This is a genomic window from Flavobacterium cyclinae (assembly GCF_021172145.1).
Lineage (GTDB): Bacteria > Bacteroidota > Bacteroidia > Flavobacteriales > Flavobacteriaceae > Flavobacterium > Flavobacterium cyclinae.
The window spans coordinates 2,881,323-2,938,993 of the sequence record NZ_CP089095.1 but is presented as its reverse complement, the minus strand read 5'-3'; the positions used below and the strand labels follow the sequence as shown (position 1 = coordinate 2,938,993).

The following is a 57,671-nucleotide window of genomic DNA, read 5'->3' as shown; positions in this document are numbered from 1 at the left end:
GAATAGTGGTTTTCATTATTACCAAATTTGTCGGGGTATTCACAACAGCGCGGTAAAACCAAATCGTAAGATAAAATCCGTTGGTGCGGAACGTACTTTTGGAGAAAATTTATCTTCCGAAATTTTCATGGAAGAACGTTTGCAAAGCATTGCTAAAGAATTAGAAAAACGCCTACAAAAAAGCAAAATTTCAGGAAAAACGATAACATTAAAAATAAAATACTCCGATTTTACGTTACAAACACGAAGTAAAACGTTACCTTATTTTGTAAGTGATAAAAACATTATTTTAGACGTTGCCAAAGATTTACTCTACCAAGAACGTTTGAAAAATTCGGTGCGATTGTTAGGAATTTCGGTACATAATTTAAATAACGAAGAAAAAACAAAGACAGCTTTACCTCAAAAAAGTGTTTCTGTGCAATTGAAGTTTGAGTTTTAGAAATAAAAAATCCGTTCTGAAATTCAAAACGGATTTTTGTATAATTTAAAGTAAAACTTATTCTATTTCAGAAACTCTCAGCGTGTTAACCATACCTTTTGCTACAATTGGCATTGCGGCTAAGTTTACAACCATATCACCTTTTTTCACGTATTTCTTTTCTTTACAAATCGTGTTGATATCGTCAATAGTATCGTCAGTACTTACTAATTTGTCGTAGAAGAAAGCTCTAACGCCCCATAATAAGTTTAATTGTGTTAATATTCTTTTGTTAGACGTAAATACTAAAATATGTGATTTTGGACGCCAAGCTGAAATTTGGAATGCTGTATAACCTGAATTTGTTAATGTAGTTACAGCTTTAGCCTTAATAGTGTCAGCCATTAATGACGCGTGGTAACAAATTGATTTCGTAACGTAACGTTGGTTTTTAACTTGTGGTTGCGATAATGGCACTTTAATTAAAGGCGAATCTTCCACACTTTCAATAATACGTGTCATCGTTTCAATTACTTCCACAGGATAATTTCCTACTGAAGTTTCTCCAGATAACATTACAGCATCAGCTCCGTCCATTACCGAGTTAGCTACGTCGTTTACTTCGGCACGTGTTGGTGTTAGTGAAGTAATCATTGTTTCCATCATTTGTGTTGCCACAATTACAGGAATACGAGCTGTTTTTGCTCTGTGAATTAATTTTTTCTGAATCAACGGAACTTCTTCAGCCGGAACTTCTACACCAAGATCCCCACGAGCTACCATTAAACCATCACAAAAAGCTACGATTTTGTCAATGTTTTCAACAGCTTCTGGTTTTTCAATTTTAGCGATAATCGGAATTTTGTGATCAGAATGTTCTGCAATCAAATCTTGTAAATCTTCTAAGTCATTTGGTGTTCTAACAAATGATAAAGCAATCCAATCTACATCATTTTCAATAGCAAATTTGGCATCTCTAATATCTTTTTCCGTTAAAGCAGGAAGCGAAACTTTAGTATTAGGTAAATTAACCCCTTTTTTAGATTTTAAAGGGCCACCTTGAACCACTACCGCTTCAACTTCAGTGTTTTTATCTGTTTTTGTTACTTCGAAAATTAATTTTCCGTCGTCTAATAAGATTCTTTCCCCTGGGTTTACGTCTTTTGGAAACTCTTTGTAGTTCATGTAAACACGCTCAGCAGTTCCTAAGATATCTTCTGCTGTTGTAAAGGTAATTTTATCACCTTTGCTTACCACAACATCTTCTTTCATTACGCCTACACGTAATTTTGGACCTTGTAAATCGGCTAATATTGACGTAGTGTAACCAAACTCATCGTTTAGTTCTCTAATCATGTCAATTCTTGATTTTACATCCGTATAATCGGCATGCGAAAAGTTAATTCGGAAAACATTAACTCCAGCATCTACCATATTTTTTAGCACTTCCTTTGTACTACAGGCAGGACCTAAGGTAGCTACAATTTTAGTTTTTTTGTTTGTCGGCATTTTAATTAAAAAATTAAATTATTTTTTGATTTTAAGTTTGTTGTATCAATGGAATAAGCAGTGGTTATGTTTTTGATTTTTACTATTTTATCGATGATTTCATCGGCATCAAAGCCATAATCGACATTTTCAATTTTAATCAAATAATCTGCTTTTTTATATTCTGGAAGTAAAAAAACGGTGATGTCAACTTGTTCAAAAAGCGAACTTGTTTGTTTGTTTGAATTGATAATCGTGGTTTTATTCTCGATTAAGGTCCAAATTACGTCGTTCTTTTCATCATCAAAAGCAAAATTTTCAAATGCGCTTTTTCCTTCCGAAATAGAGATTTCTATATAGTTATCATTTTTTTGTAACTGTAATCCTAATTCTTTGTTTAAGCGATACGCTAATTTGTAATCTTCTAAAGATGAATGAATGGCAATTAACTCATAATCATCTGAAACAAAATCGTTTATTTGAATTTTATGAATGGCCATTTTCCAAAATTATGTCGTAAATATAAGGTTTAAAATCATTAAAAACTAGCTGTTTAGCTGTTCTTAACGATAATTTATAAACTCAAACGTTTGAGTAGTGGAATTATTTTTTCGAAATTTTTTCTTGAAAGGCAAAATAGGCTCTTTGTGCCGCTTTTTCTTCTGCTTTTTTCTTAGAAGTTGCTCTGGCTTTGGCAACGATTTTGTTGTTAATCGACAATTTTACGCTGAAATATTTTTGTCCTTCTTGTCCGTTGTCTTCTATAAAATCAAAGGCAAATGGTACTTTCTCTTTTTGACACCATTCGATTATTAAACTCTTGTAACTGATTACCTTACCTTCTAATTTGGCAATGTCTACATATTGTTTAATGATTTTGTTTTGGATGAATTTTTCGCAATAGGTAAAGCCTTTATCCAAGTAAATAGCTCCAATAAATGCTTCAAATAAATTCCCGTGAATATTTTCGCCAAACTGACTCGAATTGACTTTACTTTCAACAAATTGCAATAAGTTGAAATCACGGCCTAATTCATTCAAATGCTCTCTACTTACAATTTTTGAACGCATTTTTGTCAAATAACCTTCATCTCCAGAAGGGACTTCGTTGTATAAATGAGCAGCAATTACACTTCCTAGCATAGCATCACCTAGAAATTCTAATCGCTCGTAGTTAAAAGGATTTCCTTTATCATCCACTTTATTTGCTGAACGATGAGTAAATGCTTTTTTGTAATATTTTAATTCTTTTGGTTGAAAACCAAGTATTTTGGTAATTTTTTCAAAAAAAATCCCGTCTTCTTGAGAACGGGAGTTTTTTCGTATTTTATTAAATAAACGACGCATGTTTAGTTCTCAAATTTTTTGAATAAAACACAAGCGTTATGTCCACCAAAACCAAAAGTATTACTCATAGCTACTTTAATTTCGCGTTTTTGCGCTTTATTTAAAGTTAAGTTTAACGATGGATCAATGTTTTCATCTACAGTGGTATGGTTAATCGTTGGAGGAACAATTCCGTTTTGCATTGCCAAGATAGAAGCAATAGCTTCAATAGCACCGGCAGCACCCAATAAGTGACCTGTCATCGATTTAGTTGAGTTAATGTTGATGTTTTTAGCATGCTCGCCAAAAACCGCTTTAATAGCTTTTAACTCAGCAACATCTCCAAGTGGAGTTGATGTTCCGTGAGTGTTGATGTGGTCTACATCTTCTGGTTTCATTCCAGCATCACGTAAACAGTTTTCCATAACAGCAATAACTCCAATTCCTTCTGGATGTGGAGCAGTTAAGTGGTAAGCATCAGAAGATAAACCACCACCACCTACTTCACAGTAGATTTTAGCACCACGCGCAATCGCATGTTCGTATTCTTCTAAAACTAATGCACCAGCACCTTCACCTAAAACAAATCCATCACGAGTAGCATCAAATGGTCTTGAAGCGGTTTCAGGACTATCGTTTCTTGTTGATAAAGCTTGCATTGAGTTAAATCCGCCCATACCTGCAATGGTAACAGCTGCTTCTGAACCTCCTGAAACAATTACATCACACATTCCTAAACGAATGTAGTTAAATGCATCTACTAAAGCATTAGCTGAAGAAGCACATGCAGAAACTGTTGTATAGTTTGGACCCATAAAACCATTTCGCATTGAAATATGTCCAGGTGCAATATCAGCAATCATTTTTGGAATAAAGAATGGATTAAAACGCGGTGTTCCATCACCAGCGGCATAATTCATTACTTCGTCTTGGAATGTTTGTAAACCTCCAATACCTGCTCCCCAAATAACTCCAACTCTATGTTTGTTTACATTTTCTAATGTAATACCAGCATCTTTGATGGCTTCATCACTTGCAACAATAGCATATTGAGCAAACTTATCCATTCTGCGAACCTCCTTTTTGTCGATAAAATCTTCTACATTGAAGTTTTTAATCTCACAAGCAAATTTGGTTTTATGCTTTTCAGTATCGTAATATGTAATTGGGGCTGCGCCACTTTTTCCGTTCACAAGACCGTCCCAATATTCTTGAAGTGTATTTCCAATAGGAGTTAGTGCTCCAAGACCTGTTACAACAACACGCTTTAATTGCATATTCTAATTTTTTAAAATATCGTTTAAACAAATAATACCCGTGTTTTCTTTAGTTATTAGAAGTAAAGAGACAAGGGTATTTCAATATATTGTGATTGAAATTCAATCAAAAATTGTCTAATTTTTTTATAATAATAAAAACCCGTATGCTGCAAAGAGCACACGGGAAATTTATGTATTATTTTTTAGCTTCTTCGATGTAAGAAATAGCTTGACCTACAGTAGCAATGTTTTCAGCTTGGTCGTCTGGAATTTGAATATCAAATTCTTTTTCGAACTCCATAATTAGCTCAACAGTGTCTAATGAATCAGCTCCTAAATCGTTTGTGAAGCTAGCTTCTGCTACAACTTCGTTTTCGTCAACGCCTAATTTGTCTACGATAATCGCTTTTACTCTTGATGCAATGTCTGACATAATCTTTAATTTTTAATTTAATTTGTTGGCAAAAATAAAAAACTTTATTTTAAAACCACCTTTTTGTTACTAAATGTGACCACGAAAATAAAAAAAAATATTCACAAAGACTTCTTTTTTTTATTTTTTACCAATTATTATTCTTTTTTTTGTGGATAGAAATTTACACTAAAATGAAGAATATTGTGCTTTTTGCTTCAGGAAATGGATCCAATGCAGAAGAAATAATTAAGTTTTTTAAAAATAGCGAAATTGGAAAAGTAGTTGCCATTTTTTCTAACAAGGCTGAAGCCAAAGTGTTAGATCGCGCAAAAAATCATAACATTCCTTCAGTTGTTTTTAATAAAACGCAGTTAAATGAAGGTTTTGTGTTGGAACAATTGCATTCATTTCAGCCTGATTTAATTGTTTTAGCTGGATTTCTACTAAAATTTCCTGAATCTATACTAAAAGAATATCCAAAAGTGATCAATATTCATCCTGCTTTATTGCCAAAATACGGCGGAAAAGGAATGTACGGCATGAATGTGCATCAAGCTGTTCTCGAAAATAAAGAAAAAGAAACAGGAATCACCATTCATTATGTAAACGAACATTACGATGAAGGCGAGTTCATTTTTCAAAAGTCAGTAAACATCGAAGATTGTAAAACTGCGGAAGAAATTGCAAATAAAGTCCACGAATTAGAACATCAATATTTTCCTGAAGTAATAGGAAAGCTAATCACCAATCACTAATTACTATTCACTTGAGTCACGAAGTCCACATATACACAGACGGTGCTGCGAAGGGAAATCCTGGACCGGCTGGCTATGGCGTGGTGATGGAAATGGTAGGAACACCTTACAAAAAAGAATTTTACGAAGGTTTTAGATTGTCAACCAATAATAGAATGGAATTGTTAGCGGTAATCGTAGGGTTAGAAAAATTAAAAAACCCAAAAACCAAAGTTTTAGTGGTTTCCGATTCTAAATATGTGGTGGATGCTGTGGAAAAACGATGGGTATTTCAGTGGGAAAAAATCAACTTCAAAGCCAAAAAAAATCCCGATTTATGGATGCGTTTCTTAAAAGTGTATCGCAAACACCAAGTCGATTTTCAATGGATTAAAGGTCATAACAATCATCCACAAAACGAACGTTGTGATGAATTGGCGGTTATGGCTTCGCAACAAGAAAAGTTGTCTGTTGATGAGTTTTACGAAAGGGAAGAAGGGAAGTTATTGTAGGATTTTGTATTTTCAAAATACAAATACCTGCATTTTCAAAATAAAAACACCTACATTTTCAAAATACAAGTATCTGCATTTTCAAAATTAAAATATATTCTTTTTCAAAATAAGTTCTATATTTGTACTTTAAAATGTTAATTATGAGTGCAAATAGAGCAATTAAATCGCAAATGGATGTTTATAAAAATAAATATCCTATTTTAGCTTTAACAGGTCCGCGGCAATCTGGCAAAACCACCTTTTTAAAAACTCATTTTTCGGATTATGAGTATGTGAATTTAGAAAATTTAGATGTCAGAAAATTTGCTGAAGATGATCCAAACGGATTTTTAAAACAATACGGTAAGTATGTGATTTTTGATGAAGCACAACGTGTTCCTCAGTTGTTTTCTTATTTGCAAACAAAAGTAGATGAAGATAAAATTATGGGACAATACATTTTGTCTGGTTCTCAGAATTTTCATTTAATGCAAAATATTACTCAAAGTTTAGCGGGGAGAGTTGCTTTATTTAAATTGTTGCCATTTGATGTTTCAGAAATGGACGCTGCTAATTGGTTAAATGAGGATTATGCCGTTAATCTTCAAAAAGGATTTTATCCTGCAATCTATGATAGAGATATTCCATCAAAAGTTTTTTATTCTAATTATATACAAACGTATGTTGAACGTGATTTGTCGGAACTCATTCATGTAAAAGATTTAAAGCAATTTAGAAATTTTATTTCACTATGTGCGGCAAGAGCAGGTCAATTGCTCAATCTAAATTCATTGGCAAATGAATGTGGAATTTCACAACCTACTGCTAAATCATGGGTTTCGGTTTTAGAAAGTAGTTATATAGTATATCAATTACAACCTTATTTTTCAAATTTCAACAAACGTGTTACCAAAAGCTCAAAATTATATTTTTACGATACAGGTTTATTGTGTTATTTGCTAAAATTAAATGAAGCAGAAAGTGTAAAATTAAGTTCTTTAAAAGGGAGTTTGTTTGAAAATTATGTTATAAATGAATATCTAAAAATAAACTATCACAACAATTTACTTTTAGATTTATGGTTTTGGCGCGATGCAGAAGGACATGAAGTAGATTTAATATGGCAAAACTCCGAGCTTTTAAATTTAGTAGAAATTAAAGCATCAGAAACCATAATGCCCGAAATGTTCAAAGGATTAAGTTATTTTGAAAAACTAAAACCTGAACTGATCAAAACTAAATCAGTGGTTCATACAGGATTATTTAATCAAGAGAGAACTTTGGGAAAGATTATGAGTTGGAAAGAAATAAATTTATAATTCATTAGAAATAAGAGTTTGTTATGGCATCGCAACAAACCAACTTATCTATTGACGAGTTTTACGAAAGAGAAGAAGGGAAGTTGTTGTAGAATTTTCTATGTTTTATTTTTATTATTTAAAGTTTTTTATTAAATATTTTAAGTTTATTTAAAAAGATTTTTTATTTTTATAAACCAAACAAATATAAATGATAATTACTATAGATTTTAAAAATTATAAGAATTCTCCATCTCTCAAAGAGATAGAATTATCAACATCAGATTATGTTGAACAATTTTATTTAAAGGATAAAAATCGATTAGACAAGAACATTGAAGTATGGTTAAAAAAAAATGATTCTACAGAAAATGATGAAATTACAATTTCAATTGTCGAATATGGAGATAAATTAATAAAAGCTTTAGTTTTTTTAGTGATTAAAATAGAATCTGAAAGATGTATTTTAGAACTAAAATCTGTTATGACTACTAATTAAATTTTATTGTTAATAAATGAAAGTATGTTAGGAAAGATGAATAACTTTGTAATTAACGAACAAAAATTTAAAGAAGCTCATTATGAATATTTAACTACTTTTGCTTATGTAGAAACGTTGATGTCATATATAATATCATCATATTTTTGTGAAAACAATGACGAGAAAATGGAGTTTACTACAACTTTATTAATGGGTTTGAGCAGACCGAGGTTATTTCAAGAGTTTTTATTGGTTTTAGAAAAAATGCAAATTCAAAAAGATGAAATATTTAGTGAATTTGTAAACTTAAATAATTTGAGAAATGATTTTGCACACTCGTATTTTGTTCCCAAAAAGCATAATCTTATAAAGGGTTTTGAAATAACAAAAATACATAGTTCAAAAAGTTACAATAATCAAGGATTTGTAAAAATAATTCAAGATAATGAATATAATTATAAAATAAATCAATTGAATAATATGAAAGAAAAATTATACAATATTTACATAAATATTCAATATGAAATAAAAAAATAATTACATATAACTAATAGCGTAGCTGTTAATTAGTGTCTCGAAATCGCCATTCAAATACACTACAAGATTAATATGCGAACGCTCACGTCACTGGCGTGGGCTTCTCTTTTCTTGTAGTGTGGGTGTTTGGCGATACCTGAGGCGCAGATTGGAGTTTGTCTCACGCTTTTAGTTTTTTACAAAATTTAATCCTCTTGAGACAGAGAAATATATTTTTACGCACATGAAAAATAAAACTACTACATTAATTAACCTATTATTACTTTTATTAAGCATTAATTTGTTTTCTCAAAATATCTTTAAAGGAAATCATAGTACTATTAAATTTGAAACCACTTCAGAAGCTACAAAATTATCACCAGCGACAAATATGTTGTATTTAAACGCTAAGCAAAATAAAGAGAATAATTTGACACAAATTAACTTAAATAGTTTATCTAGAATAACTTTATTGTTAGAAGATGATTGTACAAATTTTAATAGCTCAAATATTTTCTCAGATATTTCTAAAATATCAGATAATATTTCAACAGCTTTTGTTAAAGTACAAGATTTACCTCTTCTAGAAAGCATACAATGTATAAAATATGCTGATATTGGAGAAAAATTAGAATTAGAAGTAAATAACGCTAGAAATACAACTAATACTAACTCCGTTCATATGGGTACTGGAATTAGTCAAGCCTACACTGGGACTGGAGTTATTGTTGGTATTATAGACGCAGGTTTCGATTATACACACCCAAATTTTAAAGATATAAATGGAAATTTAAGAATTTCAAGAGTATGGGAAAGAAGTAATACTTCAGGAACACCTCCAAGTAACCTGGGTTTCACATATGGTTCAGAATATGTTGGTGCTACTGCAATATTAAATAAGCAGTATGATACTATTAATCAATCACATGGTACACATGTAGCAGGTACAGCGGCAGGTACAGGAACAGGTAATTTAAGTTTGCTAAAAGGAATGGCTCCAAACACTGAAATAGTTTTGGTTAGTGGTTTTCGTCCTACTCAAGGTTATTCGTCAACATCTATTAATTTTACATATATTGATGCAATTAATTATATAAAAAATTATGCAAATTCTGTTAATAAGCCAGTAGTTATAAATATGAGTTTTGGAACGGGTCTTGGTCCTCATGACGGCACAACTCTCGAGGAGGAAGCAATAAATAATTTATCAAACACGCCTAGTCTTGTATTAGTTGCTGCCGCAGGAAACGATGGAGGTCAGAAAAAACACGCAGTTATGGATTTTGGTTTAAATGATACTAATTTTATCATAATTGATGATATGCAACCTGTTGTCAATAATCAACCAACTCCAGATAACTTTTCAGAGGTGGATATTTGGTCACAAAATTTAGGTACAAATGGGACTTTTGAAATTGAAATAGCGGTTTACAATTTAGTTTCAAATACTGTTGTTAGTTCAACTACTATTTCGGGGACAGTTAATGGTAGTGCACAATTTACAGATGATTTAATTGATTCGAATGGAGATATCTTTAGTATTAATCTAGTTAGTTCATTAAATTCACTAAACAATAAGTTAAACTTAAGAATTACAGCAGCTACAAACAATACTGACCAATGGGATAAATTAGTTATTGGTTTTGAAAGTAACAATAACCTATTACATTCTTGGTGTTCTAACTGTAATTTTGAAAACTATGGGCAGAATCAATTCATAAATGGAGATGATTTTTTTACTATTGGTTCACCCGCGAGTGCAAATGGTGCAGTAGCAGTTGGGTCATATAATCCTATTGAAGTATTGAATTCAGAACCATATCCAGGAAATGAAGGAACATTGTCAACATTTTCTAGCAAAGGACCTCGTACAGATTTTTTAATTAAGCCTAATGTTACCGCGCCTGGTAATAGAATTGTATCGTCATTAAGTTCTTTTGATACTACTTATCAATCTGGCGGTATTGGTTTTAGCGATGTAACTAATACTTTTGGCACTCATTTTTATGGTAAAATGGATGGCACATCAATGGCATCACCAGTTGTAAGCGGTATTGTAGCTTTATGGCTACAGGCTTATCCTCAACTAACAACAAATAATGTTCTGGGAATAATTGGCAATACATCAATAGCAGATTCAGATGTTACAAATCCATTTAATTTTTACGGCACAACTTATTCAACACCACCTAATGTAAAGTGGGGTTATGGTAAAATAGATGCTTTAGCTGGTATGCAATTAATTGAACAAGCTTTAAACGTAGATACTTTCGATACCACAAATAATTTCATTGTTTACCCAAACCCAACCTCTTCAAAAATTTTCATCACTTCAAAAGAGTATGTAAGTTCTTATGAAATTTACAATGCTTTAGGGCAAAAAGTAAAAGAAGGTAGTTTTAATACTGTGTTAGATCAACAGGAATTAGATTTAACAGCTTTACAAAATGGGTTGTATATTGTAAATTTTAAAGGTATAGATTTAAACAAAACGATTAGGATTATAAAACAGTAAAATGCAAATAAATAAACGCCTCAATTGTGAGGCGTTTTTTATTCGACTAACTTTTAAACTCATAAACTTTTAAACTTCTAAACAAAAACTTATCTTTGCACCTTATTTCAAATTCATATTGATGAACAAATTATTAATAGTAGGAACAGTAGCTTTTGATGCTATTGAAACACCTTTCGGAAAAACAGATAAAATTTTAGGTGGAGCCGCAACTTACATTGGTTTGGCGTCTAATTTTTTTAATGTAGATGCAGCAGTAGTTTCTGTGGTAGGAGAAGATTTTCCAAAGGAATATTTAGATTTATTAGAAAGTAAAGGAGTAAATATCGAAGGAATTGAAATCGTAAAAGGTGGAAAAACTTTCTTTTGGAGTGGAAAATACCACAACGATTTAAATTCTCGCGACACTTTAGTTACCGAATTAAACGTTTTGGCTGATTTTAATCCAGTGGTGCCACAAGCCTACAAAAATTCTGATGTCGTTTTATTAGGTAACTTACATCCAATTGTACAATCAGGTGTTTTAAACCAAATGTCTGAAAGACCAAAATTAGTCGTTTTAGATACGATGAACTTTTGGATGGATTGTGCGTTACCAGAGTTATTAGACGTAATCAAACGTGTAGATGTAATCACTATCAACGATGAAGAAGCGCGTCAGTTATCAGGAGAATATTCTTTAGTAAAAGCGGCAGCTAAAATTCATACAATGGGACCAAAATATGTGGTTATCAAAAAAGGAGAGCACGGAGCCTTATTATTCCATAATAAAGACGTATTCTTTGCTCCAGCTTTACCATTAGAAGAAGTGTTTGATCCAACAGGTGCTGGTGATACTTTTGCTGGTGGTTTTGCAGGTTACATTGCACAATCAGAAAATATTTCATTTGGAAACATGAAAAATGCCATTATTTATGGTTCTAACTTAGCATCATTCTGTGTGGAGAAATTTGGAACTGAAAGAATGGAAAATTTAGATAGAAAAGAGGTAAACACACGTTTACAGCAATTCAAATCTTTAACACAATTCGAAATTGAATTAGACGAATAAAAACGTGCCTCGAATTTTCGGGGCATTTTTTGTTTGAAAAATAATAAATAAAACACTTAAAGATATAGTTAATTTTCTATGAATCTATGTGTAAAAAAAGATAATACAACAACCTACAACAACACAACTACTTATGAGTGATGCAATCAAACACGAGTGTGGAATTGCCCTTCTTCGATTAAAAAAACCGTTAGAATTCTACAAAGAAAAATACGGATCAGCTTTCTATGGGGTACAAAAAATGTACTTATTAATGGAAAAGCAACACAATCGCGGTCAAGATGGTGCCGGATTGGCTAGCATAAAATTAGATGTAAATCCAGGAGAACGATACATTAGTCGTGTTCGTTCAAATGATGCCCAGCCAATTAAAGATATTTTTGCCCAAATTAATGAACGTATTAGTGGTGAGTTAGAGGTAAATCCTGAATATCAAAACAATGTGGCGCTTCAAAAACAAAACATTCCATATGTGGGCGAAGTGTTTTTAGGTCACGTTCGTTATGGAACTTTTGGTAAAAACAGCATTGAAAGTGTTCACCCTTTTTTACGTCAAAACAATTGGATGCATCGAAATTTAATCGTTGCCGGAAATTTTAATATGACGAATGTTAAGGAGTTGTTTCAAAATCTTATTGATTTGGGCCAGCATCCAAAACAAATGGCGGATACCGTAACTGTAATGGAGAAAATAGGTCATTTCTTAGATGATGAAGTAACCCACTTATATAAAGAATGTAAGAATGAAGGGTATTCAAAAAAAGATGCTTCTCCAATTATCGGGGAACGATTGAATATCCAACGTATTTTAGAACGCGCTTCTCGTAATTGGGATGGGGGTTATGCTATGGCAGGTTTATTAGGGCACGGTGATTCTTTTGTCATGCGTGATCCTGCCGGAATTCGTCCAGCTTTCTTTTATGAAGATGATGAAATTGTAGTTGTAGCTTCTGAACGCCCAGTAATTCAAACGGTTTTTAATGTACCTTTTGAAAAAATTCAAGAATTAGATCCTGGAAGTGCTATTATCATCAAAAAGAATGGAAATGTTACTATAGAAGAAGTTAGAACTCCTTTGGTTAAGAAAGCATGTTCATTTGAACGCATATATTTCTCACGAGGTAGTGATGCCGAAATTTATCAAGAACGAAAGGATTTAGGTAAATTGATTTTTCCTAGTGTTCTAAAATCTATCGATAATGATACCGATAACACGGTTTTTTCTTATATACCTAATACTGCAGAAACGTCATTTTACGGTATGTGTGAAGCGGCTCAAGATTTTTTAAATCAAAGAAAAGCAAAAGCAATTATTGAGCAAAAAGATACTTTAACAGAGGATTCGTTAAAAGAATTGCTTTCCGTTAAAATTAGAACCGAGAAAATTGCAATTAAAGACGCAAAATTACGAACATTCATTACTGAAGATAGTAGTCGTGACGACCTAGTTGCACACGTATATGATGTAACGTATGGAGTGGTAAAGCCAACTGATAATTTAGTCATTATTGATGATAGTATTGTGAGAGGTACAACTTTAAAACAAAGTATCATTAAAATGATGGACCGATTACGTCCTAAGAAAATTGTGGTTGTTTCTTCTGCTCCTCAAATTCGTTATCCTGATTGTTACGGAATTGATATGGCAAAATTAGAAGGTTTGGTTGCGTTTAGAGCAGCTTTAGAGTTGTTGAAAGAGCGTAATTTATATCATATAGTTGAAGAGGTTTACCAAAAATCGAAAGCACAAGAAGATTTCAGCGATGCTGATGTAGTAAATTATGTAAAAGAAATCTACGCGCCTTTTTCAGATCAAGAAATCTCAGATAAAATTGCCGAAATGTTAACTCCAGAAGGTACAAAAGCTGAAGTAAAAATTATCTATCAAACGGTAGCTGATTTGCACAAAGCATGCCCGAAAAACTTAGGAGATTGGTATTTCACTGGAGATTATCCAACAAATGGAGGAAACCGAGTGGTAAACCGAGCATTTATGAATTTTTATGAAGGAAAAGACGCACGTGCTTATTAAAATGTTGTATTTCATCGGATTTTTTTTCCATATAACAATTTTATTAAGGAAAAAATTAAAGATATCATAAATTAGCCAAACGAAATAAAATTAGTAGGTTAAGTTTTATCGTAAATTTGGGGCAAAAAGGGTGAAAGAAATTTCACTCTTTTTTTTATTTCTACAAAAAAGAGCAGTTTATCGGATTTTTATGTAATTCATCAATTTTTTTACAATCGTTTCAAAAAGTTGCAATACTTTAGCTCTACCAGAAAATTAGTAGGTTAAGTTTTATGGTAGATTTGGGGCAAAAAGGGTGGAAGAAATTTCACCTTTTTTATTTTAATAAACTTGGTAACAAAAAAGGCGAAGATTTTTCAATCCTCGCCTTTTTTAATTTTATTTATTTTTGATTATTTCGCTGAAGCAAAACGTTTTGCAACTTCAGCCCAGTTAATTACATTAAAGAAAGCTTCAATATAATCAGGACGACGGTTTTGATAATTTAAATAGTAAGCATGTTCCCAAACATCCATTCCTAAGATTGGTTGTCCACCACAAGCCACACCTGGCATTAATGGATTGTCTTGGTTAGGAGTAGAACAAACTTCTAATTTTCCATCTTTAACACATAACCAAGCCCATCCTGAACCAAAACGAGTAGCTCCTGCTTTAGCGAATTCAGCTTTAAAAGCATCAAAAGAACCAAAGGTAGCATCAATTGCAGCAGCTAAATCACCTGTTGGTAATCCACCACCATTTGGCGACATAATTTCCCAAAACATTGTGTGATTGTAGTGTCCACCTCCATTATTACGAACAGCCATGTTGTTCATGTCTAAGTTTTTCATTAAATCTTCAATAGATTTTCCATCTAAATCTGTTCCTGCAATAGCTGCGTTTAAGTTAGTAACATATGCATTGTGGTGCTTAGAATGGTGAATTTCCATAGTTCTAGCATCAATATGTGGTTCTAATGCATCGTAAGCATAAGGTAATTGTGGTAATTCAAAAGCCATAATATTTTATTTTTAGATTATTAAAATTTTTACCAAATTTACAAATTAAACTTCGTATTGAAAAATAGATAGTTCTTATACCACTATTATTAAGATAAATATAACATTTGAATACAACCGCATTTGCCATATACGACGCTTCGGCTGGCTCCGGAAAAACTTACACGCTAACTAAAGAATATTTAAAAATTCTTTTTTTAGCAAAAAATGACGATGCCTATCGAAAAATTTTAGCCATTACGTTTACCAATAAGGCGGTTGAGGAAATGAAAACCCGAATAGTCTCGAGTTTGTACCAATTTTCACTGGATACTACTTCAGACAAAGCAATGGAGTTGCTAAAAGATGTTGCTTTTGAAACCAAATTGAGTATCGCTACTTTAAAAGATAAATCGAAAGCCATCATTAAAAATATCATTCATAATTATGCGGCGTTTGATATTTCAACGATTGATAAATTCACACACAAAGTCATCCGAACGTTTGCACAAGATTTGAATTTGCCACCCAATTTTGAAGTTTCATTAGAAACGGATTCGCTTTTACAAGAAGCAATTGATCTAGTGATTTCTAAAGCGGGTGATGATCCAAACTTAACCAAATTACTAATCGAATTTTCAAAAGAAAAAACAGATGACGATAAAAATTGGGACATTTCTGCCGAATTATTAAAGGTGGCCCAACTGATTACCAACGAAAACAATTCGGAAGAAATTAAAGAATTATCGGAAAAAAGTATTGATGATTTCGGAATAGTAAAAAAGAAATTACATGAAGAAATCAAACAATTAAAAAGCGATTGTAAAGCAATTGCTCAAAGTGTCTTGGAATTGATTGATGGAAATGGTGTTGCTCGAAAATCGTTTTATTCCAGTTATGTAACCAATCATTTAGAAAAAATCGTATCAGAAAAAATCGCTATAAACGAAACCATAATTAATTATTTAGACGGAACAAAACCAGCATATTCAAAGACAATTCCACAATCCGATAAAGATTTTATTGATGAAAACGCTTCCGAAATTTTAGCTTCTGTTATTGCAATTAATGAAAAAGTCGGAAAAATTTCCATGTACGAAGCTTTTCTGCAAAACTTAAATCCGTTGTCGTTATTAAACACGATTTATCAAGAATTCAAGCAAATTCAGGAAGAACAAAATTTAGTTTCAATTTCCGATTTTAATAAAATCATTCACAACGAAATTCAAAACCAGCCAGCGCCTTTTATTTATGAGCGTTTGGGTGAAAAATACCGTCATTATTTTATTGATGAATTTCAGGATACTTCAGTGATGCAATGGCAAAATTTAATTCCGTTAATCGATAATGCCTTGTCAGGTCAGGATGATTTTGGGCAACAAGGAACCTTAATGTTGGTGGGCGATCCAAAACAAGCGATTTACCGTTGGCGAGGAGGGAAAGCTGAACAATTTATTGATTTAGCGAAAGAAGATGCAAAACACAATCCATTTTCTAATAAAGATAAAGAAACGCTTCGTTTAGGAACGAATTACCGCAGTTTTTCCGAAGTCATTCAGTTTAACAACGCGTTTTTTAAGCAATTAGCTGATAAATTTGAAAATCCAGATTATAAAAATCTCTACGAAAACTTATCACATCAAGAAATCAATTCTAAAATTGGCGGTTATGTGAATTTATCTTTCATCGAAGTGCCAGAAGACGAAACCGAAGTAGAAGGTTTTGATTCGGATAACGATACCATTTCGGTAAAAGATAAATTTTATTTGAATCAAACGTTGAAAACCATTGAAAAATGTATTTCAAACGGATTTGAATACAAAGACATAGTTTTACTTACGCGAACGAAAGCACCCGGAATCAAATTAGCGAATTTCTTAACTGAAAATAGTGTTCCGATTTTATCTTCGGAAACCTTATTAATTCAAAATGCAACCGAAGTGAAGTTGTTGATTGCGTTGCTTCGCTATTTGAAAAATCCAAAAGACGATGAATCAAAAGCTTATTTCTTGTATTTCATTGCAAAATATTTGCAATCGGAATTGGAAATTCATGATTTCATTTTGGCTGCCAAAGATAAAAATCCGGAGGAATTAGAAACGTTTTTAAAAACCATCGGAATTGAAATTTCGTTCAAAAATTGCAAGAAAAAATCGTTGTATGAAGCAGTTGAAATTTTGATTGCAACTTTTTTGAATGATAAAGTCAATACTTCCTATTTGCAATATTTCTTGGATTTAGTGTTGGAAAAAGATGTAAAGTCGCAATCTAGTATTTCCGATTTTTTAGAGTATTGGGATAAAATTGGCTACCAAAAAAGTATTCCATCTCCAGAAGGAACGAATGCGGTTCGCATCATGACGATTCACAAATCGAAAGGTTTGGAGTTTCCAGTGGTGATTTTTCCGTTCGCAGAAGAAAATTTTTCGAGTAAACCAAAAGACAAATTATGGATTCCGTTAGAAGATGCGAATGTGGATTTTCCGAAAGCGCTTATCAACAATAAAAAAGAAGTTGAAAAATACGGAAGCGAAGCAAAAGTGATTTTTCAAACCAAAAATCAAGAAGAAGTCTTAGATACGATTAACGTTTTATATGTAGCTTTAACAAGAGCGGAAGAACAATTGTATGTGATTTCAAACAAACTGAAAACTAAAAAAGGCGATTTAGTTACCAATAATTTGTCATATTATTTTCTGGAGTTTTTACAGAATATCGGAAAATACGAAGAGACCAAATCAGAATATGAGTTTGGAAATTCAACCCGAATTTCAAAAAACAAATTTCACGAAGGCAATCACAATCAAATCGTAATTGTTGCAAATAAACTAAATCCAAAAAACATCAAAATTGCACAGCGCGAAGCTTTAATGTGGGGAACGATGCAACAAGACGCGATTACTTTTGGTAATATTCTCCACGAAATTATGGCATTTATTCATACCAAAGACGATGTGGATTTGGCCATTCAAAAAACGACAGAATTGGGATTGATTACGTTTTCTCAAAATGCAATATTTAAAGAAACAATTGAAAAAATTGTAAATCATCCTGAATTAAAAGATTATTTTGTATCGGATGTAAAAGTATTTAACGAGCAAAATATCATAAAAAAAGCTGCCAAAACCATCAAACCCGACAGGGTAGTGTTGAAAGGGAATCAAGCTTATTTATTAGATTACAAAACAGGAGAAAAGCACAACAAACACAAAGTGCAATTGGAAGAATACGAAATGGCATTACAAGAAATGAACTATATCGTTGCAAAAAAAGCACTTGTATATGTAGGAGAAAGTATAGAAATAGTAACTTTGTAATTCTAAACAACAAACTAGTAACAATAAACATATTATGTACGGAAAAATCCAACAACACCTACAAAACGAATTGGCCACTATAAAAGAAAGTGGATTATACAAAAAAGAACGCATTATTACTTCACCTCAAGGAGCAGAAATCACCATTTCGACTGGAGAAAAGGTTTTAAACTTTTGCGCAAATAATTATTTAGGACTTTCTTCACATCCAGAAGTAGTGCAAGCTGCGAAAGATGCTTTAGATTCTCATGGTTTCGGAATGTCATCAGTACGTTTTATTTGTGGAACTCAAGATATTCACAAAGAATTAGAACAAAAAATCGCTAATTTCTACGGAACAGAAGATACTATTTTATACGCAGCTGCTTTTGATGCTAATGGTGGTGTTTTCGAGCCTTTATTAGGAGAAGAAGATTGTATTATTTCCGATTCATTGAATCATGCTTCTATTATTGATGGTGTTCGTTTGTGTAAAGCAGCTCGTTACCGTTACGAAAATAATAATATGGAAGACTTAGAGCAACAGTTAATCAAAGCAACTGAAGCCGGTCATCGTTTTAAATTAATTGTAACCGACGGAGTTTTCTCAATGGACGGATTAGTAGCGCCATTAGATAAAATTTGTGACTTAGCTGATAAATATGATGCTTTGGTAATGGTAGATGAGTGTCATGCTGCTGGTTTCATAGGAGCTACAGGAAAAGGTACATTAGAAGCTAAAGGTGTTATGGGACGTGTAGACATCATTACCGGAACGCTTGGAAAAGCACTTGGTGGTGCCATGGGAGGTTATACCACAGCTAAAAAAGAAGTGATTGAAATTTTACGTCAACGTTCACGTCCTTATTTGTTTTCAAATTCATTGGCACCATCAATTATTGGAGCATCATTAAAAGTTTTTGAACTATTAGAAAAAGACACAACACTTAGAGATAAGTTAGAATGGAATACCAATTATTTCAAAGCCGGATTAAGAAAAGCGGGTATTGATTTCATTGATGGAGACTCTGCAATTGTGCCTGTAATGTTGTACGATGCCAAATTATCTCAAATAATGGCAGAAGAATTATTGAAAAAAGGAATCTATGTAATAGGATTTTTCTTTCCAGTTGTTCCAAAGGATAAAGCACGTATTCGCGTACAATTATCAGCGGCACACACACAAGAACATTTAGATAAGGCAATTATGGCTTTTACAGAAGTTGCAAAGAATTTAGGAATAATCAAGTAAAATCTTATGAAAAAGTAATTTTTTTTAACAAAACTTTTTGTAGTTTAAAAAAACATATTACTTTTGCTGTAATTATAACGCATTGTAATTAAATAAATCAAGTATGAAACATTTAAAATTATTTGCTGCCGCTTTATTGTTTGCAGGTATGTCAACTCAAGCACAAGACAGCAACAATCCGTGGGCAATCTCTTTTGGTGCTAACGGAGTAGACACTAAAGTAAGTGCTGTTGGAAACGATAGTCCAAAGTGGATACAATTAGGTAATGTAAGTGAAAACTGGAACATTTTACCTTCTGTATCTTATTTAAACGTATCTAGATATGTTGGAGATGGTTTCTCTTTCGGTGTAACAGGGTCAGTTAATAAAATTGACAAAATGGTTTACAGAGTTCCAGGTACTGGTTCAACTGATATGGTAGTAAATCCTGGAGATTTATCTTACTATGCTTTTGATGCAACAATCAAATACAGCTTTATGGATATGATTGGAACTAAATGGTTTGACCCATCACTTAACATTGGTGGAGGTTACAACTTCTTTGGTGATGCATCTGCAGGAACTGTAAACGGAGGTGTAGGAATTACTTTTTGGTTCTCTGAACAAGTTGGTATCCAATTACAATCTGTTTATAAACATTCATTTGATGATAACAGAGTTCCAGATATGGATGTTCCAACACACATTCAACACTTTGCTGGTTTAACTTTCAAATTTGGAGGTAAAGATACAGACGGTGACGGAATCTATGACAAAAATGACGCATGTCCAGAAGAAGCTGGTTTACCAGAATTCAATGGATGTCCAGATAATGATAAAGACGGAATCCAAAATTCAGAAGATGCTTGTCCAGATGAGGCAGGAACTAAAGAATTAAACGGATGTCCAGATAACGATGGTGACGGAATCATCAATTCTGAAGATGCTTGTCCAGAAGATAAAGGTACAAAAATGATGAATGGTTGTCCTGATGCTGATGGTGACGGTGTTGCTGATAAAGATGATAATTGTCCTACTGTAGCAGGTGCTAAAGAAAATGCTGGTTGTCCTTGGCCTGATACTGACGGTGACGGTGTTGCTGATAAAGATGACAAATGTCCTACTGTAGCTGGAACAGTTGCTAACAATGGTTGTCCAGAAGTATCTGATGATACAATGAAAAAATTAAACGACTATGGTAAAACTATTTTGTTTAACTCTGGTAAAGCTTCTTTCCAAAAACAAACAATTCCAGTTTTACAAGCAATGACTGCTATCTTAAAAGAGTATCCAACTGCTAAATTCTCTTTAGAAGGTCATACAGATAGTACAGGTTCTGAAGCTTCTAATCAAAAATTATCAGAAGAAAGAGCTGCTGCTGTTAAAAACTTCTTAATTGAAAACGGTATCGATGCTTCTAGATTAACTTCTAAAGGTTTTGGTGAAACTATGCCAGTAGATTCTAACAAAACTTCTAAAGGTAAAGCTAACAACAGAAGAGTTGAAGTGAAATTAGTAAAATAATTTCTTTCTAAAATATAATAAGAAACGTCCCGATTTATCGGGACGTTTTTTTTATTTTTATAAAATGAAAACAATTACTTTTTTAGATAAGTTAAGCCAAGCTATTTTATCACAATCTGATATTGAATTATCAAATTGTCTAATTGTTTTACCTAATAAAAGAGCCAAAGTATTTCTTTTAGAAAGTCTTAAAAATCAATTAGAAAAAACTTCGTTTGCTCCTACAATCATCAGTATTGAAGATTTTATTCAAGATATTTCAGGTTTGCGTACGATCGATTCAATTGAATTGTTATTCGAATTCTATGAAGTCTATCTTTCCGTTACCGAAAAAACCAAACAAAAATCGTTTGAAGAATTCGCCACTTGGGCAAAAACAGCTATTCAAGATTTTAATGAAATCGATCGCTATTTGTTAGATCCAAATCATGTTTTTTCCTATTTAGAAGATATTGAAGCATTAAAAAGATGGAATTTACAACCCCAAGATAAAACACAATTAATTTCATCTCATTTAGAGTTTTGGGCTAAATTACCCTTGTATTACGAATCGTTTTACAATCATTTATTAAAAAAGGGAATCGGTTATCAAGGTTTATTGTATAGACAAGCAGTTAAAAACTTAATTCCTTTTACAACAACAATATCTAATCAAATCTATTTTGCTGGATTTAATGCCTTAAATCAAGCAGAGGAACGAATATTTAAACATTTAGCAACTGAAAATAAAGCCAAAATTTATTGGGATATCGATGCCGTTTTTTTAAACGATTCGTATCATGATGCTGGTTTGTTTATCCGTAAATTCAAAAAAGAATGGAAGCCTTTCGTAAATCAAGATTTCGAATGGGTTGTAAATCATTTCAGCGAACAGAAAAATATTGAAATTATTGGAACTCCTAAAAGCATTGGTCAAGCCAAAATTGTAGGAACTATTATTGAAAAAATTCAAACCGAAAATTCAAATTTAGAAAATACTGCGGTTGTTTTAGGTGATGAAAACCTATTGCTTCCTGTTTTATACGGTTTACCAGAATCGGTTGATGCATTGAATATTACGATGGGTTATCCGAGTAAAAATAATCCTGCGCAACTCTTGATTAGCAAGTTGTTTAAGTTGCATTCGAATGCCAAACAACGAAATGAGAAAATCTATACATTCTACTACAAAGAAGTTTTAGATATTCTAAATCATCCTTTGGTAGAACCCTATTGCAAAGTGGAAGAAGTGGTAAAAGTGATTAATAACAACAATTTCACCTTCTTTTCCAATCAAAAATTATTCAGTTTATTCGAAGAGAAATATCCAAACATAGAAAATAAATTCTTTGAGCTATTATTTACTAGATGGGACGATTCAATTTCTTGTATTTTAGCGAATTTAAATGCTATTTTACTAACAGTAAAATCTCATTTAAGTAATGATGATGCCGAAGAAAAAGTAACCAAAGCTTTTGTGTATTCAGTATTTAAAACGATAAATAAATTAACTAATTATCACGAAACCTATAATCAAATTGAAAGCTTACAGTCATTACAATCGATTTATAAGCAAATTATCGATTTAGCGGAAGTTACTTTTGAAGGCGAACCTTTGAGTGGTCTTCAGGTAATGGGTGTTTTAGAAAGCCGCGTATTGGATTTTGAAAATGTAATTATTACTTCGGTAAATGAAGGTAAATTTCCTGCTGGAAAATCGCAAAACTCATTCATTCCCTATGATGTGAAAAAGGAATTAGGTTTGCCAACTTACAAAGAAAAAGATGCCATTTATTGCTATCACTTTTACCATTTATTATTGCGTGCAAAAAACATTTGGTTGCTTTATAATACCGATAATGAAGGAATTGATGCTGGTGAAAAAAGTCGTTTCGTTACCCAATTAGAAATCGAGAAACAACCAAAGCATAATATCACAAGTACCATTTACAACGCCGTTTTACCTGAAAAAGCATACGAGCCCGTAACGATTCCAAAAACAGATAAAATTCTAACACGTTTGCACGAAATCGCAACCGATAAAGGGTTTTCGCCATCATCGTTGACAAATTATATTCGAAATCCGCTACAATTTTATATGCAACGTATTTTACGAATAAACGAAGCCGAAGAAGTAGAAGAAAATATCGCGGTAAATACGTTGGGAACTATTATTCACAATGCGTTGGAAGAATTGTATAAGCCGTATTTGAATCAGTATTTAGCATTGCATCATATTGAAGCGATGGAAGCCAAAATTGATGATGTGATTCTAAAACATTTCAAAGAAATTTATAAAGAAGGCGAAATCACCAAAGGGAAAAACCTGTTGGCATTTGAAGTAGCGAAACGAAATGTTTACAATTTTCTGCAAATGGAAAAGAAAGATATCGAAGAAGGTCAAGCTATAAAAGTTTTGCTGTTGGAAGCGAGTTTATCTTGTGAAATTGAAGTAAAATCGTTACCATTTCCAATAAAAATCGCAGGTAAAGTCGACCGAATTGAAGAGCGAGAAGGCGCCATCAGAATTATCGATTATAAAACCGGAAAAGTAGATGGAAACAGCTTAAAAATTCAAGATTTTGGTGATTTGACTTCCGATATAAAAAATGAGAAAATCATTCAGTTGTTGTGCTATGCCTTGATGTTTGAAAATCACGAGTTAAAACAAAATCGAGAAGTTTCAGCTGGAATTGTTTCATTCAAAAATATGAAAAACGGTTTTTTACCTTTCGGATTAGGAAAAGGAAAAGATGCTGATATTGTTATTTCAAACGAAATTTTAGACGATTTTAAAGCAGAACTAGAAAAATTGATTGTAGAAATTTTCAATACAGAAATTCCGTTTAAGGAAAAAGTATAATTTGCCCCAGATTAAAAGATTTACACAGATTCCAAAATCCTTCTAATCTGTGAAATCTGTGGCTAATTTATTATGTGTTTATTTTACTTTCTTAGTGGATAAATGTTTTTTTAAACATAAGGTTGTATTGAACCACAAAGGACAAAAAGTAATTACACGAAGTTCACAAAGCTTTGTGTAAATTGTGCCTTCATCGTGCTCTTAGTGGTTAAACCCTTTTCAAAAACCCACTCAAAACCGCCAATAATTCCGTCTGATTTTCAAAGTGACTCATGTGACCGTCTTCAAACGTAGTAAGTTGTACTTGCGTGCCTTCGATTTGTTCTAAATTGTCATCATAATTCAAAACTGGATCTTTTTTACCTAAAATAAGTTGGATTGGATAAGGCGCAAAATGCAAAATAACTTCGCGGTCTTTTCTGATTTTCATGCCTTCTAAAGCGGCAACGATTCCTTGATGTGGTGTTTTTAAAGCTTCTAATTTTACTTCTTCAATAATGTCAGCTAAACGTTCGCGATTGTCTTCACTGAACAAATTAGCAATACTCATGCGAATAAAAGCTGAATAGTTTTGCTTCACGGCAATAATAGCACGTTCACGATTTGCTTTTCGTTCGTCGCTATCTGCTCTTGAAGTGGAGTTTTGTAATACAATTCCTTTGACATTATCAGGATACAATTCGGCGAAAGCCAATGCGATATAACCACCCATTGAATGTCCAATTAAAACCGCTTTTCTGATTTTTAATTCGTGCAACACATGATGCACCATGTCGGCTTGGTCTTCCATAGTGTGGACATAACCCAAACATTCTGTTTCGCCATGACCTAATAAATCAATCGTAATGATGCGGTATTTCTTCACCAATTCAGGAATAAACGCCTTCCACATCGATTGATTTTCCAAAAAGCCATGCAATAAAACCACAGCCGTTCCTTTTCCTTGGTCGGTGTAACTGATTTTGGTGTTTTTGAAGTTGGTGGTTTTCATGAGGGCAAAGTTAGGGTTTAAACGCAAATTCCGAAACTTCGGAACCAAAGTTTTTTCGCGAAGTAAGCTAAGTTTGAAAATAAAAAAACGGCTCACATTTCTGCAAGCCGTATATACTGTAAACTGAGACTGAGACTGAAAACTAACTATTCATTATCGCTTCAATCTCTTCAATTTCAATCGGAATATTACGCATTAAGTTGAATGCAGCGCCTTTTTCTTGAATTACCATATCGTCTTCTAGACGAATACCAAAACCTTCTTTCGGAATGTAAATTCCAGGTTCAACTGTGAATACCATGTTAGCTTGCATAGGTTCGTGTAATAATCCGTAATCGTGTGTGTCTAATCCCATGTGGTGAGACGTTCCGTGCATGAAATATTTTTTATACGCTGGCCAATCTGGATTTTCGTTTTGAACGTCTGCTTTGTCTAATAATCCTAAACCAAGTAATTCCGAAGTCATGATTTTACCCACTTCTACATGATACTGTTTCCATAACGTTCCTGGAACCAACATTTTCGTAGCTTCATTTTTTACATTTAAAACCGCTTGATAAACCGCTTTTTGTCTATCCGTAAAACGACCTGAAACTGGAACCATACGTGTCATATCGCTTGAATAATTAGCATATTCTGCACCAACGTCTAATAAAATTAAATCGCCTGCTTTACATTGTTGGTTGTTTTCGATGTAGTGCAACACATTTGCGTTATTTCCAGAAGCAATAATTGGTGTGTACGCAAAACCTTTCGAACGATTTCTTAAAAATTCATGAGCAAATTCGGCTTCGATTTCGTACTCCATAACACCTGGCTTTACGAAATTCAAAACGCGTCTAAAACCTTTTTCAGTGATATCACATGCTTTTTGGATTAAATCCAATTCTTCGCTTTCTTTTACTGAACGCAATCTTTGTAAAATAGGATTCGATTTTTCTACTTTATGAGCAGGATAATTTTCTTTCCACCATTTAATAAAACGCGCTTCACGAGTTTCCGTTTCGATAACGGCTCTGTAATGTTCGTTAGTGTTGATATAAATCGTATCGGCATACGCCATGATTTCTTTCAATGTTTTGTGGAAATCTTGTAACCAAATCACCGATTTAATTCCAGAAACTTCAAAAGCTCGTTCTTTCGTAAGTTTTTCACCTTCCCAAATAGCGATATGCTCATTCGTTTCTTTTAAGAATAAAATTTCTTTCAAATGTTCGTAAGGAGCATCTGGGAAAAGCAATAAAATACTTTCTTCTTGGTCTACGCCAGATAAATATAAAATATCTCGATGTTGTGCAAAAGGTAGAGTAGAATCGGCAGAAACCGGATAAATGTCGTTTGAATTGAATACCGCAACGCTATTAGGTTTCATTTGAGCCGTAAATTTAGCTCTGTTTTTGATGTACAAATTGCGGTCTATTTGATGGTATTTCATGTTGTAAATATTTTTTAATGTTTAAATTTTAACCACATAGATACATAGGTTTCTCTAAAAAGTTTTAGAAAAACATAGCATTTCATTTTAAGATAGTTTGAACTATGTTAACTAAAATTAATAAAATGCCTTCTCTAAAGAATCAAAATTCTATGTTTCTATGTGTTTAAAAAATGTTTTCCAAAAATAAAAAGATAAAAATGAAAAGTTGTTAAATACTTTAGAAATTTTGTAGAAGTGTAATGTTTTGGCTAATTTTCAACAAAATTTTTCAAGATGAAGCAAATTACTATCCTGTTTTTATTGATTGTGCAATCGGCAATCGCTCAAAATTCGTTGTTTAATCAAGTGGAAGCTAAGAATATCGGGCCAACGATTATGAGTGGTCGTGTGGTAGATTTAGCAGTAAATCCGAAAAATCCAACTGAATTTTATGTCGCGTATGCTACAGGCGGACTTTGGTACACCAATAACAACGGAACTTCTTTTTCGCCAGTGATGGATTCGGCGGAAACTGTTAATTGTGGTTCGTTTACAGTGGATTGGAACTCAGGAACAATTTGGGTTGGAACAGGTGAAGTGAATGCTTCGCGTTCTTCTTATGCTGGAGTGGGTGTTTTAAAATCTTCGGATAAAGGAAAAACTTGGGATAATTTAGGATTAAAAGATTCGCATCATATCAGCCGAATTTGGGTCAACCCAAGTAATTTGAATGAAATTGTAGTCGCTGCTGTTGGACACTTATATACAACTAACAAAGAACGTGGGATTTATAAGTCAACTGATGGCGGAAAATCGTGGAAACAAACTTTGTTTGTAGCTGAAGATGCTGGAATTATTGATTTAGCGGTTTCGAAAACTAATCCAAAAATCATGTTTGCGGCGTCATGGCAAAAAGATAGAAAAGCTTGGCATTTTGATGGTGATGGAGAAAAATCGGGTATTTATAAGAGTGAAGACGGCGGAAATTCTTGGAAATTAGTAACCACAAAAGAAAGTGGATTTCCTGCGAATGAAGGTGTGGGAAGAATTGGTTTAGCGATGTTCAGTGAAAATGTAATTTATGCGGTTTTAGATAATCAGAACAAACGACCAAAAACGGTTTCAAAAAATAAATTGACTACGATGTTGTCAACTCCAGGTGCAGATTTCATGGAAATTTCGAATAAAGAATTGAACATTGCATTGAAAGAAAGTGGTTTTAGAGATAAATATCGTGCTGAGAATATTAAAAATTGGGTTGCCGATAATAATATGGAACCAAAAGAAGTTTTAGCGGTTTTATCGGATGCTAATAAAGCTTTATTTGAAACCGAAGTTATTGGTTGTGAAGTATATAAATCGGAAGATGGTGGAAAATCTTGGAAGAAGACAAATCAGAATTATATTGACGATATGTATTATACCTATGGTTATTACTTCGCGAATATTTCGGTAGATGAAACCAATCAAAATCGGGTTTATATTGGTGGTGTTCCATTATTGTTTTCGGAAGATGGTGGAAAAACTTTTACTGCCATTTCTAAAGAAAACGTGCATGCCGATCATCATGTAACTTGGATTAATCCCGAAAATCTAAATCATATTATCAACGGAAATGATGGTGGTGTAAATATTTCTTACGACAACGGAGCAAATTGGATTAAATGCAATAACGAAGCATTAGGTCAATTGTATGCAGTAAATGTCGATTATCAAGAAAATTATCATGTGTATGGTGGTTTACAAGATAATGGCGTTTGGTTCGGACCAAATAACTATTCGCACAATGTGGCTTGGCATCAAGATGGGAAATATCCGTATCAAGAATTAATTGGTGGCGATGGCATGCAAATTCAGATTGATAGTAGAAACCCTAATGTGGTTTTTACTGGATATCAATTTGGAAACTACTACAAAATCAATCAAAAAGAAGGCAAGTTTGATTATATCACGCCAAAAGCGCCAAATCCCGAAACTTCGGGAGAAAAACCGTATCGTTTTAATTGGCAAACCCCAATTTTATTGTCTTCACATAACCAAGATATTTTATACATGGGTTCTAACTTCTTACACCGTTCTATGAATCAAGGGGAAACTTGGGAACGAATTTCAGGCGATTTAACCAATGGTGCAAAAGAAGGAAATATAGCTTTTGGAACAATTACTACTATTTCAGAGAGTAAATTTCAATTTGGATTGCTTTATGTTGGTTCTGATGATGGAAAAATCCATGTTTCGAAAGATGGCGGTGTTTCTTGGCAATTGATTTCGGGTAATTTGCCTCAGAATTTATGGGTTTCAAGAGTTGTGGCTTCGTCTCATAAAAAAGAAAGAGTTTATGTTACTTTGAATGGGTACAGAAACGATAATTTTGATAGTTATGCTTTTGTTTCGGAAGATTTTGGTGCGACTTGGACTTCAATTTCAAACGGATTAACGCAAGCGGTTAATGTTATTGTTGAAGATTCGGCAAATGAAAATATTTTATATGTTGGTACTGATAATGGTTTGTTTATTTCGTTAGATAAAGGCGCAACTTGGCAAGATTTCTCAAATGGATTACCAAAAGTGGCAGTTCATGATGCGGTGATTCAAACGAAAGCAAAAGAATTAATCGTGGGAACTCATGGGCGTTCGATTTATAAAATGGATATTTCTAAAGTGCAAGAATTGACTAAGGAAGTTTTAGTTAAAAATCTGCATTTATTCAAAGTAAACGATAGAACAAAATCGGAAAGATGGGGGACTCAAAATTACGCTTGGGGAAAACCAAGTGAACCATCGCAAACAATTTCGTTTTATTCAAATGTTGATGGAATCGTGAACGTTTCGATTGCGAATGAATTTGGAATGATAGTTTATGATCAAAAAGTAGAAGCTAAAAAAGGATTGAATTCGTTTAATTTTGATTATTCGATGCCAAAAAGTGTAGCGGATAATTGGAATAAAAAAGACAAAAAAATTAAAATCAAAGCAGCGGAAAACAAGAAGTTTTATTTAGCTGTTGGTAAGTACAAATTAACCATTAGTAGAGATAAGTTCTCCGAAAGTAAATTATTTGAGATTTTAAGTCCAAAAAAGTAACCTTTTCTCACGGATTTATTAAATTTGAGCCTCTTTTTTTCATGCAGCTTACGGTTTGCTATTTATTTTTTGCTAAAATAGTATATATTACATGTTGAATGTAGTCTAAAACACTGATATTCAACGATAGTTAAATTCATTTTAAAATCATTATAAATTAGCGCTAAAAGGTTGTAGTTAATTTCAAATAGCCGTATTTTTGTTTGATTTTTTATAAAACTAGTACAATCAAATAATAATTATGGCAAAATCAGCACTATTGAAGTCGTCTATTGTAAAAAAATACTGGATGGCTCTTACAGGTTTATTTTTATGCTTGTTTTTGGCGGGTCATTTAGCTGGAAATCTTCAATTGATTTTTGGAACTAACCTGCAGTTTAATCAATACGCATTATTCATGACCACCAATCCGGCAGTTAAGTTACTTTCTTATCTTACCTACATTTCAATTATATTCCATGCTATTGATGGAATTATGTTGACAGTTCAAAACAAAAAAGCTAGACCTATTGGTTACGCAAAGACAGATGGTTCTTCTAGTAGTTTTGCATCAAGAAATATGGCGGTTTTAGGAACAGTTATTTTGGTTTTCATTGCTACTCACATGGTGAATTTTTGGGCAAAAATGCATTTTGATAAAAATATGCCTTTAATGGTTAAAGAAATTGAAGTGCAAGGAAACAAACAGAAGTTTTATGTGGGTACAGAAACTGGCCAATATTATCCAGTTGACCAAGTGGCAAAAGAAGGAGAAAAAGCAGATCCTACGACTATGATGCCAAAACAATTTGTTATCAAAAACAAAACAGAATTATATTACAGTCAGGCAGATGTTAAAACAGCAGATTTATATAAAGATTTACACAAATTAACTGTAGATTTCTTCAAAGATGCTAAATACGGATTGTATTTTACAATTGGTTATGTTTTAGCTATGTTGGCTTTAGCCTTCCATTTATGGCACGGGTTTCAAAGTGCATTTCAATCCATTGGGGTTAATAGCTCTAAATTTACACCTGTTATCAAGTTTGTTGGAAAAGCATTTGCAATACTAGTTCCATTATTGTTTGCAATCATTCCTATTTTCTTACACTTTAAAAAATAATCAACATCAGTATATATTATGAAGTTAGATTCTAAAATACCAGCGGGTCCATTAAAAGACAAATGGACTGATCATAAAAATCACTTGAAATTAGTTGCCCCAAATAATAGACCAAAAATTGATATTATTGTGGTAGGAACTGGTTTAGCAGGTGCTTCTGCAGCCGCTTCTCTTGGAGAAATGGGGTATAATGTAAAAGCATTCTGTTTTCAAGATTCTCCTCGTCGTGCGCACTCAATTGCGGCTCAAGGAGGTATCAATGCAGCAAAAAATTATCAAAATGATGGTGACAGTGTGTACCGTCTTTTCTATGATACAATTAAAGGTGGTGACTACCGTGCGCGTGAAGCAAACGTTCATCGTTTAGCAGAAGTTTCAGGTAATATTATTGACCAATGTGTAGCGCAAGGTGTTCCTTTTGCTCGTGAATATGGTGGAATGTTAGATAACCGTTCGTTTGGTGGAACGCAAGTACAACGTACTTTCTACGCTGCTGGACAAACAGGACAACAATTGTTATTAGGAGCATATTCAGCTTTATCAAGACAAATCGGGTTAGGACGTGTAAAAATGTACAACCGTCATGAGATGTTAGATTTAGTTAAAGTGGATGGAAAAGCTCGTGGAATTATTGCTCGTAACTTAATTACAGGAGAAATCGAAAGACATTCAGCTCATGCTGTTGTTATCGCTTCTGGAGGTTACGGAAACGTATATTTCCTTTCTACAAATGCAATGGGAAGTAACGTAACAGCTTCTTGGAAAATTCACAAGCAAGGAGCGTTATTTGCAAATCCATGTTATGTACAAATTCACCCAACATGTATTCCAGTTCACGGAACTAATCAGTCAAAATTAACGTTGATGTCTGAATCGTTACGTAACTCAGGTCGTATTTGGGTACCAAAGAAAAAAGAAGATGCTGAAGCAATCAGAGCTGGTAAATTAAAACCAACTCAAATTGCAGAAGAAGATAGAGATTACTACTTAGAAAGAAGATATCCTGCGTTTGGAAACTTAGTTCCTCGTGACGTGGCTTCAAGAGCTGCAAAAGAGCGTTGTGATGCTGGTTACGGTATCGAAGCTAACGATACTAATGAAGGTGTTTACTTAGATTTCTCAACGGAAATTCAAACTAAAGGTCGTCAAGCGGCTTATGCAAAAGGAAATCATAATCCAACTCCAGAAGAAATTACAGCTTTAGGTAAACAGTGGTTAGAAGAGAAATATGGTAACTTGTTTACGATGTATCAAAAAATCACAGATGAGAATCCTTATGAAACACCAATGAAAATTTATCCAGCAGTTCACTATACTATGGGTGGTGTTTGGGTTGATTATAACTTACAATCAACAATTCCAGGTTGTTTCGTAGCAGGAGAAGCTAACTTCTCTGACCACGGAGCTAACCGTTTAGGAGCTTCGGCTTTAATGCAAGGTTTGGCAGATGGATATTTCGTGTTACCATACACTATTTCTAACTATTTAGCAGACGAAATTAGAACAGGTAAAATTTCTACAGAATCTCCAGAATTCGCTGAAGCAGAAGCTAGAGTGAAAGATTCAATTAGTAAATTCTTAAACAACAATGGTACGAAGTCAGTTGATTATTTCCATAAAAAATTAGGTTTGATTATGTGGAATAAAGTAGGTATGGCTCGTAACGAAAAAGGATTAACAGAGGCTATTGCTGAAATCGCTCAATTAAAAGAAGATTTCTACAAAGATGTTTATGTTCCTGGAAGCGCAGACGAATTAAATCCTGAGTTAGAAAAAGCGTTAAGAGTTGCCGATTTCATCGAATTAGGACAGTTAATGGCAATGGATGCGTTACAACGTAAAGAATCTTGTGGTGGTCACTTCCGTGAAGAATATCAAGATGCTGAAGGTGAAACATTACGTGATGACGAAAACTTCAAATTTGTTGGAGCTTGGGAATATAAAGGTGATGACATCAGCAAAGAAGAGCTTCACAAAGAAGAATTGAAATACGAAGAAATTAAAATTGCAGCTAGAAATTATAAATAATAGATTATGAGTGCAGCTAAAAATATAAACATAAACCTTAAAATTTGGCGTCAAAAGAACGCTAGTTCAAAAGGAAGCATGGAAACTTATAAATTAGATAATGTTTCTACTGCAAGTTCGTTTTTGGAAATGTTAGACCAATTAAACGAGCAATTAATCAACGAAAAGAAAGAACCAGTAGCGTTTGATCACGATTGTCGTGAGGGAATTTGTGGTATGTGTTCTTTATACATCAATGGGCGTGCTCACGGACCTGATACAGGAATTACTACTTGTCAGTTACACATGAGAATGTTCAACGATGGCGATACAATCTACATCGAACCTTGGAGAAGTAAAGCGTTTCCAGTAATTAAAGACTTAGTGGTTGACAGAAGCGCTTTTGATAGAATTCAGCAAGCTGGTGGTTTCGTGTCGGTAAATACTTCTGGTAATACTATTGATGCTAATTCTATTCCAGTTCCTAAAGACGATGCCGACAAAGCGTTTGAAGCAGCAGCTTGTATTGGATGTGGAGCATGTGTGGCGACTTGTAAAAACGGTTCAGCGATGTTATTCGTTGGAGCTAAAGTATCGCAATATGCTTTATTACCACAAGGTAAAGTTGAAGCTACACAACGTGTTTTAAACATGGTTCGTCAAATGGACGAAGAAGGATTCGGAAATTGTACCAATACTGGAGCATGTGAAATCGAATGTCCAAAAGGGATTTCGTTAGAGAACATTGCACGTATGAACAGAGAATACTTAAAAGCTTCTTTGAAATAATACCATTTTGTCATTCTGACGAAGTAAAGAATCTAAACGCATTCATTTATTTGGATGCGTTTAATTTTTGATTAAATTCTAAATATAATTGATTCCTTCATTACTTTTTGAAATCCTTTGAAATCTAAAGAATGTTCATCAATTTAGAATAATTTTATAATATTCAGCAATATTTATTTAGACTTTATTGTTAATTTTATAAGAAAATTAAATTTTAAAATAACTTAAATATGATAAGATACTTGTTTTTTATACTTATTTTCAGCCTTACTTTACAAGCTCAGAATTTTGAAAAAGATATATTATTTAATCCTTATGTATTGCCTGAGAATAAATTTTATGTTGAAAACAAGCTTTCATTTTCAATTTTACAACCAGACCAAAAGTTAATAATAGTTGAAAATTATTTTTTGAATATAAACTATTCAAAAATAACAAGAATTAACCTCGACAACACTCTAGATACGACATTTAATTTGAATACTGAATTGAATGGTTTGGTTAAAGATATAGCACTTCAATCAGACGGTAAAATTATTATTGTAGGAAGTTTTACTACGTTTAATAATACACCTTCGAAATATATTGTAAGATTAAATCCTGATGGAACAAAAGATACTAGTTTTAACATCGGTACTAGCTTTAATACCTATGTAAATTCTAATTATCCATTTGTAAGTTCCGTTCAAATCAGACCAGATGGAAAAATTTTGGTAGGTGGTGATTTAATCAGTTATAACGGTGTTTATAAAAATTCTTTATTTTTACTTAATAACGATGGAACACTCGACAATGAATTTACACTAGATTCTACTCTAGGTGAAATATCTATTTCGAAAATAAAGTTGTTACCAAATGGAAAAATAATGCTTGCAAGCCAATTTTTTTCAAGTATTAAAAGATTAAATAATGATGGAACTTTGGATAATTCGTTTTTAAACACGGTTTATCTTAATCCAGCTTCCAACGGTGGAGGAACAGTTGTGAATGATTTTATTTTTCAACCTGATGGTAAAATAATAATTATTGGAAAATATGATAAAATCATGAATTTCAGTTATAGAGACATCTCACGAATTAATATAGACGGTACAATTGATACTACTTTTGATTCTAGAGGGTTTAATATTACAGTTCCATTAAGTAGCACCTCAGAAAATAATAGAAAAGGAATCACAGCAGCACTTTTACAACCAGACGGTAAAGTGATTATTAGTGGTAGTTTTAAAAAATATTACAATAATGCTATAAATAATATCTTAAGACTTGATGCTTTCGGAAATCTGGATACTTCTTTTTCTGGTGGTTTAGACAATGCTACTACTGAGTCAGAAGGGCTTTTCCAAACTTTTATAAATCAAATGTTTTATACTGCGGATAACGATATAATTGCAGTAGGACAGTTTAAAACATATAACGATGTTGCTACCGACAATATGGTTCGGATTAATAATGACGGTTCCAAAAATATTGATTTTAACAATATTTGTAGAGGCTTCAATGGATCTGTTGAATGTATAACCCAAACCAGTACTGGAAAAATAATTATTGGAGGCAATTTTAGAGCTTACAATGGCGTTGCAAGAGATCGCATAGTCCAATTAAATGCAGATGGAAGTTTAGATGCGACCTTTAATGCTCCGATGCACACTTTTATTGAAAATGATATACAGGCCAATGAAATTATAGCCCAGCCTGATGGTAAAATAATTGTTGCTTCTGGAGGACGATTTGTAAATGGTATAAAAGTAGGAGCGGTAGTTAGGCTTAATACAGATGGTAGTATAGACACTGACTTTAATAGTATGTCGGTTGAAAATGCTTATGGTACTCGCGGTTCTTGTACCTCAATAGCATTACAGTCAGATAGTAAAATTTTAGCAGCAGGAACGATTTATTTTGACACTAATATTAATCGAAAATTATTGAGATTAAATGCAGATGGGACACTTGATAATACTTTTGTTTTTGGTCCTTTAAGTACTTTTCAAAGCATTACAAAAATTATTTTACAACCGGATGGCAAGATTTTAGTTTTAGGAATTGTAGACACTTATAAAAGTAAAGTTATAAGGGTATTAGAGAATGGTGTTTTAGATGACACCTTTACTATGGCTTCATCTTTATACTTTCATCAAAATAAAAATTTATATATGTCATTGGATAACAATGGAAAAATTATACTAATTTCTGATTCACTTGGGAACAATAATTATAGAATATTCAGAATGAATAGCGATGGTAGTGTTGATACTTCATTTAACTTTACTGCGCTTACACCACATACTTATGGTAGATTTGCAGCAAATGCAACTTTACCTAATGGAAAAATAATCATTGGTGTACCTGGAAATATCGATATAAATAGAATAAAACAATTTAATTCAAATGGTTCTGCGGATTCTACTTTTGATATAGGCACAGGATTTAATGGCAATATTAATGTATTTTATTTACAACCTGATGGAGGTTTTCTTGTTGGAGGATATTTCAATAGTTTTCAAGGAGTAACAGAACGCTGTTTAGTTCGTTTAACCAACGAATCTTTTTTAAATATCAATTCAAATGAATCCATCAAAAAAACATTTTTATTTCCTAACCCTGTAAATAACATTTTGTATTTTTCTGATATAGAAGAGAATTCAAGCTATCAAATCACTACTTTATCAGGTCAAATTGTTCAAAAAGGAGTTTTTTTTAATAATCAAATTTCTGTAGAATCCCTTCAAAATCAAATGTATGTTATTAATATTCAAAACAGCAACAATATATATAGGTATAAATTTTTAAAAAAATAAATTGATACATTTAACCTTATTATTAAGTTAGTATGAAGCGTGTATATCTTTTGTTTTTCTTACTTTGTTCGATTGCTGTTTTATCACAAAATAATGTTTTAGTACTACAAAAATCAAATTCTAATTTCATTAAAGAAATTAAAGAGCATAAACGTATTAAAGTGTGGACAAAAGAAGGACAAAAATTGTATGGACGATTTACAATAAAAGATTCAACAAGTATAATGATTGAAGACCAAGTTGTGCTGCTAGAAGATATAATAAAATTGAAGAAAAAATCACTTTTTGGAACCATAGCAAATCCTATTTTTATTGTGTATGGTTCTGTTATGATAATCGCAGGTGTTGCAACAGTAGGAACAGGAATTTTGGGAGCTTTTATCGGAGGAAGTTTTATTATAGGTGGAATACCATTGGTTTTAATACCGTCAATTTCAAATAATCATCCAATGAAATATTGGGAATATTCAATAAAATTAGATAAATGAAAATCGCACTTTTTCAAACCAAATTATCTTGGGAAAATCCATCAATAAATCGAACATTCATTGAAGAATATTTTCTTAATGAAGACGAATCGTTTGATTTATTTGTATTGCCCGAAATGTTTACTTCAGGTTTTACGATGAATCCTTGTGCTGTAGCTGAAACTATGGAAGGTGAAACAATGTCTTGGTTAAAAGATTTAGCTAAAAAGAAAACCTGTGCCATAACGGGAAGTTTGGTTATTAAGGAGAATGACAATTTCTATAACCGTATGGTTTTTGTTTATCCTTCAGGGGAAGTTGAATATTATAATAAACGTCATTTGTTTACTCTAGCTGGAGAAGAAAAAGTATATACAAAAGGGACAGAAAAAGTAATTATTAATTATAACAATTGGAACATTTGCCTACAAATTTGCTATGATTTACGTTTCCCAGTTTTTGTTAGAAATGTTGAGAATTACGATTTATTATTATATGTGGCCAATTGGCCTAAACCACGAATAAACGCTTGGGATACACTTTTAAAAGCGCGTGCAATAGAAAACATGTGTTATACTATTGGAGTCAACAGAATAGGAGAAGATGCCAATCATTTGGAATATCCTGGACATTCTCAAGCTTATGACTATTTAGGAAATACTATTGTAGACTGTGAAAATGAATTGGGTGTATTTCAAATTGAAATCGATAAAACGTCTCAAAATGAAGCACGTCAAAAATTTAATTTTTTAAATGATAAAGATGATTTTAAATTATTTGTTTAATATAAAATCTTGCTCTACATCCCAATTAGCCCTGACATCAATGAGTTTTGGAAAATAGATAATTTCTTCAGCTTGTTTTTTTGCTAAATAATTTCCTGTATCCCATTCGCCATTTGCATTATCATCATAAATTATTCTTATGGTATAAAGTTTTGGCTCAATAATATCAAAACTTACACTTGTTTCTTTTGTGGTTATAGCGCTATATAAAACCTCTTTTTTGTCTAATAACTGTATAATAACTGGAAAGCGATTTACATTTTCGAGATTTATTTTCAGGTTGCCATAATCGGCTAGTTGTTTTGTAGAAACATTATACTTTAAAGTATCGTTAGTTTTTTCATAGAAATCAACTAAAGCACCTGGAAGAAAAGCTATTTTATATTTTTCTTCTTCCTCTTTGTTAAAATCTAAAATTATTTCTTGATCAAATTCATTATAACGAGATGTAAATGCTACAGCTGCTGAATCCTTATTAATTAAATTGATTTTAGAATTATCTATTTTAACAATTGGAGTAGACGATTTTAAAACAAATGAATCCCTAAATGATAAAAGACTAGACGATTTTTTTTCGAGATTCAATGAATCGGCTTCTTTAAGGTCTTTTAATTTAGAAGTAAAAGATTTTATGTAATCACCATTAGAAACCGTAATTTCTAAGGAATCCATTTTTACATTTGGATAAAATATTTGTACCGAATCTTTATTTTTTTCTGGGAATTTTGTCACTACAATAGGAACTTCCTTATTTTGATAAGTTGCTTTTATTTTAGTCTTTTTAAAATCTCCTTCATAACCCAAGTAAAGTTTGTTATTGCTTTCTTGTGTGGGTTTTTCAGCTTTAAACGGTTTCTTTTCTTGAAACAATTCTAGTTCAAACATATCAGAAGTAGGAATTGTAATAGGATAATCTAAAAAACCAATTTTATCAATCGCAGGATTGTAAATATTATTGCTTGATTTATCCTTCATTGCAACAATTCTATAAGAACCTTCTTTAAGATTTTCTAATGAGAATACTTTTAAACTATCTAAAGTATTGGTAACATATAAAGGAGTTTCTTTATAAACAGTTGAATCTGTAAACGTTTGAGCATCGTATAACATCACACTTACAAAATTATCAGGTTGTTGTTCGTATGCATCTTTAATTTTACCAACCACTGTTAAAGAATCTACATAGCTACCAGTAGAAAAAACATATTTAAATTGCGAATACGGATTTCCTTCGTTGTTGTCTGTTATACTTTGACCAAAGTTAAAACTATAGGTAGTATTCGGCTGTAAAGTGTCTAAAATTTTAATAGAAATAAATTTGCTAGCATTACCCTGAGGAACAATGATGGGTTGTTTTTTCATGGGTGGCGAAATGATCAACTGCTTATTGATGTTTTTAACTTTAATTAGTTCATCAAAGTTGATTTTAATTTCATTCCCTTTAAAATTTGTTTTAAAATTTTCTGGATCACTACTGGTAATTCTTGGTGCTAAAGTGTCTTTATCACCACCAGTAATAAATCCTCTTTTAGCACAACTAGTTAATATTAAAAGAGTTGTTACAAAAAAGGCTATGTTTTTTAATTTTATCATCTTATTAAATAATAGTATTGCAAAATAACAACTATAATTAGTGCAAACATACAATTTTTAAGAAACTTTAAGAAAGGGTATAGGCAATTGTAACAATACTAACTTTGCTATTCGGGATTTTTAGTAATGCTTTTGCGCAAGCCTCTAATGTGGCTCCAGAAGTAATTACATCATCAATTAGTAAAAAATGTTGGTTGTGATCTTTTTCAGAGAAGGTAACATCAAATAATGAGTTTGAAACTTCTTTCCTTTTTTCTCTATCTTTTTTGGTTTGCGTTTTAGAGTATCTGTTTCTAAAAAGAAGAGTTGGATTGTATGGAATGTTAAGTTCAGTAGACAAAGCCATTCCATAGGTTGTAATTTGATTATATCCTCTTTCTTTTAATCTTTTTGGATGAAGTGGAACCGGAATAATTTCAGTAAATTTTTTACTTTCGGTAAGTACTTTTAATTCATTTGCATGAAGTTTTCCCAAATAAGTTCCTATTTCTTGTTTGTTCCTATACTTTAAATTGTGTACAAGATTTTGGACAATTCCTTTTTGATGAAAATAAAATAAGGAACCTCCAAATTCAATCGGAATTATGCCATAAAATTTTTTTGTTGTATCATTGTCTTCTAATTTATGATGATTGGTATACGGAAGGTCGTGAATACAAGCGCTACAGATAGTATATTCATTCTTTAATAGTAATGAATTACATCCGTTACAAAGTTTGGGATAAAGTAAGTTAATCAGGTTTTTAAGCATTTTATCGAAAAATTATACCAACATTTAGTTTTTTGAATAAATTTAGAAAAAAATTATAAAAATGGCATTAAGCAAAAATAAAATAGCAAAAATTAGCATCATTGTATTGATGCTTTTGGCTTTATTTTTTAGTGTCAAATACTATAAAGTAACTGATGAATTTGAAACTTATGTTGAAATTGCCGATTTAGAAAATAAAGTTCTAGATAGTCAATTAGCTGAAATTCTTCATAAGTATGACTCTATTAGTTTAAAAAACAGAGAAGATAGTGTTAGATATAATGAGCAAATTCGTTTACTACAAGGTGGAAGTTCTATAGCGGGTGATTCAAAACTAGTATCAGCTGAAGATTCTATAGTATATTACGCTAAAGTTCAGCAAGCAAAATCAAATAACAGTTTCAAAGCTAAATCAGGATTGGCTTCAAAATCAGACAAATTAGCGGCATTAAATATTAATGTTAAAGGTGTTAAGATTTATTCAGATAACTATGATTTGAAAGACACGAAAATTCAACAATTGCGAGTTTGTTTTACTTTAGAAGAAAATCATTTAGTAAAATCGGGTCAAAAAACAATTTATGTTCAAGTTGTTAATCCAAAGAATCAAATCATATCTTCTGGAAATACCTCAGTTGAGTCAGATTTAAAAGTTAAATTACAATATAGTGCCTCTGTTGATGCTGATTACAAGAAGAAAGACACAGATGTTTGCACCTATGTTAACTTAGAACAAAAGAAGACCATAAAAGGAAAGTATAAAATTAATATTTATCACGATTTTGTTAAAATAGGCACTACTGTTTTCGAATATTAATATTTCTAATTTTTATTCTTCAATTTCTTTTCTTTATTTCATTCCTATTTTTACTTTTGCACTATGGCAAAACAAGATGATATTTTTAAGAATGTAGTTTCGCATGCAAAAGAATACGGATTTATATTTCCGTCAAGCGAAATTTACGATGGTTTAAGTGCGGTTTATGACTATGCACAAAATGGTGTTGAGTTAAAGAAAAACATCCGCGAATATTGGTGGCAATCGATGGTGCAAATGCATGAAAATATTGTAGGATTAGACGCTGCAATTTTAATGCATCCTACCACTTGGAAAGCTTCTGGACACGTTGATGCATTTAACGATCCATTAATCGATAATAAAGATTCTAAAAAAAGATATCGTGCCGATGTTTTAATTGAGGATTATGCCGAAAAATTAAATCAAAAAGCACAAAAAGAAATCGACAAAGCACGTGAGCGTTTTGGTGCTGCTTTTGATGAAGAGCAATACAAAACAACCAATCCACGTGTGATGGAATATTTGTCTAAAAAGAAGGAAATTTTGGAAAGAATGGCGCGTTCTTTAGAGACAGAGAACCTTGCCGATGTAAAAGCTTTAATTGAAGAATTAGAAATTGCTTGTCCAGAAAGCGGTTCAAAAAATTGGACCGATGTAAAGCAATTCAACTTAATGTTCGGAACTAAATTAGGTGCTTCTGCTGAAAACGCAATGGATTTATACCTTCGTCCAGAAACGGCTCAAGGAATTTTCGTAAATTTCTTAAATGTTCAAAAAACAGGTCGTATGAAAATTCCATTTGGAATTGCTCAAACCGGAAAAGCCTTTAGAAACGAAATCGTTGCTAGACAATTTATCTTCCGTATGCGCGAATTCGAACAAATGGAAATGCAGTTTTTCGTAAAACCAGGAGAAGAGATGAAATGGTACGAATACTGGAAAACGACACGTTTAGCTTGGCATCAATCGCTTGGTTTAGGAAAGGAAAATTATCGTTTCCATGACCACGAAAAATTAGCACATTATGCCAATGCAGCTGCCGATATCGAATTCAACTTCCCATTCGGATTCAAAGAATTAGAAGGAATTCACTCGAGAACCGATTTCGATTTGAAAGCGCACGAACAATATTCAGGTAAAAAATTACAATATTTTGACACGGAAGAAAACAAAAACTATGTGCCTTATGTAGTAGAAACTTCGGTGGGATTAGACAGAATGTTCTTAGCTGTTTTCTCAAAATCACTACAAGAAGAAGTGTTAGAAGATGGTTCTACAAGAACAGTTTTACGTTTACCTTCGGTTTTAGCACCAACAAAAGCTGCTGTTTTACCATTGGTAAAAAAAGACGGCTTACCAGAAGTTGCACGTAAAATCATCGATGATTTGAAATGGGATTTCAATGTAGCGTATGACGAAAAAGATGCTGTAGGAAGACGTTACAGAAGACAAGATGCTTTAGGAACACCATTCTGTATTACAGTAGATCATCAAACATTAGAAGATGAAACGGTAACTATCCGTCACAGAGATTCTATGCAACAAGATAGAGTGAAAATTTCAGCATTACGCGATATTATCAATAATGAAGTTTCGATGAGAAATTGGTTGATGAAAATGTAGTTGAGAAGTAAAAAGTAAAAAGCTCAAAGTAAAAAGTAAACCCCGAATTTCATTTTAAATTCGGGGTTTTTATCTCTAAAGCTTTTTAAACTGCGACTGAATACTGCGACTGTAAACTACTCACTCAAAGCATTCCAACCTCTAGCTTTCAATGCAATCTTTGTATTCGCTCTTGTGATTAAATGATTTCCTTCAGTAGCGGCAACCATGTGTCCAATTACGGTGAAATTTGGATTGCCTTTGATTTTATCAAAATCTTCCATTTTAATGGTGAAAAGCAATTCGTAATCTTCGCCACCACTTAATGCTACAGTGGTAATATCTAAATTAAATTCTTCGCACACATTTATCAATTGTGGATCAACTGGAATTTTCTCTTCGTATAAATTACAACCTACATTACTTTGCTTACACAAATGTAAAATCTCGGACGACAAACCATCCGAAATATCAATCATGGCAGTTGGTTTTACTTCTAATTTTGCTAAAAGTTCTTTGATATCGGTTCTAGCTTCTGGTTTTAATTGACGTTCAATTAAATACGTGTAATCGTCTAAAACGGGTTGGTTGTTTGGATTCACTTGAAACACTTGTTTTTCGCGTTCCAAAACTTGTAATCCCATGTAAGCAGCCCCAATATCACCCGAAACTACTAACAAATCATTTTCTTTTGCACCATTACGATACACAATATCTTCTGAATTTGCTTCACCAATTGCAGTAATACTAATAATTAACCCTTTTTGCGAAGAAGTGGTATCGCCACCAATTACATCTACATTATAAATTTTAGAGGCTAACGTTATGCCATCAAACAATTCTTCCAAAGCTTCTAGAGGAAAACGATTCGAAACCGCTACCGAAACCGTAATTTGGGTTGGAGTAGCATTCATGGCGCAGATATCAGATACATTCGCAACAACAGCTTTGTATCCTAGGTGTTTTAACGGCATGTAAGCCAAATCAAAATGAACGCCTTCCACTAATAAATCAGTCGAAATTACCGCTTTTTTATCACCAAAATTCAGTACTGCAGCATCGTCACCAATACTTTTTAGTGTTGATTCCTGACTAACAGTAAAGTTTTTTGTTAAGTGTTCAATTAAGCCAAATTCACCTAATTGTGATAAACTGGTTCTGCTTTGATTTTTATCTTCTAACATGGATTATTTTTTTGCAAAAGTACGATTTTATTGTGATACAAATATTTTAACGCAAAGCCATGCAAAGTTTTTTCGCAAAGTCACGCAAAGTAAATTTTAAAATCTGTGGTAAAATCAGCATCACTACACCCCTAAAGTCCCCTCAAGGGGACAATTCCTTCTATAAACAATTCACTTTAAATCTTTTAAATCAAAAAAGTAAAACGCCTCTGAGTATCTCTTTTCAACACAATCCACTTCAAAAAATCTCCGTGTAGCTCGGTGTAATAAATTTGTGTAACATTATGCAAAATTAGAGGATTAAAGTTTTGTTAAGTTCTATAAAGAGCTTTATAATTTTTTTAAATCTCGGAGTAATAACTCCCAGCTTCCAACTCTTTCAGCTTCTCATAAATCAAACTCGTTTCATAGCCTTTTCTAAGCAAGAAATCGACGAATTTTTTATTCTTTTTTTGTCCTTTTCGTTCGGTAATGCTATTCCAATGTTTTTCGGCTAATAGATGGAAGTTTTCTAAATAAGTTTCTTCTGGAATTTCTTTCAAAGCTATCGTTATAAGACGAGAGGAGATATTCCGAAATTTCAACTCATTTACAATACGATTTTTGCCCCAAAATTTATAATTGTGTTTGCCACGCGCAAAACTTTGAGCAAAACGTTCTTCATTAATAAAGTTATTTTCAATAAGATGAGTTAATACGGTTTCTTTCTCAGTAGTTGATAACGAAAAAGAATATAATTTTTCTTCCACTTCCTTATAACAACGCTCCTGATAAGAACAATAATATTCCATCTTGGTATAGATTTCTTTTAAGGTAAATGAGGTTTTATTAGTTTTCAATTCGTTAACAATTTAATAATGCAATAAATATTTCATAATCAAAAAATTATGATTTATCTTTGTAGGCTTTTCTAATTTTTGAAAAAAATTATGCAAGCATATCATTTTAATTGTAAAAATATGAAATTAAAATTATTTATTGTTGTATTATTTACCTCAGTTATGAGTTGGGGGCAGGCTGTTTTGCCTGTAACAAGAACTTTATGGAATTCTACACCAACTGGATGGACAGATACGCCTTTATTGTCTTATCTAACAACTTTTGCTTGTTCAGGTAATAATGGTGCAAGATTTGACACTACTGGAAATTTAAAAATTGTTAATTTTGATTCAGCTCCAGATCAATTAAGTTTTGTAGTTAAATCTAATACTGCTGCATCGACTTCTGTTTTATTAGTTGAAGAGTCTGCAGATGGTATTAGCTATAGTACTGTTGTTAGTTTAACCGGAACAGCAGGGCTTCCAACAACTTGTACAACTAGAGGACCTTATACATTGCAAGCAACTACTAGATATGTGCGATGGACTTTCACAAAAGGGTCTTCTAACTTAACAATGGATGATGTAAGTATTACAAAAGCTGTTGCTACTGACGAAGTTAATTGGTGTAATGTTCAATCACCAGCAAATGGTACTATTACGCAAGGTGGGACATTTAATGTGTATGCTCAAGCATATGAGCCAGGTGTTACTGAAGCAGCTGGAATAGGAACAGGAATACAAGGATGGATAGGATATAGCACTGCTAACACAGACCCAAGTACAGCAGGTTGGACATGGGTTGCTGCAAGTTTTAATACACAAGTAGGTAATAATGATGAATTAGTGGCAGATATAGGTTCAGCTCTTGCGCCAGGTACTTACTATTATGCTTCTCGTTTTCAATTAAATGGAGGGCCATATAGATACGGAGGATATAATGGAGGATTCTGGGATGGTAGTTCTAATGTAAACGGAGTTTTAACAGTTAATCCATCTGTTGTTGATTGGTGTAATGTACAATGGCCTGCTAGCGGTTCAATAACGGAAGGAGGTACTTATACAGTGTATGCACAAGTTTATGAATCTGGGGTCACTGATCCTGCAGGTCAAGGAGCTGGAATTCAAGGTTGGATAGGGTATAGTACAGCAAACACAGACCCAAGCTCTGGAGGCTGGACATGGGTTGCTGCAAGTTTTAATGCACAATCAGGAAATAATGATGAGTATCAAGCAGAAATAGGTTCACTATTATCTGGTGGTACCTATTATTATGCTTCTCGTTTCCAATTAGGAAGTGGGGCTTATAGATATGGAGGATTTAATGGAGGATTTTGGGATGGTACTTCAAATATAAATGGAGTTTTAACTGTTTCTGCACCAGAAATTAATGTACAAGGAAATAGTATTACTATTGTTGATGGTGATGCAACACCTTCTTTAACTGATGATACTAATTTTGGAAGTGCAACCGTATCTACTAATATTGTAAAGACATATACAATTCAAAACACGGGAACATCAAACTTAACCGTTTCAAATATTACTTTAGCAACTGGTTCAGTATTTACTATAGGTGGAATTACATTACCAACAACAATTACTGCCGGAAGTTCAACAACATTTACGGTGACTTTCAATAGCGCAACTGCGGCAACATTTAATGATGTGGTTACCATTTCAAATAATGATAGTAACGAATCAAGTTACGATTTTGCTATAACTGCAGAAGCAACATCACCTGTAGTAAATTGCGGGGATTTGTTTATTTCAGAATATATTGAAGGAAGTAGCAACAATAAAGCAATAGAAATTTATAACCCAACAGCCGCTCCAATTAATCTATCAAGTTATGATATAGCTTATTACACAAATGGAAATCCTACCGCTTCAGGCAATGTTGCATTAACGGGTACTATTTTGGCTTACGGAACTCATGTTGTTTCTAATTCTAGTGCAAATGCATCTATATTAGCTATTGCAAATCAAACTTCTGGGGGACTAACTTTTACAGGAGATGATGCTATTGCATTGAGAAAGTCTGGTGCGGTTATAGATGTTATTGGTCAAATAGGAACTGACCCAGGTACTGAATGGGGAACAGGTCTTCAATCTACAGCTGATAATACTTTAGTTAGAAATTTTGCTATTCAAATAGGTGATGCAAATGGAGCAGATGCTTTTAACCCTGCTTCAGAATGGACAGGTTATGCTACAGATTACATTTCTGACTTAGGGGTACACTCTAATTCATGTGCGCCTGCAGCTCCAGAAATTAATGTACAAGGAAACAGTGTTACTATTTTAGACGGAGACACTACACCAATTGTAGGCGATGACACTAATTTTGGATCAGCTGACATTGCAGGAGGTATTATTGTAAAAACATTTACCATTCAAAATTTAGGGACTGCAACATTAAATATTGGAACTATTACAATTGGAGGTGCTAATGCTGCTGATTTTACTGTAACTTCTGCTCCATCGGCAACTGTAGCGGCTGGTGCTTCAACAACTTTTCAAGTTACATTCGATCCTTCAGCTGTAGGGACAAGAAATGCAACTATTTCAATTGTTAATGATGATTCTAATGAAAATCCATACGATTTTGCTATCACAGGTAATGGATTTGCAACACCAAGTATTGTTTTAAGTTCATCTAATCCTGCAGTTACAGCTTCTAATATAACACAAGGAACTACTAATAATGTTGTGTATGCATTTAATTTAGCAGTAACAAATGCTAATGCTACTTTAAACAATGTAGTTTTTAATACTTCAGGTACATATGCAGCATCTAATATTACCAATTTCAAATTGTGGTATTCAGCTGATGCAACTTTTAACAGTGCCTCTGACACAAATCTAGATAGTGAAACACTAACTTTAGGTCCAGGTTCACATACATTTACAGGATTTACGCAATTAATAAATGATGCAACAACTGGATATTTCTTTATAACTACTGATGTTCCTTGTACTGGAACAGCCAGTAATACAATTGTTGTTGATGCAATTACTACGGCTGATTTAACCTTTGTTTCAGGAAATAAATCCGGAACTGCTTACGCAAATGATGCACATACAATTCAAAGTGCTATTCCAAATAATGTAACAGGAGCAGTTACATCGGTTTGTGAAAATGGTACAGCTACAGTTAGTTGGACAGCTCCAGCAGGTTGTAGTGACAATGTATTGGTTTTTGCTACAGATGGAACATTTACAACGGCAATTCCATCAGGAAATGGTGGGGCTTATACAGATAACTCCGTTTTTGGTTCAGGAACTGCTTTTGATGGTGGATTTACAGTTTATAAAGGAACAGGAACATCTGTTACTATAACAGGATTGACAAATGGAACAACCTATTATTTTAAAATATTTACTAGAAACGATTTAAATTGGAGTAATGGTGTTGAGGTTAGTTGTACACCAACTCTTGCTTATTGTACTTCTGGTGCAACATCAAATTTAGATTCAGAAATTGAAAACGTTACTTTAGTTGGATATTCTACTTCGATTTCAAATAATACAACAAACGCTTGTACAACAGGAGTAAACAACTACACCGTTATGAGTGCTGATTTACAAGTGGGAGGAAGTTATACCGTTTCAGTTGAATTTGGAGATTGTAATGATGGTACTCAATATGATGGGGCCGGAGGAGTTTGGATTGATTGGAATAACGATGGTGATTTTCTAGATGCCAATGAAACAATAGGAACAGTTCTTGTTGCGGTTTCTGGTGGTAATGTTATTGAAAACTTTACAATTAACGTTCCTGGAGGTCAACCTGTAGGAAATTATAGAATGAGAATTGTTCAAATAGAAGGAGGTTCTTTAGGTACAATTTCTCCTTGTGGAACATTTACTTATGGTTCAACAGAAGATTACACAATTGAAGTTGTTAATACTTGTATTCCAACACATACAGTTACAACATTTACGCCAACATCTGGTCCAGTAGGAACAGAAGTAACGATTAATGGAACTGGACTAACTGGCGCAACTGTAACTTTCTCTGGTGTTAATGCAACAATTGTTTCAAATACTGGAACTCAAATTGTAGCAATAATTCCTGCCGGTGCTACAACAGGAATGTTATCGGTAAAAGATACACAACCTTGTAATATTGATAATGCTTATACAATAATAACTCAAGATGTTACTTCATGTGAAGGAGTCTCAACAACTGATTTAATAATTTATGAATTACACGATGAGCAATCAGGTGATGGTGGGTTTATAACATTATATAATGGTACTGCAACAACGGTTAATTTAGCAGATTATAGCATTTATAGAGCTGGAGATTATGGCGGAGCTATGTCTAGCTATGCTATTTTATCAGGAACAATTGCTCCTGGAGCATTAGGGGTAATTACAGTTGATGCTGCTAGTTGTGGAACTGCAACTAATGGTGATTTAACCGCTGGTTTTAATGAAAACGATCAAATTCAATTAAGAAATGCGGCTGGAACGATTGTTATTGATGATGTACATGCATACATTACAGGCCCTGGATATTATATGGTAAGAAATGCTGGAGCATTAAGCGCAAGAGCAACTTATGTTGCGGCTGATTGGTCTACAACTCCTTTAGTTGCTGGACAATGCATTCCTAGTGCTGGTTTAGTTCCTCCAGTTAGTGTAGCGCCAACGGTTAATACACAACCTTCATACACACCATCTTGTGCTTCTACTTCAGCTACATTAACAACTTCTGGTTCTGAAGGATTTGTAGGTAGTAATCCATTAGCGTATCAGTGGTTTTATGCAGCACCGGGTAGTGCTACATGGACAGCTGTTGTTGATGGTGGCATTTATAGTGGAGCGACAACGGCTTCTTTATCAATTTCTGATATTTCTGGAGTTATTAATTATCAATATTATTGTCAAATAAGAGAGAATTCGGTAACATGTTATTCAGCAACTAATGCGGTTAAAATTACCGATACAAATGCTACAACATGGAATGGAACAGATTGGAGTAATGGTATTCCAGATGCAACTAAATTTGCAACGATTAACGGAAATTATGATACAGCATTACATGGAAGTTTTGAATGTTGTAGTTTGTTAGTAAATGCTACTTATACTTTAGATATTCAGGCTAACAATTATGTAGAAGTAACAAATGATATTACAAATAACGGTACTTTAAATGTAATGAATAATGGTTCTTTAGTTCAAATTAATGACTTAGGTGTTAATACTGGAAACATTTCATATAGAAGAGCAACAACAGGAGTTCCTTTAGATTACGTTTATTGGTCTTCTCCAGTAGATGGAGTAAATACACCAAATGGATATATTTATACTTGGAATCCAGATGTGTTAAATCCAAATGGAGGACAAGGAAATTGGGTAGCTGCTACAAATACTTTAATGCAACCTGCTGTTGGTTATATTATGAGAGGAGTTCTGTCTAGAAACTTTATTGGTGTTCCAAGGAATGGAGTTTATACTCCTACAATAAAAAGAGGTAGTGATATTGGTGCAGGTTCTGTAGGACCAAACGGCGTAATGCGATTAGATACAGATGATAACTGGAATTTACTAGGAAATCCTTATCCATCAGCTATTAGTATAGGTTCATTCTTAGCAGCAAACACTGAATTAGATGGTTTTGTTCGCTTATGGACTCATGGAACCTTACCAAGTACGGCTATTGCTGATCCGTTTTATGATAATTTCGTGTCAAATTATACAGCATCAGATTATATTGCAATTAATGGATCTGGAGCTACAAGCGGAAGTGGTACGTTAAGTGTTATTGGTGGTGGACAAAGTTTCTTTGTTTTAATGAACTCTGGAACTGCCACAACAAGTACGGCTTTATTTAACAATGCAATGCGTGATAAAGGATATTCTAATAGTCAGTTTTATAGAAGCGAAAACAATGTGTCTCATAATACCGTTGGTGGAGACGTTGAACGTCACAGAATTTGGTTAGATTTAGTTACTCCAAGTCAAACAATACGCACGTTGGTTGCTTATGTTGAAGGGGCAACTCAAGAGAAAGATAGAATGTTTGATGCTACTACTGGTTATAAATCAGCTCAAAACTTTTATTCTTTAATTGATGAAAATAACATTATGACTATTCAAGGAAGAGCGCTACCATTTGATACTGAGGACAAAGTTCCATTAGGATTTAAAACCAATGTTTCGGGGGATTATACACTTGCTCTTGCTGAAGTTGATGGATTATTTAGTGCTAATCAAAATATCTATATAGAAGATAAAGATTTAGGTGTAATTCATGATTTGAAAATAGCACCATATAATTTTATTGCTAATGATGGAATTCATAATTCAAGATTTGTATTGCGATATACTAATGAGACATTAAGTAATGAGGATTTTGAATTGAATTCAAATGTATTAATTACAGCTTCTAATACAATTTCGATTCATGCCTTAAAAGACACTATCCAAAGTGTACATGTTCACAATGTTTTAGGTCAAGATTTATTAGTTCAAAGAGAAATTAATGCAAGAACATTTGAAATTTCTTCATTACAGAAAAACACAGTGCCGTTAATAGTTCAAGTTACATTATCTAATGGTGTTGTTGTTACGAAAAAAATTATTTATTAATAATAAATATAAGTTGTTAAAGCCCAATCTTATTAAAGATTGGGCTTTTTTTATTTCAATTGAAATCAATTTTGTATTTTTGAACATTATCAAACAATCACAATGGACAATATAAAACAATACGTTCAAGAAAATAAAGAACGCTTTTTAAATGAATTAATCGAACTTTTAAAAATTCCATCTGTTAGTGCAGATAGTGCTTATGCTCATGATGTTGTTTTAACTGCTGAAGCTGTTAAGGCAAGTCTAGAGAAAGCAGGTTGCGATTTTGTAGAACTTTGCGAAACACCAGGTTATCCTATTGTTTATGGAGAAAAAATAATCGACAAAAACTTACCAACAGTTTTAGTTTATGGACATTATGATGTGCAACCACCAGATCCAATGGAATTATGGACTTCGCCACCTTTTGAGCCTGTAATTAAAACTACAGAAATTCATCCTGAAGGAGCCATTTTTGCTCGTGGAGCATGCGATGATAAAGGCCAAATGTACATGCATGTGAAAGCTTTTGAATATATGATTCAAAACAATTGTTTGCCATGTAATGTTAAGTTCATGATTGAAGGTGAAGAAGAAGTAGGTTCAAAAAGTTTGGGTTGGTTTGTTGAAAGAAATCAGGAGAAATTAGCTAATGATGTAATCTTAATTTCTGATACGGGAATGATTTCTAATCAGCAACCATCCATTACAACTGGATTAAGAGGTTTAAGTTATGTTGAAGTAGAAGTTACAGGGCCAAATCGCGATTTACATTCGGGATTATATGGTGGAGCTGTAGCAAATCCAATCAATATATTAACAAAGATGATTGCTTCCTTACATGATGAAAACAATCACATTACCATTCCAGGGTTTTATGACAAGGTTGAAGAATTGTCTGCTGCTGAAAGAGCTGAAATGGCAAAAGCACCCTTTTCATTAGAAAATTATAAAAAAGCGTTGGATATTGAAGATATTCATGGCGAAGCGGGTTATGTAACTAACGAGCGAAACTCGATTCGCCCTACATTAGATGTTAATGGAATTTGGGGTGGTTATACAGGTGAAGGTGCTAAAACAGTAATTGCAAGTAAAGCATTTGCTAAAATATCTATGCGTTTAGTACCAAATCAAGATTGGGAAGAAATAACTGAATTATTCAAAAATCATTTTGAAAGCATTGCACCTAAATCAGTAAAAGTTAAGGTAACGCCTCATCATGGTGGACAAGGGTATGTTACTCCAATTGATAGTGTTGGATACCAAGCCGCCAATAAAGCCTATACCGAAACATTTGGTGTACCAGCAATTCCTGTTCGTTCAGGAGGAAGTATTCCTATTGTGGCTTTATTTGAAAAAGAATTAAAGAGTAAAACTATATTAATGGGATTTGGATTGGATTCAGATGCTATTCATTCGCCAAATGAACATTTTGGGGTTTTCAATTACTTAAAAGGTATTGAAACAATTCCGTTATTCTATAAATATTTTACTGAAATGAATAAATAATATGAATCCCGATGTACTAATCGGGATTTGTTATTTTAAGTTATTTATGAAATTTAAAGAATAATTTTTGTCTTTTTCAAGTTGCATCTTTAAATCTTCAATTGTACTGAATTTCTGTTCATCACGTAAGTAATATAGAATTGAAATTTCTAGATTTTCGTTGTAAAGATTTTTGTTCAATTCAAAAAAATGTACTTCTATAGATTGTTCGTTATTTCCAATTGTAGGATTATTTCCAATATTCATCATGCCATAATAAATCGAAGAATCAATATTACAACTAATCACATAAGCCCCATTTTTAGGTAATAATTTGTAGTTTTCATTTATTTCAATATTAGCCGTTGGAAACCCTAAAGTTCTACCAATTTTTTTTCCTTCAATAACTTTTCCAGAAAAGAAATAAGAATATCCTAAAAATTGATTCGCTAATGTAATATTTCCCTCTAATAAAGCTTTTCTGATTTTGGTTGAACTAATAGCAATTTCATCTATTTCTTGTGCGCCAATTTGCTCAACATTAAAATTATATTTTTGTCCAAAATTAATTAAATCATCAATGTTAGCAGTTCTGTTTTTTCCAAATCTGTGGTCATGGCCAATAATTATTTTTTGAACATTCAATTGGTTAACTAAAACACTCTTAACAAATTCTTCAGCGGTTAAATTTGAAAATGCAGCATCAAATGGATGAATAATTAAAGCGTCAATTCCATAACATTCTAATAAAGTAGTTTTTTCCTCAATCGTATTCAAAAGTTTTATAGAGGAATCCTGATTAAGAACCATTCTAGGATGAGGGAAAAATGTCAAGACAAGTGACAAAAACTCACCATTGTTAGTTTCATTTTTTAATCTATCTAAAATGGACTTATGCCCTATGTGAACACCATCAAATGTTCCAATAGTCACAATCGTTTTCTTAGAAGAAGAAAAATTAAATATTGAATGGTATGTTTTCAAGATTTTTTTCTGCAAATATAAATTCTATATTTATTAAAAGAGTAATAAAGCTTATTGTTTTTATTTTTTTATTACATTTGTTTTACATAAACCAAATTATTAATCAACTAATGATGAAAAAATTACAATTTTTATTAATTTTTGTTTTGTTTGCAAGTTTATCTTTTGGGCAAAATAAATTATGGACTAAAGTTTCTGTAGAGAAATTAGCTAGTCATGAAAAAATGGAAAGAGCTTCGGTTCCTACTGTTTATGAAATTATGCATTTAGATTTTAATGCATTCAAACAATCCTTAATAGGAGCGCCTTTAGATACTGAAGGGATTGATTCAAGAACTATAGTAAGTTTTCCAAATTCAAATGGAGAACTTTCAAATTTTAAAGTTTTTGAAGCGCCAATTATGGAAAAAGGGTTAGCGGATAGATATCCAGATATTAAATCTTATATTGCAATTGGAATTGATAATCCAACAGTAAGATTAAGATTTAGTGTTACTTTATTTGGATTACATGTAATGTCAACTTCAAGTGATGAAGGCACCTATTATATTGATACATATACAAAAGATTTGAATAATTATATTGTATACAATAGAAAAAATCTTCATACCGTTAGAACGTTTGCATGTCACTTTAAAGACAACCATGAAGAAATTGCTGAATTAAATAGAAGCGTTTTAGAAAACCAAGTTTTGGCAACTGATGGAACTTTCAGACAATACAGATTAGCAATGGCATGTACAGTAGAGTATGCTACTTTTCATGTTAATGCGGCAGGTTTAAGTGCTGGAACTACTACACAAAAAAAAGCAGCAGTTTTAGCTGCAATGAACGTAACAATGACTCGTGTTAATGGTATTTATGAAAGAGACATGTCTTTAAGAATGAACTTAGTAGCAAATAATGACCAAATTATTTTTATTACTTCTGATTCATTTTCTAATGATAATGCAGGTTTGTTAATTAATGAAAGTCAATCAATTATTACATCTACAATAGGAACTGCAAATTTTGATATTGGACATACTGTGAGTACAGGTGGTGGAGGCTTAGCTGGATTAGGTGTTGTATGTAACGCAGCTAACAAAGCTAGAGGAATTACTGGTTCTCCTTCGCCAGTAGGGGATCCATATGATATTGATTATGTAGCTCATGAAATGGGGCATCAATTTGGAGGGCCTCACACTTTTAGTTCAAATGATGATACTGCTGGGAATTGTGATTCAGGTAATGTTAGTAATGCAAATGCTGTAGAACCAGGAAGTGGATCTACTATTATGGCTTATGCTGGAATATGTGAAGAAAATGTACAATCAAATTCTGACCCTTATTTTCATGCGGTTAGTATTGCAAGTATGAATGCAGTTATGGTAGGCTCAGGTAATTGTGCTCCTCAAGCAGCTAATGGTAATAATGCCCCAGTAATTTCAGCATTGTCAAACTATACAATTCCAAAAGGTACTGCGTTTGTATTAACTGGTAATGCAACTGATGCGAATGCGGGTGCTTCTTTAACTTACTGTTGGGAGCAAACTAATGCGGCTGCTGGAACAAATTATCCGACAGCTACTCAAACTACAGGGCCTGTTTATAGATCAATAAATCCATCAACATCGAATAAAAGATATTTTCCTAATTTTGCTAGTGTTTTATCAGGAAATTTAACACCAACTTGGGAAGTTACTCCTAATGTTGGTAGAACATTAAACTTTGCTCTAACAGTTAGGGATAACCAAACACCTAATGGAGGACAAACAGCTAGAGCAAACATGACAGTTACTACTGTGGCTGCCGCTGGTCCATTTACTGTTACAAGTCCAGCTGCGAATGCTTCTTGGAATACAAACAGTTCTCAAACTGTTACTTGGAATGTTGCTGGAACAAATGCAAATGGAATTAACACATCAAATGTAAATATTTTATTATCAACTGATGATGGAGCAACATTTACAACTTTATTAGCAAATACTCCTAATGATGGTTCTGAAGTTGTTACCATGCCAGCAACCGCTGCAGTAAATTGTAGAATTTTAGTTGAAGCAGTTGGAAATGTTTATTATGCGGTATCTCCTAATTTTTCTATTGGTTATGTTGTTTCAACTACATGTATGACTTACAGTAATAATACAGTGTTACCTGTTCCTGATGGAGGAGGTAATAATGTTGCCGGCACTGTTGTTTCTAAAACAATTAATGTACCTGGTCCGTCTTCTACAATATCTGATGTAAATGTAACTTTGGGATTTGCACATTCTTATATCGAAGATTTAGTTATTGCGATTAATCACCCAGACGCTACACAAGTTTTATTATGGAACAGGAATTGTGATAATACTCCAGGATCTTTAGAATATGTTTTTGATGATGCTGCGGCAACAACTGTTCCAACAACGGGATGTACAGCAACTTCAGGAACTTGGAAGCCTAATGGGTTACTTTCTAATTTTAATGGTAAAAATAATGATGGTACTTGGACGCTTTTAGCGGTTGATTATTTTACTGGGGATACTGGTTCAATAGGAAATTGGTCTATTGAAATTTGTACTCAAACAGTTACATTAAACTCTGAATCTTTCGGGTTAGAAAATTTCTCAATATATCCTAACCCTAATAATGGTAATTTTACTATTCAGTTTAATTCTAACTCTGGAAATGAAATTAAAGTAAATGTACATGACATTAGAGGTAGAGAGATATTCAATAAATCTTATGATAACAATGGATTTTTTAATGAAAATCTACAATTAGATAATGTTCAATCTGGTGTTTATTTAGTAACAGTTGAAGATGGTTCTAGAAAAGAAGTTAAGAAAATTGTTATCCAATAATCTGTAATATTTTTACTTAATATTTTAAAAGAGAAGGCAATAGTCTTCTCTTTTTTTGTGTAAAAAATATTTTTTTTCGAAAAAAAATATATATTTGTTAATTAATTTTTAATTTACCCCTAAATATGAAAAAAAAATTACTAATTTTTATAATGGCGTTTTATTCGCTTATTGTAAATGCTCAACAAAAATCTTTGTGGAATAAAATAGATGAAAAGGCTATTGAAAACGAAACAAAAGTTAGAAGAGCATCGTCTCCAAAAGAATTTACACTTTGGAATTTAAACCTTCAAGTTTTAAAAGAACAGTTAAGAAATGCACCTATTAGAGGTGAATTTCAAGGAACCTCTAATGTGGTAATACAATTACCAAATGCTGAAGGTAAATTAGAACGTTTTAGTGTTTTAGAAACTCCAATTATGGAAAAAGGTTTAGCAGAGAAGTTTCCTACAATTAAATCTTATGTTGGTAATGGTTTAGATGATAAAACTGCTGTTGCTAGATTTTCCGTTACTGAGTTTGGTTTGCATTCTATGACATTGTCTGCAGGAAAAAGTACGGCGTTCATAGATCCATATACCGAAAACAGATTAAATTACATTGTATATAACAAAGCAAGTTTATTGTCAGATGGACAAACTTTTGAGTGTTTAACAAGAGAAGATGTTCATTTACCTTCATTAGAAAACGACAGAAGAGCAAATGCATTATTTAGAGCGGATACTGACGATAAAGTATTAAGAACGTATCGATTAGCTCAGTCTTGTACTGCAGAGTACGGAAATATCTTTAGAGGAAATACTGCCGATCCAATTGCTACTCAAAAATCTAGAGTACAAGCTCAAATGGCTATAACTATGACTCGTGTTAATGGAGTTTATGAAAATGACTTAGCCATAACTATGATTTTTGTGGCAAATAATGATGCTTTAATATATATAGGCGCAACAAATACTGATCCTTGGAGCAATGAATGGAATATTAAAACAGGGCAAACCATTGATACAAATATTGGATTCAATAGCTATGATATCGGTCACAATTTTAATACAACTGGTGGAGGAAATGCAGGCTGCATTGGGTGTGTATGTAGTACAAGTACTAATGCAAATGGTGGTTTTCATAAAGGAACAGGCTATACAGGACGTTCAAACCCAACTGGTGATGCTTTTGATATTGATTATGTTGCTCATGAAATGGGTCACCAATTTGGAGGTTATCACACTCAAAGTAGTTCAAATTGTAGATCTGGAAGTGGATTAACAGAGGTTGAGCCAGGTTCAGGGTCTACTATTATGGGGTATGCCGGAATTTGTCCAACAAACGTTCAAAATAATAGTGATGCCTATTTTACATATGTAAATATTAGAGATATTATGGATAATGTAAAATTTGGCGTTAGTCAACCAACATTACCATTAACAAATTTTGCAAATAATCCACCTACAGCAGATGCAGGTAGAGATTATATAATCCCAAAATCAACTGCTTTTATGTTGGTTGGACAAGGTTCAGATCCTGATGGAAATCCAATTACCTATACTTGGGAACAAAATGACCCAGGAAATCCAAACTCTACTGCTGCGCCAACTCCAACTCGTGCTGTTGGTCCAATGTTTAGATCGATTTGGGGAACATCTTCTCCAATACGATATATGCCAAGTATGGCAACTGTGTTAACAGGTGCTACTTCTA

General features: G+C 32.9%; 39 protein-coding genes (2 of these 39 cut by a window edge). 26 read left to right on the top strand and 13 right to left on the bottom strand.

Features of this window, described 5'->3' with window-relative positions:
• Positions 1-442: the 3' portion of a DNA polymerase IV gene (gene dinB, locus LOS86_RS13280; protein ID WP_231842555.1), read on the top strand. Its footprint begins 653 nt before the window's first position; only the last 442 of its 1,095 coding nucleotides appear in the window; its start codon lies beyond the left edge, outside the window; the stop codon is at positions 440-442.
• Positions 443-499: 57 nt separating this feature from the next.
• On the opposite strand, the gene pyk is transcribed toward dinB, so the two are convergent.
• The 5 genes from pyk to LOS86_RS13255 form a co-directional block, all read right to left on the bottom strand.
• Positions 500-1,930 (bottom strand): pyruvate kinase, encoded by a 1,431-nt coding sequence (gene pyk, locus LOS86_RS13275; protein ID WP_231842554.1) that lies wholly within the window; start codon positions 1,928-1,930, stop codon positions 500-502.
• A 5-nt stretch (positions 1,931-1,935) separates the two neighbouring features.
• Positions 1,936-2,409, bottom strand: a complete 474-nt coding sequence (locus LOS86_RS13270; protein WP_231842553.1) for an IPExxxVDY family protein — start codon at positions 2,407-2,409, stop codon at positions 1,936-1,938.
• Between the two features lie 103 nt (positions 2,410-2,512).
• Positions 2,513-3,256, bottom strand: a complete 744-nt coding sequence (rnc, locus tag LOS86_RS13265) for a ribonuclease III (RefSeq protein ID WP_231842552.1) — start codon at positions 3,254-3,256, stop codon at positions 2,513-2,515.
• A gap of 2 nt (positions 3,257-3,258) precedes the next feature.
• The gene (gene fabF / locus LOS86_RS13260) at positions 3,259-4,512 is read right to left on the bottom strand and encodes a beta-ketoacyl-ACP synthase II (RefSeq protein WP_231842551.1); all 1,254 of its coding nucleotides are present in this window, start codon (positions 4,510-4,512) and stop codon (positions 3,259-3,261) included.
• A 178-nt stretch (positions 4,513-4,690) separates the two neighbouring features.
• A complete protein-coding gene (locus LOS86_RS13255) occupies positions 4,691-4,927 on the bottom strand; it encodes an acyl carrier protein (RefSeq protein WP_002988156.1) in 237 nt (78 codons plus the stop codon).
• A gap of 173 nt (positions 4,928-5,100) precedes the next feature.
• Here LOS86_RS13255 and purN point away from each other — a divergent pair, with 173 nt between their 5' ends.
• The 8 genes from purN to LOS86_RS13215 all read left to right on the top strand — a co-directional run bounded on the left by purN (position 5,101) and on the right by LOS86_RS13215 (position 14,030).
• The gene (purN, locus tag LOS86_RS13250; protein WP_231842550.1) at positions 5,101-5,664 is read left to right on the top strand and encodes a phosphoribosylglycinamide formyltransferase; all 564 of its coding nucleotides are present in this window, start codon (positions 5,101-5,103) and stop codon (positions 5,662-5,664) included.
• A gap of 11 nt (positions 5,665-5,675) precedes the next feature.
• Positions 5,676-6,155: a ribonuclease HI gene (gene rnhA, locus LOS86_RS13245; RefSeq protein ID WP_231842549.1), complete on the top strand. Its 480-nt coding sequence runs from the start codon at positions 5,676-5,678 to the stop codon at positions 6,153-6,155.
• Positions 6,156-6,298: 143 nt separating this feature from the next.
• Positions 6,299-7,456, top strand: a complete 1,158-nt coding sequence (locus LOS86_RS13240; protein ID WP_231842548.1) for an ATP-binding protein — start codon at positions 6,299-6,301, stop codon at positions 7,454-7,456.
• 190 nt (positions 7,457-7,646) lie between these two features.
• The gene (locus tag LOS86_RS13235; RefSeq protein ID WP_231842547.1) at positions 7,647-7,934 is read left to right on the top strand and encodes a hypothetical protein; all 288 of its coding nucleotides are present in this window, start codon (positions 7,647-7,649) and stop codon (positions 7,932-7,934) included.
• Between the two features lie 24 nt (positions 7,935-7,958).
• Positions 7,959-8,453 carry a hypothetical protein gene (locus tag LOS86_RS13230; protein ID WP_231842546.1) on the top strand — a complete coding sequence of 165 codons (495 nt, stop codon included), beginning with the start codon at positions 7,959-7,961 and terminating at the stop codon, positions 8,451-8,453.
• A gap of 223 nt (positions 8,454-8,676) precedes the next feature.
• Complete coding sequence (locus LOS86_RS13225) at positions 8,677-10,947, top strand: S8 family peptidase (protein WP_231842545.1); 2,271 nt, start codon at positions 8,677-8,679, stop codon at positions 10,945-10,947.
• A gap of 121 nt (positions 10,948-11,068) precedes the next feature.
• Entirely contained in the window at positions 11,069-11,998 is a 930-nt protein-coding gene (locus LOS86_RS13220; RefSeq protein WP_231842544.1) for a PfkB family carbohydrate kinase, read from the top strand.
• Between the two features lie 133 nt (positions 11,999-12,131).
• A complete protein-coding gene (locus tag LOS86_RS13215; protein ID WP_231842543.1) occupies positions 12,132-14,030 on the top strand; it encodes an amidophosphoribosyltransferase in 1,899 nt (632 codons plus the stop codon).
• Between the two features lie 392 nt (positions 14,031-14,422).
• Here LOS86_RS13215 and LOS86_RS13210 read toward each other — a convergent pair whose 3' ends face one another.
• Positions 14,423-15,028, bottom strand: coding sequence for a superoxide dismutase (locus LOS86_RS13210; protein ID WP_231842542.1), 606 nt, complete (start codon positions 15,026-15,028; stop codon positions 14,423-14,425).
• Between the two features lie 107 nt (positions 15,029-15,135).
• Between LOS86_RS13210 and LOS86_RS13205 the strand changes: the two genes are divergently transcribed.
• From LOS86_RS13205 to LOS86_RS13190, 4 genes are all read left to right on the top strand, one after another.
• The gene (locus tag LOS86_RS13205) at positions 15,136-18,324 is read left to right on the top strand and encodes a UvrD-helicase domain-containing protein (RefSeq protein ID WP_231842541.1); all 3,189 of its coding nucleotides are present in this window, start codon (positions 15,136-15,138) and stop codon (positions 18,322-18,324) included.
• A 34-nt stretch (positions 18,325-18,358) separates the two neighbouring features.
• A complete protein-coding gene (gene kbl / locus LOS86_RS13200; protein WP_231842540.1) occupies positions 18,359-19,555 on the top strand; it encodes a glycine C-acetyltransferase in 1,197 nt (398 codons plus the stop codon).
• 103 nt (positions 19,556-19,658) lie between these two features.
• On the top strand, positions 19,659-21,059 hold the full coding sequence (locus LOS86_RS13195) for an OmpA family protein (RefSeq protein WP_231842539.1): 1,401 nt from the start codon (positions 19,659-19,661) through the stop codon (positions 21,057-21,059).
• A 64-nt stretch (positions 21,060-21,123) separates the two neighbouring features.
• On the top strand, positions 21,124-23,901 hold the full coding sequence (locus LOS86_RS13190) for a PD-(D/E)XK nuclease family protein (protein ID WP_231842538.1): 2,778 nt from the start codon (positions 21,124-21,126) through the stop codon (positions 23,899-23,901).
• 208 nt (positions 23,902-24,109) lie between these two features.
• On the opposite strand, the gene LOS86_RS13185 is transcribed toward LOS86_RS13190, so the two are convergent.
• Complete coding sequence (locus LOS86_RS13185) at positions 24,110-24,892, bottom strand: alpha/beta fold hydrolase (RefSeq protein ID WP_231842537.1); 783 nt, start codon at positions 24,890-24,892, stop codon at positions 24,110-24,112.
• A 142-nt stretch (positions 24,893-25,034) separates the two neighbouring features.
• Positions 25,035-26,327, bottom strand: a complete 1,293-nt coding sequence (locus LOS86_RS13180; RefSeq protein ID WP_231842536.1) for an aminopeptidase P family protein — start codon at positions 26,325-26,327, stop codon at positions 25,035-25,037.
• 276 nt (positions 26,328-26,603) lie between these two features.
• Here LOS86_RS13180 and LOS86_RS13175 point away from each other — a divergent pair, with 276 nt between their 5' ends.
• The 7 genes from LOS86_RS13175 (at position 26,604) to LOS86_RS13145 (ending at position 37,344) form a co-directional block, all read left to right on the top strand.
• On the top strand, positions 26,604-29,393 hold the full coding sequence (locus LOS86_RS13175; RefSeq protein WP_231842535.1) for a VPS10 domain-containing protein: 2,790 nt from the start codon (positions 26,604-26,606) through the stop codon (positions 29,391-29,393).
• 241 nt (positions 29,394-29,634) lie between these two features.
• On the top strand, positions 29,635-30,498 hold the full coding sequence (locus LOS86_RS13170) for a succinate dehydrogenase cytochrome b subunit (RefSeq protein ID WP_231842534.1): 864 nt from the start codon (positions 29,635-29,637) through the stop codon (positions 30,496-30,498).
• A gap of 18 nt (positions 30,499-30,516) precedes the next feature.
• Entirely contained in the window at positions 30,517-32,526 is a 2,010-nt protein-coding gene (locus tag LOS86_RS13165) for a fumarate reductase/succinate dehydrogenase flavoprotein subunit (RefSeq protein WP_231842533.1), read from the top strand.
• Positions 32,527-32,532: 6 nt separating this feature from the next.
• The gene (locus LOS86_RS13160) at positions 32,533-33,294 is read left to right on the top strand and encodes a succinate dehydrogenase/fumarate reductase iron-sulfur subunit (protein WP_231842532.1); all 762 of its coding nucleotides are present in this window, start codon (positions 32,533-32,535) and stop codon (positions 33,292-33,294) included.
• 230 nt (positions 33,295-33,524) lie between these two features.
• Positions 33,525-36,092, top strand: a complete 2,568-nt coding sequence (locus tag LOS86_RS13155) for a T9SS type A sorting domain-containing protein (protein WP_231842531.1) — start codon at positions 33,525-33,527, stop codon at positions 36,090-36,092.
• Positions 36,093-36,124: 32 nt separating this feature from the next.
• A complete protein-coding gene (locus tag LOS86_RS13150; protein WP_231842530.1) occupies positions 36,125-36,580 on the top strand; it encodes a hypothetical protein in 456 nt (151 codons plus the stop codon).
• Positions 36,577-37,344, top strand: coding sequence for a nitrilase family protein (locus LOS86_RS13145; RefSeq protein WP_231842529.1), 768 nt, complete (start codon positions 36,577-36,579; stop codon positions 37,342-37,344). Before LOS86_RS13150 ends, LOS86_RS13145 begins: the two co-directional genes overlap by 4 nt.
• On the opposite strand, the gene LOS86_RS13140 is transcribed toward LOS86_RS13145, so the two are convergent.
• Both LOS86_RS13140 and LOS86_RS13135 read right to left on the bottom strand, forming a co-directional pair.
• Complete coding sequence (locus LOS86_RS13140; RefSeq protein ID WP_231842528.1) at positions 37,333-38,937, bottom strand: Ig-like domain-containing domain; 1,605 nt, start codon at positions 38,935-38,937, stop codon at positions 37,333-37,335. The two genes, LOS86_RS13145 and LOS86_RS13140, sit on opposite strands and share 12 nt — an antisense overlap.
• A 67-nt stretch (positions 38,938-39,004) precedes the next feature.
• Positions 39,005-39,688 carry a ComF family protein gene (locus tag LOS86_RS13135; RefSeq protein ID WP_231842527.1) on the bottom strand — a complete coding sequence of 228 codons (684 nt, stop codon included), beginning with the start codon at positions 39,686-39,688 and terminating at the stop codon, positions 39,005-39,007.
• A 61-nt stretch (positions 39,689-39,749) separates the two neighbouring features.
• On the opposite strand from LOS86_RS13135, the gene LOS86_RS13130 reads away from it, so the two are divergent.
• Entirely contained in the window at positions 39,750-40,505 is a 756-nt protein-coding gene (locus tag LOS86_RS13130; RefSeq protein WP_231842526.1) for a DUF8428 domain-containing protein, read from the top strand.
• A gap of 63 nt (positions 40,506-40,568) precedes the next feature.
• On the top strand, positions 40,569-42,110 hold the full coding sequence (locus tag LOS86_RS13125; protein ID WP_231842525.1) for a glycine--tRNA ligase: 1,542 nt from the start codon (positions 40,569-40,571) through the stop codon (positions 42,108-42,110).
• A 116-nt stretch (positions 42,111-42,226) separates the two neighbouring features.
• Here the strand turns inward: LOS86_RS13125 and thiL are convergent, their stop codons facing one another.
• Together thiL and LOS86_RS13115 are read right to left on the bottom strand one after the other, a co-directional pair.
• Positions 42,227-43,273 (bottom strand): thiamine-phosphate kinase, encoded by a 1,047-nt coding sequence (gene thiL, locus LOS86_RS13120; protein WP_231842524.1) that lies wholly within the window; start codon positions 43,271-43,273, stop codon positions 42,227-42,229.
• Positions 43,274-43,614: 341 nt separating this feature from the next.
• Complete coding sequence (locus tag LOS86_RS13115; RefSeq protein ID WP_309508770.1) at positions 43,615-44,112, bottom strand: regulatory protein RecX; 498 nt, start codon at positions 44,110-44,112, stop codon at positions 43,615-43,617.
• A gap of 120 nt (positions 44,113-44,232) precedes the next feature.
• On the opposite strand from LOS86_RS13115, the gene LOS86_RS13110 reads away from it, so the two are divergent.
• Both LOS86_RS13110 and LOS86_RS13105 read left to right on the top strand, forming a co-directional pair.
• A complete protein-coding gene (locus LOS86_RS13110) occupies positions 44,233-50,694 on the top strand; it encodes a RemA C-terminal-like gliding motility protein (protein WP_231842523.1) in 6,462 nt (2,153 codons plus the stop codon).
• Positions 50,695-50,796: 102 nt separating this feature from the next.
• The gene (locus LOS86_RS13105) at positions 50,797-52,185 is read left to right on the top strand and encodes a dipeptidase (protein WP_231842522.1); all 1,389 of its coding nucleotides are present in this window, start codon (positions 50,797-50,799) and stop codon (positions 52,183-52,185) included.
• 30 nt (positions 52,186-52,215) lie between these two features.
• On the opposite strand, the gene LOS86_RS13100 is transcribed toward LOS86_RS13105, so the two are convergent.
• A complete protein-coding gene (locus tag LOS86_RS13100; protein ID WP_231842521.1) occupies positions 52,216-53,148 on the bottom strand; it encodes a bifunctional riboflavin kinase/FAD synthetase in 933 nt (310 codons plus the stop codon).
• A 110-nt stretch (positions 53,149-53,258) separates the two neighbouring features.
• Here LOS86_RS13100 and LOS86_RS13095 point away from each other — a divergent pair, with 110 nt between their 5' ends.
• Entirely contained in the window at positions 53,259-55,976 is a 2,718-nt protein-coding gene (locus LOS86_RS13095) for a reprolysin-like metallopeptidase (protein WP_231842520.1), read from the top strand.
• Positions 55,977-56,101: 125 nt separating this feature from the next.
• Positions 56,102-57,671, top strand: partial view of a zinc-dependent metalloprotease gene (locus tag LOS86_RS13090; RefSeq protein WP_231842519.1) — the start only. Its footprint extends 1,742 nt past the window's final position; only the first 1,570 of its 3,312 coding nucleotides appear in the window; the start codon lies at positions 56,102-56,104; the stop codon falls past the right edge of the window.

Bases quoted from the DNA above. Each gene is read 5' to 3' on its own strand.
- LOS86_RS13175 (WP_231842535.1), top strand. From the start codon at position 26,604: ATGAAGCAAATTACTATCCTGTTTTTATTGATTGTGCAATCGGCAATC.
- fabF (WP_231842551.1), bottom strand. From the start codon at position 4,512: ATGCAATTAAAGCGTGTTGTTGTAACAGGTCTTGGAGCACTAACTCCT.
- LOS86_RS13160 (WP_231842532.1), top strand. From the start codon at position 32,533: ATGAGTGCAGCTAAAAATATAAACATAAACCTTAAAATTTGGCGTCAA.
- LOS86_RS13125 (WP_231842525.1), top strand. From the start codon at position 40,569: ATGGCAAAACAAGATGATATTTTTAAGAATGTAGTTTCGCATGCAAAA.
- thiL (WP_231842524.1), bottom strand. From the start codon at position 43,273: ATGTTAGAAGATAAAAATCAAAGCAGAACCAGTTTATCACAATTAGGT.
- LOS86_RS13135 (WP_231842527.1), bottom strand. From the start codon at position 39,688: ATGCTTAAAAACCTGATTAACTTACTTTATCCCAAACTTTGTAACGGA.
- LOS86_RS13255 (WP_002988156.1), bottom strand. From the start codon at position 4,927: ATGTCAGACATTGCATCAAGAGTAAAAGCGATTATCGTAGACAAATTA.
- LOS86_RS13195 (WP_231842539.1), top strand. From the start codon at position 19,659: ATGAAACATTTAAAATTATTTGCTGCCGCTTTATTGTTTGCAGGTATG.
- pyk (WP_231842554.1), bottom strand. From the start codon at position 1,930: ATGCCGACAAACAAAAAAACTAAAATTGTAGCTACCTTAGGTCCTGCC.
- LOS86_RS13145 (WP_231842529.1), top strand. From the start codon at position 36,577: ATGAAAATCGCACTTTTTCAAACCAAATTATCTTGGGAAAATCCATCA.
- LOS86_RS13240 (WP_231842548.1), top strand. From the start codon at position 6,299: ATGAGTGCAAATAGAGCAATTAAATCGCAAATGGATGTTTATAAAAAT.
- LOS86_RS13215 (WP_231842543.1), top strand. From the start codon at position 12,132: ATGAGTGATGCAATCAAACACGAGTGTGGAATTGCCCTTCTTCGATTA.
- LOS86_RS13185 (WP_231842537.1), bottom strand. From the start codon at position 24,892: ATGAAAACCACCAACTTCAAAAACACCAAAATCAGTTACACCGACCAA.
- LOS86_RS13165 (WP_231842533.1), top strand. From the start codon at position 30,517: ATGAAGTTAGATTCTAAAATACCAGCGGGTCCATTAAAAGACAAATGG.
- LOS86_RS13220 (WP_231842544.1), top strand. From the start codon at position 11,069: ATGAACAAATTATTAATAGTAGGAACAGTAGCTTTTGATGCTATTGAA.
- LOS86_RS13140 (WP_231842528.1), bottom strand. From the start codon at position 38,937: ATGATAAAATTAAAAAACATAGCCTTTTTTGTAACAACTCTTTTAATA.
- LOS86_RS13155 (WP_231842531.1), top strand. From the start codon at position 33,525: ATGATAAGATACTTGTTTTTTATACTTATTTTCAGCCTTACTTTACAA.
- LOS86_RS13150 (WP_231842530.1), top strand. From the start codon at position 36,125: ATGAAGCGTGTATATCTTTTGTTTTTCTTACTTTGTTCGATTGCTGTT.
- LOS86_RS13110 (WP_231842523.1), top strand. From the start codon at position 44,233: ATGAAATTAAAATTATTTATTGTTGTATTATTTACCTCAGTTATGAGT.
- LOS86_RS13225 (WP_231842545.1), top strand. From the start codon at position 8,677: ATGAAAAATAAAACTACTACATTAATTAACCTATTATTACTTTTATTA.
- LOS86_RS13105 (WP_231842522.1), top strand. From the start codon at position 50,797: ATGGACAATATAAAACAATACGTTCAAGAAAATAAAGAACGCTTTTTA.
- LOS86_RS13210 (WP_231842542.1), bottom strand. From the start codon at position 15,028: ATGGCTTTTGAATTACCACAATTACCTTATGCTTACGATGCATTAGAA.
- LOS86_RS13170 (WP_231842534.1), top strand. From the start codon at position 29,635: ATGGCAAAATCAGCACTATTGAAGTCGTCTATTGTAAAAAAATACTGG.
- LOS86_RS13235 (WP_231842547.1), top strand. From the start codon at position 7,647: ATGATAATTACTATAGATTTTAAAAATTATAAGAATTCTCCATCTCTC.
- LOS86_RS13190 (WP_231842538.1), top strand. From the start codon at position 21,124: ATGAAAACAATTACTTTTTTAGATAAGTTAAGCCAAGCTATTTTATCA.
- LOS86_RS13270 (WP_231842553.1), bottom strand. From the start codon at position 2,409: ATGGCCATTCATAAAATTCAAATAAACGATTTTGTTTCAGATGATTAT.
- LOS86_RS13130 (WP_231842526.1), top strand. From the start codon at position 39,750: ATGGCATTAAGCAAAAATAAAATAGCAAAAATTAGCATCATTGTATTG.
- rnc (WP_231842552.1), bottom strand. From the start codon at position 3,256: ATGCGTCGTTTATTTAATAAAATACGAAAAAACTCCCGTTCTCAAGAA.
- LOS86_RS13230 (WP_231842546.1), top strand. From the start codon at position 7,959: ATGTTAGGAAAGATGAATAACTTTGTAATTAACGAACAAAAATTTAAA.
- LOS86_RS13095 (WP_231842520.1), top strand. From the start codon at position 53,259: ATGATGAAAAAATTACAATTTTTATTAATTTTTGTTTTGTTTGCAAGT.
- kbl (WP_231842540.1), top strand. From the start codon at position 18,359: ATGTACGGAAAAATCCAACAACACCTACAAAACGAATTGGCCACTATA.
- purN (WP_231842550.1), top strand. From the start codon at position 5,101: ATGAAGAATATTGTGCTTTTTGCTTCAGGAAATGGATCCAATGCAGAA.
- LOS86_RS13180 (WP_231842536.1), bottom strand. From the start codon at position 26,327: ATGAAATACCATCAAATAGACCGCAATTTGTACATCAAAAACAGAGCT.